The organism is Cupriavidus pauculus, from assembly GCF_002858765.1.
GTDB classification, from domain to species: Bacteria; Pseudomonadota; Gammaproteobacteria; order Burkholderiales; family Burkholderiaceae; genus Cupriavidus; species Cupriavidus pauculus_B.
This window is the reverse complement of record NZ_PJRP01000012.1, coordinates 57,672-113,523: the sequence shown is the minus strand read 5'-3', so window position 1 is coordinate 113,523 and position 55,852 is coordinate 57,672. Positions and strand designations below refer to the sequence as shown.

Genomic DNA, 55,852 nt, shown 5'->3' with positions numbered 1-55,852 from the left:
GATTCACTTTTTCGCTCACGCCGTGCACGTCGGTAATCATCATGCCGTCCTGCGTCAGCTCGAACGCCTGGTCCACCAACCACAGGCTGTATCGCGAAGACCGGCGCGCGTCGTCGCGCTCGCGCAGCAGCCGGAAGCCAAAGGCCAGCGAGACTGCCATGGCGATGGCCAGTACGGCCGCCGCAGCTTGCGCGGTCCGCTCCAGCATTCGCGTACTGCCCTGCGCCAGGGCGGCAGCCTGCGCAACATTGGCATCGATGGCCCGCGTCATCAGGTCGTCGATGTGCTGCATAAGGCCAATTTGTGCGCTCAGGTAGGCCTTGCCAGCGTCATGATGACCGGCTGCGATCATCCCGGCCGTGGCCAGCGCCAGATTGCGGAACACGGCGAGTTCGTGGCTTAGGGCCTCTGCCGCCTGCTGCTCGCGCGGACCGCTGACATTGGTGGGAAAGTACGCCGCCCAGGCCTTGTCCATGCGTGCCAGGTCATCGCGAACGCCGGCAATAATGGCGTGATCGTCCCCATGCGCCCGCATGGCCAGGGCCTTCCACAGCCGGCGGCGTGCCTCTAGGCAACTGGCGCGCAGTTCGCCAAGCTGCCCCACCGGCAGCGTGTTACCCACATAGATGCTGGTGACGTAGGAATCAAACCGCTTCATGACAAACAGCCCACCGCCCACCAGCAGGGCAGTGACCAGTGCACCTAGGGCCATCGTACGTATCAGGCCGAACCTCACCGAGCGGAGATATGTCTTCATGAATTGTCAGGGCCATCGGATGCGGGGGTACCGGAAATAACGGCAGCGCATGGCGATCTCTATACGTCTGGCGACGCTATCAGACGGGCCTGACGCCGACCTGACCCGGGCGAGGTGTCTGCGGTAGACCGCCAGCAGGCAGGCAGGGGTGTTGGCGCGTGGCAAACGTTCGATGGCGTTTTTCAGCGCTGGCGCGACGGCTGCGCCACATTCGTCCCTCTGCATCCGCTGGTACGGGACCTGCGTAAAAGCAGAGGAACGCCTCGCGGCGTTCCGTTGTGTTTCACCTGCCTTTGGAGTTCTGTCATGTCACGCAGATTCACCCTTTCCCTTCTCTCCACCACTGCGCTGGCCCTCGGCCTGGCGGCAGGCGGCGCCCATGCCTCGGGCCCGCGCGACAGCACGCACGCTGGCGACAGGTACGGCTACAGCTTCCGCATGGACGCGCGCGATGTCTTCACCGATGGCGCGCGCACCGGCCGATTTGACACGTTCAGCGAAGGCGCACGTGTCGTGGCCCCGACCACGCGCGAAATCGACAACGACCGGTCCCTGTCCGGGATGGACCTCCGTGGCGTATCTGCCGAGCCCTCGCGCATGATCGACGTCTACACCGACGGCGCACTGGCCGGCATGGACCGCAGCGGCGTATCGGCCGAGCCCTCGCGCACGATCGACGTCTACACGGACGGCGCGCTGGCCGGCATGGACCGCAGCGGCGTATCGGCCGAGCCCTCGCGCACGATCGACGTCTACACGGACGGCGCGCTGGCCTAAGCAGCGGTATCGGGGCATCACCGGCGGGTCGCGTCCGACTGGGTCCTCACCCGGCGCGACGCGGCCCGTCAGCCCAGGACGTCGTTCAACACGCCACCTGCCGATGCCCATCGCCATGCCACCCCGGGTCGACTTACGCTACCTGCGCCACACTCCGCTGGCGGCGCGCTGTGCCTTGCACGCGATTTGGCCATAGACTGAAACCTACCGCGCGCAGGAAGGCGCGGCTGTAGAACCAGCCAATCCCCAGTCAGCGAGCGAAGCCATGTCGATTCCCCACCTGTCTTCCGGCCAGACCGCCAGCGTGCTACCGCTTGGCGCCAACCTCAAGAACACCCCCACCACCGCGCTGTTCAAGGCCCCCCACATGGAAGTGGCCCGCCTGGTGATGCTGGCGGGCAAACAGTTGCCCCCGCACGCCGTGGCCGGCCCGCTGACCATCCAGTGCATCGAAGGCGAAGTCGAAGTCGCCCTGGACCACGGCTCGCAGCGCCTGAAACCCGGCGACCTGATCTACCTGGCCGGCAACGTCCGGCATGACGTGAAGGCCGTGACCGATGCGTCGGTGTTGCTGACGATGGTGTTGCTGGATGGGCGGTAGGACGGCCAGCCAATAAAAAAAGGGCCTTGCGAACAAGGCCCTTCCCCATTTCCAAAGCCATCTCGGACTTCACTCATCCCGGCTGTGCCGCCTTGCGTTCCGCCAGCAGTTTCTGGAGGGCTGCCTCGGTTTCCTTGTAGCGGCCTTCGCCGTAGTGCTGGTACACGATGCGGCCGTTGGCGTCGATCAGGTAGAGCGCGGGCCAATACTGGTTGCGGTACGCGGACCACGTGCCGTACATGTTGTCCTGCGCCACCGGGTAGCGGATGTCATAGCGCTTGAGCGCCGCCTGCACGTTCTCCGTCGATTTCTCGAACGGAAACTCCGGCGTGTGCACGCCCACCACCACCAGGCCCTGGTCCTTGTACTTCTCGTACCACTGTTTCACATGCGGCAGCGTGTTCACGCAGTTGCCGCAAGCGTACGTCCAGAAGTCGACCAGCACCACCTTGCCGCGCAGTTGCTGCAGCGTTAGCGGCTCGGAATTCAGCCAATTGTTGATCCCCACGAATTCGGGCGCGGCGCCCTGGTCGCCCACCTTTGGACTTTCGGCGATGGCGCCGGTGCCGAAGGTATAGATGGCCGCAATGCCGATGGCGGCAAGCATGGCGCGGATGACGTTACGCATGATTCAGGGGCCTCTCTGGAGGTGCTCGCCCCGCGCCCGAGTGGTGACTCGGTGGCTGACGGGGCGATGGGACACTGGTCAGACCAGTTCGGTTTCGATATGGATGTTGCCGTGCAGTGCCTTCGAGTACGGGCAGGTGCGGTGCGCGGTGTCCACCAGCGCCTGCGCCACCTCGCGCTCGATGCCGGGGATATGCACGCGTAGCCGAGCCTGCAGCAGGTACTCCACACCGGCCGTGCCCAGGTCCACCTCTGCGTCTACCGACAGGTCTTCCGGCAGCTTGATCTTCTGCTTGCCGGCGGCCAGCCCGATGGCGCCGATGAAGCAGGCAGACCAGCCGGCGGCCAGCAGTTGCTCGGGGTTGGTGCCGTTGCCCTTGCTGCCCGGCGACGACAGGTCGATGTCGAGCTGGCCGTCGTCGCTGCGTGCCGCGCCGTCGCGGCCGCCAGACGTGATGTGAACCTTGCCGGTGTACAGGACTTTTTCGATGCGGGTCATGATGGTTTCCTTGTCTCGTTCAGTGGTCTGGTTGTGGTGATGCGGATTCGGTGGTGCTTCAACATGTGGGCCGGGCCTCAGGCGTAGGCGCCGTCCAGGTACGGATCGACGCTGCGTGCCGGGTCGGCCGACACGCCGGTGCGGTCCAGGCCGGCTACCGAGCGGGCACCTTCGTAGTACGGGTCCAGCGTGCGGGCGCCGTCATAGAACGGGCTGCGCTGGTCCTGCACCGAGCGGGCGCCGTCCAGGTACGGGTCGGCCGAGCGGGCCGGCGAGGCCGACACGCCGGTGCGATCCAGGCCGGCTACCGTGTGCGCGCCGTCGTAGTAGGGGCTGCGCGGTTCCTGCACCGAGCGGGCGCCGTCGTAGTACGGGCTGCGCTGGTCTTGCACCGAGCGGGCGCCGTCGAGGAACGGATCGGCCGAGCGCACCGACAGGCTGGCCACGGTGTGGGCGCCGTCGTAATACGGGCTGCGCGGCTCCTGCACCGAGCGGGCACCTTCGGTGTACGGGTCGCGGGCGTCGGTGGCCGAACGGGCACCTTCGCTGAACACGTCGCGGGCACCCTGCACGGCACGGGCGCCGTCGGTGTACACGTCGCGGGCACCGACAACGGAAGCCTGTGCGCCAGCGGCGGCGGCAACCAGGGCAACGGCGAGGACAAGGCGCTTGGTGAGGTTCTTGGACATGATGGTTTCCTTTTCAGTGGTATGCGGTCGATTCGGTGGATTGCCGTGGCAGCGTTTTCGCTTTGTCGTTTGTGCGTCGCGCTGCCATGGACCGTATTTAAGGCGGCCCACGTATCGCGCCCGTAGCGACTTGGCGGCCGTTCTGTCAGGGCACGTATCGTCGCGGCGGCCTGATACAAAGGCGTACAAAAAGGGAAGGCGCCTGCAGGGAGGCGGGGACGACGGAGGGGGATAGAAGGATGGATGTGCATCCTGATGCACTCCCCCTCTCCCGGGCGTGGGAGAGGGGTTGGGGGATGGGAGAAAGGGCGTGGAGGCCCTGTTTGCCAACGGTTCGCGATTGGAACCGCCGGCCCTCTCCCCCGGCCCCGCTCCCGCACGGCGGGAGAGGGGAGCAAACCATGGTCGCCAGAATCGGTCGCGAAAAACTCAGCCCAGCCGGATATCCGCAGCCAGGCCGCCACCTTCCCGATTGCGCAGCGTCAGCGAGCCGCCGATGGCCGTCGCAAGCTGGTGCGCGATGGCCAGACCCAGGCCCGTGCCGCCGGTCTCGCGGTTGCGCGAGCCCTCCAGGCGCACAAACGGCTGCAAGACGGCCTCGAGCTTGTCTTCGGGGATGCCCGGCCCCCGGTCCATGATCGATATGACCACGGCGTCGCGTTCGCGGTGGACGGCCATTTCGGCCGCCCCGCCGCCATACTTGATGGCGTTGTCGATCAGGTTGGTCAGCACGCGCCGCAGTGCGTTGCGGCGGATGACGATGGCGCCGCCGGCGTTCTCGCTGATCGATACATCCTTGCCGGTGTCCTGGTAGTCATAAACCAGGCTTTCGACAAACGATCCCAGGTCGATGCGGGACGCCTCCTCGCCATCGCCGCCACTGCTGCGCGCGTAGGCCAACCCTTCCCGCACCAGCGTCTGGATTTCCGCCAGGTCGTTGACCAGCTTGCGCTTTTCCTCCGAATCCTCGGCCATTTCTGCGCGCAGCTTCATCCGCGTGATGGGTGTCTGCAAGTCATGCGAGATGGCGGACAGGATCTGCACGCGCTCTTCGACAAATTGCGCAATGCGGTCGCGCATGGCGTTGAAGGCTCGCGCCGCCTGCGCCAGTTCCGTCGGGCCCTGCTCGTCCAGCGGCTGCGACCGGGTATTCGGATTGAGGGCATCGGCGGCATCGGCCAGCGCCACCAGCGGGCGGATCGACAGGCGCACGGCGAACCAGCAGCACAGGATCAGCAGCAGCAACTGCAGCACCAGCACATAAGGCAGCCACTCGGCGATAGGCGTCATGCGCGGGTGCACGTCGATGGTCAGCGGGCTGCCGTCGGTCAGCGTCAGATGCGCCTGAAGCTGCTTGCCGTCGCCAGGAATCGACTGGACCGTGACCGGATAGTGCGTGCCGGTGGCTTCCATGATCCGCTCGGCGATGTCGCGCCCGCGCTCGGTCATTTCCGGCACCCCCGGCGACCCCGGCCCCAGGATGTACTGGTAGTTGCCACGGTTCACGCGCGGCAGCCACTGCGGGCGCTCGGCGGCGGGAATCCGGTCCAGGATCGCCACCGACGTCGCCACGTCGGTCTCCAGCGTGCCCAGCATGACCTGTCGCGCCGACACGTATCGCTCCGAAAACAGCACGGCAAACGACATCAGGTGCGCGACGATCATGCCCGCCAGCAGGATCAGGAACAGGCGCGACCCCATGGTATGGGGCCAGCGCCAGCGGCGAGTGCTCACTGACGTGCCTCCGTGATCTCCACGGGCATCGAGAACACGTAGCCCTCGCTGCGTACCGTCTTGATATAGGCGGGCTCGCGCGCATCGTCCTTCAGGCGCTGGCGCAGGCGGCTGACCAGCAGGTCCACCGATCGCTCGAACATGTCGGCTTCGCGGCCCTGGGTCAGGTTCAGCAACTGGTCGCGGTTCAGCACGCGCTGCGGGTGATCCACGAAGACGCGCAGCAGCCGGTATTCCGCGCCGCTCAGCGCGACGATGGTGCCTTCGTTGTCGATCAGGTGGCGCGCGGTGGTGTCCAGCTGCCAGTCGCCGAACGCCAGCATCTGGCCGGCCTCGGTGATCTGCAGGTTGGGCGGCAGCATCCGGGTACGGCGCAGCACAGCCTTGATGCGCGCCAGCAGCTCGCGCGCCGCGAACGGCTTGGTCAGGTAGTCGTCGGCGCCCATTTCCAGGCCGATGATGCGGTCGGTCTCGTCGTCGCGGGCGGTCAGCATCAGGATAGGCGTGGACTTGTGCTTGCCGGCGCGCAGTTCGCGGCACAGCACCAGGCCGTCGTCGCCGGGCAGCATCACGTCCAGCACGATCAGGTCCACCGCGTTGGCGTCCAGAAACTGGCGCATATGCCGGCCGTCCGGCGCCATGGTCACCCGCAGGCCATTCTTGGTCAGGTAAGTGGACACCAACTCACGGATCTCCCGATCGTCATCAACGATCAGGACATGGTCAACATGCGATTCCATCAGCTTCACCCCTGGCAATCTATTTCTAGGAAAAATGTGAACAATCAGTCTGTTGGCGAGATTGTATGGGCGCGCGCGCCTTCGCGTGTATCGCAATGTATCTGGCGGCAGCCGCCCCACAAAGCCATACAACTTTGCCGATTGGCGACACATTTACGGTAGATCACGGGCGTCTCATTGGGGCATGCCAGATGGCTGGCCCCAAATCCCTTCCGAAAGGAACCCGACCATGACGCTGCTGATCCTTGCCTACCTGGGCGGTGCCCTGACCATCCTGAGCCCGTGCATCCTGCCCGTGCTGCCGTTCGTGCTGAGCGGCAGCGGCCAGCCGTTCCTGCGCGGGCGGCTGCCGATGCTGGCCGGCATGGCGCTGACCTTCGCGGCGGTGGCCACGCTGGCGTCGGTGGGCGGCGCCTGGGCGGTACGCGCCAACGAATACGGCCGCTACGCCGCCTTGGCCCTGCTGGCGGTGTTCGGCGTGTCGCTGCTGGTGCCCCGGCTGGCCGACGCGCTGACCCGGCCCGTGGTGGCGCTGGGCAACCGGCTGGCTGGCGATGGCACGGCCGGCACGGCGTCGCCGTGGGCGTCGCTGCTGCTCGGGGTGGCCACGGGCATGCTTTGGGCACCCTGCGCCGGCCCGATCCTGGGCATCGTGCTGACCACGGCCGCGCTGCAGGGCGCCAGCGTGCAAAGCTCGCTGCTGCTGGTGGCGTACGCAGCCGGTGCGGCCACGTCGCTGGCCGCTGCGCTGGGCCTGGGCGGCCGCCTGTTCCTGGCCATGAAGCGTTCGATGGGGGCCGGCGAATGGTTGCGTCGCGGCCTGGGCGTGGGCGTGCTGGGCGGCGTGGCCGCCATCGCCATTGGCGCCGATACCGGTTTCCTGGCGCGGCTGTCCGTCAGCGGCCCGGCCCGGCTGGAACAGGCACTGATCGACCGGCTGCACAACGCATCGGCACGCGTGCCGCAGGCCGGCAGCGAGGGTTCGACCACGGCTGCCGCAGTCAACGACGGCGCGCCGGCCGCCGGCATGCTGCTGGCTGCCAACGGCACGGGCTATGAGGGCTATGGCGTCGGCAACCGCCTGCCGGTGGAAGGCCAGTTGCCATCGCTCGATGGCGCCGTCCAGTGGTTCAACACGCCGAACGGCGCGCCGATCACGCGCCAGCAGTTGCAGGGCAAGGTCACGCTGGTCTATTTCTGGACGTATTCCTGCATCAACTGCATCCGCACGCTGCCCTACCTGCGCGCCTGGGCCGACAAGTACCCCGGCCTGCAGGTCATCGGCGTGCACACGCCCGAGTTCGCGTTCGAGAAGAAGCCGGACAACGTGCGCCGCGCGATTGGCGACTTCAAGATCGGCTTCCCGGTGGCCGTGGACAGCGACTACAACATCTGGCGCGCCTTCAACAACAATTACTGGCCGGCGGCCTACTTTGTCGATGCGCGCGGCAATATCCGCCACCACCAGTTTGGCGAGGGTGACTACGCCCAATCCGAGCGTGTGATCCAGACGCTGCTGGCCGAAGCCGGCCAGCCGTCGGCGTCGCGCGATGTGGTGGTGCCCGATGCCAAGGGCGCACAGGCCGCCCCCGACCTGCGCAACGTCCGCTCTGGCGAAACCTATGTGGGCTACAACCAGGCGTCGAACTTTGCCTCGCCGGGCGGCATCCGTCCGGACGCACCGCGCAACTACGCCGTGGACGGCAACCTGCGCCTGAATCAGTGGGGACTGGCAGGCCAATGGACGGTGGGGCCGGAATTCGCCACCGTGGAGCGCGCCGACGGCAGCATCCGCTACCGCTTCCAGGCCCGCGACCTGCACCTGGTGCTGGGGCCGGCCGCCAATGGCCGCGCCGTGCGCTTCGTGGTGACCATCGACGGCAAGGCGCCGGGCGACAGCCATGGCGCCGACATCGACGCCAACGGCAACGGGGCGATCATCGCCACGCGGCTTTACCAGCTGGTGCGCCAGGCGGGCGAAGTCGGTGAACACACGTTCGAGATCCGCTTCCTCGACCCGGGCGCCCAGGCCTACGCGTTCACGTTCGGCTGATCGGCGTCGAAGGCCGGCGCGGCCAGCTTGCGGGCGTGGTCGCGCAGGTCGGCGGGCCACGTCTGGGACAGCGCCAGGAAGCGGTCCCGGTCGCCGCCATATAGCGCGCGCGACGCTTCCTCGTAGCCGGGCTGGTTGCCGAGCATCGTCGACATGAAGCGGTCCGCCGCCGCCTTGGCACGGTTGGCGGCCAATTTCGCGCCTTCCGCCCCCTCCACGCCCTGCCCCTTGCGCGCCGCATCCACCAGCTTGCGCAACGTCACCGATGCCCCGCCCGATTGCTCGCCCAGCCATTCCCAATGGCGCGGCAGCAGCGTGACTTCACGCGCCACGACGCCCAGCTTCGGCCGCCCGGCGCCCTTCCTGGCCGGGCCCTCCTCGGCAGCCGGCGGCGCCAGCCGCGCGGCGATATCGGCGTCGCTGCCGCGCAGGTCGAAATCCACCTGCCGGCCCGTGACATCGCCAAACGCCAGGATCGATTGATGCGGATCGGCGCGCAGCGCGGCCGCCACGGCCAATGCCACCGCCACCGGCGTGCCGGACGCCAGCCGCCGTTCGCCTGCAAAGGCGGTACAAGATTCGATGTCTTCCATGCGGGTCTCCCGACTCCGGTTGAGATGGGAGCATATTACCCGGGTAATATAAGGGCAGTCAATTACACCCGGGTAATATTTTTGTCGGCCGCAGGAAGGTAGACCAAGGCGTCCGATTTTGACCCGAAACGCCGCGCGTGGCAGCATCGCAGGGCAGATTTTCCAGACGACTTTTTACGGGACTTTCAATGATCGGAATTCGGCCACTGTTGATCGCGGCTATCGTTACGCCGCTGCTGGCGGCCTGTGCCAGCGGCAGCAGCATGGAGTACCTCGAATCGCAGGATGGCAACACGCTCCATTCGGACGCCAGCGTGGGCGACCTGGTGCTGTGCCTGAAGCAGAAGCTTGGCGATGACGCCACGGTGGAGGCCTACCCCGAACCGGGCAAGGTGGATGTGCGCGTGGGCTATGGCCATCGCGCCGATGCGGGCTACTCGTATCTGATCAACCTGCGCGCCGCGCGGCAGGGCACGGACGTGCAGATCCGCAGCGCCGGCGACTGGCGGCCCCTGCTGAGCAAGGGCCGTGTCACCGGCTACGTCAAGGATTGCAAGCCGAGCGCCGCGGCGCGGTAAGCGCCATCGGCGCGCGACACGCCAGGCACGCTTCAGCCGGCCCAGCCCATCGTCCGCGCCTGTGCCAGCACGGCGCGGGCGCGGTCCACGAACGGCCGGTCCACCATCTTGCCGTCGACCAGATAGGCCCCTATGCCTTTGGCGTCGGCCTCGTCGGCGGCCGCCACGATCCGTTGTGCGGCGGCGATCTCGGCTTCGGTCGGCTGGAATACCTGATTGGCCAGCGCGATCTGGCTCGGATGGATGCAGCTCTTGCCCAGATACCCCAAGCGGCGCGCCAGCTCGGCTTCGGCACGGTAGCCATCGGCATCCTTCACGTCCGCGAAGGCCGCGTCGTAAGCAAACACCCCGGCTTCGGCGGCGGCCATGCGCATCTGGAACATCGTCTGCGCCACGGCCAGCGTTTCGCGCCGGTGGATGCCGGCCGGCTCGAACAGGTCGGCGTAGCCCAGTTGCAGCCCCGCCACGCGCGCATCGGCGGCGGCCAGTTCATGCGCCTTGCGCAGTCCCCGTGGCGATTCGATATTGAGCAGCAGCTTCACGGGCGTGGTCACGCCGTTGGCGGCCTCGGCCAGCGCCACGGCCCTGGCGGCCAGGTGCACCTGCTCGACTTCCTCCACCTTCGGCACGTTGACCAGATGCAGCCCGTTGCGCACCACGGCGACGATGTCGGGCGCGAAGTGGGTGGTGTCCGGCGCGTTCACGCGCACGATGATGGTCTTGCCCGATGCCGCCGTACGGCCCGAGGCCAGCAGGTCCTGCAGCGCTGCGCGGGCCTCGGCCTTGCGCGGCTCGGCCACGGCGTCTTCGAGATCGAACGACAGGGCGTCGGCCGCGCTGGCCAGCGCCTTGTCGAACAGCTCCGGGCGCGATCCCGGTACAAACAGTTTGCTGCGCATGATCGCCCTCACCTTCATTCGGCGCGGATATTGCGCTGCTTGACCAGCGCGCCCCAGCGCGCCGCCTCGCCCTGCACGAACTTGCCGAACTGCTGCGGCGAATTGCCCACCGGCTCCAGGCCCATCTGGCGCAGCTTGTCCTGTACGTGCGGATCGGCCACGGCGCCCTGCACTTCCTTCGCCAGCCGCGCCACCACGTCGGGCGGCGTGCCCTTGGGCACCCACACGCCGTTCCACTCCAGCACCTCGAAATCGGGCAGGCCGCTTTCGGCCAGCGTCGGCGTATCGGGCAAGCCTGGGTTGCGCTTGAGCGACGTCACCGCCAGCGCCTTGAGCTTGCCGCCCTTGGCATAGTTCAGCGTGGATGCCACGTTGCCGAAGTAGGCCGATACCTGGTTGCCCATCACGTCGGTCAGCGCCGGTGCACCGCCTTTGTACGGCACGTGCAGCAGGTCGATGCCGGCCTTGGCGTTGAGCAGTTCGCCGGCCAGGTGCGACCCGCTGCCCGATCCTGCCGACGCGAACGTCAGCTTGCCGGGGTTGGCCTTGGCATAGGCGATGAATTCCTTGACCGTCTTATACGGCGCGTTGGGCGGCACCACCAGGATGTTGGCCGCGGTGGCCACCAGCGAGATCGGCACCAGTTCCTTGAGCGGGTCGAACGACATCTTGCGCAGGCTCGGATTCACCGCGAACGCCGACGCGTCGTACAGCACCGTGTAGCCATCGGGCGTGGCCTTGGCCACCGCTTCCTCACCGATCACGCCGGCCGCGCCGGGACGGTTGTCGATCACCACCTGCTGGCCCATCGACGCGCTCATGCGCTGCGCGATCACGCGCGCCGTGTTGTCGGCGCCACCGCCGGCGGAATACGGCACGATCATGCGGATCGGGCGGTCGGGGTAGGCTGCGGCGGCCAGCAGCGGCGCGCAGGCGGCCACTGCGACCAGCAGTTTGCGGCAGGTCGGATGCATGGACAGGTCTCCTGTTTTCTTGAATGGATGCGGTCGGTCAGACCGTGGCAATCGGGTTGGCCGGCGATCCCACCGCGCGCGGCAGGTGCATCGGCGGAGCGGTCAGCAGGAACGAGGCACGCCCGGCCTGGTGCAGCCACGCGGCCAGCGGCGTCAGGTGCCACATCTCGCCCAGCGGGATGCCGAGCTTGACCAGGCAAAGCTCGTGCAGCGGCAGTAGCGGGCCGGTGGTGCCCGGCGGCAGTGCGTGACGACGCTCTTCCACCGCGTGGTTGTCGGCGGCGATGGCGGCGATGCCGGCTTCGTCGATCCAGCGCAGCAGCCGTGCGTCGGTGCCGTCGAGCACGGCGCAGGCGTTGCGCAGGCCGGTATGGTCGTCGGCGGCGGACAGTTGCAGTGCCATGTCGGCCAGTCCGGTATGCACGCAGAGGATGTCGCCACGCTGCACGTCCACACCGTCGGCCTCGATCACGCGCATCAGGTCGTCATAGCCCACCGCGCACCGCGCCGGGCCGAAATGCCGGTGCACGTCCACCAGCGTGCCGCGCCCCTGGATGCCGCGCGCGGCCATCGGCGCAATCGACAGCGCCTGCGCGCCGATAAACGTGCCATCGGCCGCGCTGCCGGTGCCCACCGAGTAACCGTTGTAGCCTACCGTTTCGGCCTGGCCGTCGCCGTCGGCATCGAACAGGCAGTTCACGTGGCCCAGGGCATCCCACTGCGTGGAGTACTGCGGCGACAGCGTGACGTGGTCGTCGCTGATCACGTCTGTGGCGCCCGGTATATCGCCAGCCATCGGGCGATTGAACACGCGCTGGCCGTCCTTTTCCGACGGATGCAGCACGGGCGGACGGCGGCGCGGGTTCAGCACGCCGGCGCGCGGCACATCGAGCGGCAGGCTCAGCGAGAACGTCAGCCCCACGCGCACCTCACGCACCGCGGCCAGCACTTGCGCGGGGCCGATCAGGTTGAGGCGGCCAAGCTGGTCGTCGGGGCCGAAGTCGCCCCAGTTGGATCCTTCAGGACGGTGCTTCCAGCGCGGGTTGGCGGCCATCATTGGTCCTTGCCGGCGTCAATTACCACGCCGGCGGCCTGCAGCGCGGCAATACGTGCGTCGTCGAGCCCGGCCGCGCGCAGCGCTTCGAGCGAATGCTCGCCCAGCGCCGGTGCCGCGCGCCGAAAGGCGCCCGGCGTGCCACCCAGTCGCGGCGAGATGTTGTGCACCGGAATCTGGCCCATCTCGGCGTCGGGGATTTCCACCACGATGTCGCGCGCGTGGAAATGCGGGTCGTGCTCGATGTCAGAGATGTCGTAGATCGGCCCGATCGTCACGCCGGCCTTGTCAAAGAAGGCGACGCAATCGGGCTGGGTCATCGTGCCCAGGAATTCGCCGATGATGCCGTCCAGCAGCGCGGCGTGCTTCACGCGCTCGGCATTGGCGGCGAAGCGTGGATCGGTAATCAGCTCGGGCCGGCCGATGGCGCGGAACAGCCGCTCGGTCATGGCCTGCGTGGACGCCGACAGGCACACCCACTTGCCATCGGCCGTCTGGTAGGCGTTGCGCGGCGCGCTGTTGGTAGACCGGCTGCCCGTACGCGGCTTGACCTTGCCGGTCAGCCGGTAGTTGGCCGCCTGCGCGCCCAGGATGGCGAAGATCGGATCGAGCAGCGGCAGGTCGATGACCTGGCCCACGCCGCCGCGCACTTCCACGTTGCGCACGGCGCTGAGCACGCCGATGGCGCCGTACAGGCCGGCGGTCATGTCGCCCAGGTAGATCGGCGGCAGCACCGGCTCGCGGTCGGCAAAGCCGTTCATCGACGCAAACCCGGACATGCCTTCCACCAGCGTGCCGAAGCCGGGACGATGCGAATACGGGCCGTCCTGGCCCCACCCCGATACGCGCACGATCACCAGCCGGGGGTTGCGCGCCATCAGCACGTCGGGCCCCAGGCCCATGGTTTCGAGCGTGCCTGGCTTGAAGCTCTCGACAAACACATCGGCGTGGGCCACGAGGTCGAGAATCACGTCGATGGCGCCTTCGGCCCGGAAGTTCAGGCACAGGCTGCGCTTGTTGCGGCAGTACGCCTTCCAGGCGGTGGGCACGTCCTTGACCTTCCAGTCGCGCAGCGTGTCGCCGCTGGCCGGTTCCACCTTGAGCACATCGGCGCCCAGGTCGGCCAGCGCCATGGTCAGCGTGTTGCCCGCCACCAGGCGGGAGAGGTCGAGGATGCGGATGCCGTCGAGCGGTCCGGTGGCGTCGGGCGCCAGGGCTTGCTGCCTGAACATGGAAAGACTCTGTGAATTATTCGGCGGTGATGTTGCGGGCCTTGGCCACCTGCTTCCAGCGCGCGCTGTCGCGGCGGATGTGCTCGGCAAACTGGGCGGCGGTCATCGCGGATGGCTCGGCGCCTTCGCGCGAGAAGATTTCGCGCATCTCGGGCGTAGCGATGATGTCGCGGATCTCGGCGTTGAGCTTTTCCACCAGTGGCTGCGGCGTGCCGGCCGGCGCGAACACGCCCCACCAGAGTTCGGCGGAATAGTTCGGCACGGTCTCGGCCACCGCCGGCCACTGCGGCGCAAAGCGCGAGCGCGTCGGCGACGTCACGGCCAGCGCGCGCAGCTTGCCGCCCTTCACCTGCGTGGCCACCGACGGAAAGCTGGCAATCACGAACTGCACCTGCCCGGCGATCAGGTCGGTCAGCGCGTTCGAGATGCCCTTGTACGGCACGTGCGTGAATTCGATACCGGCGTCACCGGCCAGCAATTCGCTGGACATCTGGTTGATCGATCCGATACCGGAGGAGCCATAGTTGATGCCGCCCTTGTCCTTCTTCGCGGCGGCGATCAGATCGGCCACGGTCTTGTAGGGCGACTTCTCGGACACGGCCAGCACCATCGGGCCGCTGGCCAGCATCGCCACCGGCACGAAGCTCTTGTTCACGTCGTAGCTCGTCTTGGGCTGCACGGCGGCGTTGCCCGTGAACGTGGACGACGTGATCATCAGCGTGGCGCCATCGGGCGCCGAGCGCGCCACGAATTCGGCGCCGATGGCACCGCCGGCGCCCGGCTTGTTGTCGACGATGGCCGTGACGCCCAGCTTCTTCGACAGCTTTTCGCTGACCAGCCGCGCGAACACGTCGTTGCTGCCGCTGGGCGGGAACGGCACCACCACACGGATGGTCTTGGGCACGACCGGCTCGGCCGCATGCGCGGTGGCCGTGATCCCCGCCGCGACCAGGGCGACGGCGGAAACGGTGAGTACGGTAGTGGAAAAGGCAGTGGCAAGGGTGCGCAGGCGCGGGCGATGCGGCATCACGGCGTTGTCTCCAGATATTGTGCGGTGCGGCACCTGTTCGATCGGCGCCGTCTGGCAAGCATCGTAGCCATGCCGTCGATTGAGATAAAGTGACGTTTTTAAACCTATCGGTGAGAAAAACTCATGAAGGTGGAGTGCTTCCAGACGCTGGCCGCCGTGTTGCGCTGTGGCAGCTTTGCCGGGGCGGCGGCCGAGATGAGCCTGTCGCCCAGCGCGGTCAGCCTGCAGATGAAGCAACTGGAAACCTACTTCGGCCAGCCGCTGTTCGACCGCTCGGCATTGCAGGTGCGGCCCACGCCGTTTGCGCTGGAGGTCAGCGCCACGCTGGACGGCGCGATCCATGCCATGGAGTCGCTGCGCCGCCGCTCGGCGCCCGTGGTGGAAGGCAAGGTTACGCTGGGCATCATCGAACCCATGCAGGTGACGCTGCTGCCGCCGTTCACGGCGCTGGTGCGCGAGCGTTATCCCAACCTGGACGTGCGGCTGGAACGCGGGCGCTCCACCGGGCTGGTCGACGCGCTGCGCTCGGGCACCATCGACGCTGCCGTGGTGGCCCAGCCGGAATCGGGTGCCTCGACCCGCGTGCGCTGGGCGCCGCTGTTCCGCGAGCCGTGCGTACTGGTGGCGCCGCGCGATTCGGCAGGCCGTACCGCGAAGGCGCTGCTGAAGGCCTACGAGTGGATCCGCTTCGATACGTCGACCATTGCCGGGTCGGTGGCTGCCGATTTCGTGCGCCGGACGGCCCCCGACGTGCGCTCGCGCATCGAACTGCTGTCGATTCCGGCCATCGTCGCCATGGCGTCGCGCGGGCTGGGCGTGTCCGTGCTGCCCCAGCCCGACCCGTATCTGCTCGAGGCATTCCCGGTGCGCGTGATGACGCTGGGCGACACCCCGCCTTCACGCCAGATCTCGTTCGTGTCGCGCGTGGCGCCGGCTGAGGACCGCGTCATCGCGGCGCTGCTCGACACCCTGCGCAGCGCCGCGGCCGGCAAGGTCTGAGCGGGGCGCACCGGGTCGCGGCCCGGTCAGTTAAATGGTTTCGACACGCGATCTGAGTCATTTCGCACGGTACTCCCGCGCCGGGTGGCTTGCGGCATACTGGCCCGCGAGTGGCCCTCCGGCCACGCTTCCTTGGGAAAGGTGAGCCAGTGAAAGAGACGCAGATCGTCAACGCCATCCACGCCAATGTCGTCCACGCGAAGGTCGTCCACGCCCTCGCGGTAGCGGCCCTTGCCGCCGCCGGCATGGCCCACGCGCAGGACAAGCCCGCATCGGAAGGCGCCCCGGTGCCGGTCACGGCCGACAACTTCGTGCGCGCCGAATCGGACATGTATATCGCCGGCCTGGCCAAACAGGGCGGCATGGGCAAGCTCCTGCACCGGCGCGAGCCTGCATCGATCGACCACCAGACCGTCATCCGCCTGAACCGCGACACAATCTATTCGTCCGGCGTGTTCGACCTGGACGCGGGCCCGGTGACCATTACCATGCCCAACCCGGGCAAGCGTTTCATGTCGATGCAGGTCATCAGCGAGGACCACTACGTGCCGGCCGTGTACTACGGCGCCGGCAAGCACGTGCTGACCCGCGAGAACGTGGGCACGCGCTACGCGGTGGTGGGCGTGCGCACGCTGGTGGACCCGGCCAGCCCCGAGGACATCAAGCAGGTACACGCGCTGCAGGATGCCATCCAGGTCAGCCAGAAGGCGCCGGGCACGCTGCAACTACCGGACTGGGACCCCGCCAGCCAGAAGAAGGTGCGCGACGCCATCCTGGTGCTGCAGTCCACCTTGCCTGACTTCAAGGGGGCTTTCGGCAAGAAGGGCGAAGTCGATCCGGTCCGGCATCTGCTCGGCGCCGCTGCGGGCTGGGGCGGCAATCCCGACCGCGACGCGACGTACCTGAACGTGACGCCACCGAAGAACGACGGCAAGACCATCTACCGGCTGCACGTGAAGGATGTGCCCGTGGATGGCTTCTGGTCGGTGAGCGTCTACAACGCCAAGGGCTACTTCGAGAAGAACCCCGCCGGCGCCTATACGCTGAACAACCTGACGGCGAAGCGGGACGCGGACGGTGCCATCACGATCCAGTTCGGCGGCTGCGAGGCCAATACCGCCAACTGCCTGCCCATCGTCGACGGATGGAACTACACGGTGCGGATGTACCGCCCGCGCCAGCAGGTGCTCAGCGGCAAGTACCAGTTCCCGGCGCCGCAGCCGGTGAACTGACGGCCCGGTGCCCGGCCGGGCAAGGCCGAAAGGGACGAAGGTGACGAAGGGGCGTGCATGCACGCCCCTTCTTTCATGGCTCGGTGGCTCCGTGGCTCAGGCCCTGGCGCCTTCAGGCGCCCGCTCAGTGCTTCTTCTCGTCTTCTGGATGCGACGACAGCAGGTCCAGCATTTCGTCCGCGTGTTCCTCTTCCACGGCCAGGATGCTCTCCATCAGCCGGCGCGAGGTCGGGTCCTTCGGGCCGATGTACTGCACGATCTCGCGATAGGTGTCGATGGCGATCCGTTCGGCCACCAGGTTTTCCTTGATCATGTCCGTCAGCGAAGTGCCTTCCACGTATTCGGCGTGACTGCGCGACGCCAGCCCGTCGGGAGACAGGTCGGGCTCGCCGCCCAGTTGCACGATCCGCTCGGCGATCTGGTCGGCATGGCCCTGCTCTTCGTTGGAGTGCGCCAGAAATTCCTCGGCCACGCTCTTCGAGTTCGGCCCCTTGGCCATGAAGTAGTGGCGGCGATAGCGCAGCGTGCAGACGATTTCGGTGGCCAGCGCCTCGTTCAGCAGCTTGATCACGGTGTCGCGCTCGGCGTCGTACCCAGCGGTCACCGCGCCGTCGTCGATGTGTTGGCGGGCACGCTCGCGAATGGTCTTGATGTCCGTCAGGAACGGTTGCTTGTTAGACATGGGGACTCCTTCGTCATCGTTCTGAATAGTTCCGCACCCCGCTGCATGCGGGGGCGGCCTTTATCGCTGCAGGCAAAAACGGTGCCATTGGCGCAGCCCCGGCAAAACCGTGGGCAAGGCCGCGCGCCCATGTGCTTTTTACAAAGGCCGGGCATCGAAGCTTGCAATCCCCGCGCCCTCCCCCGCCGCCCGTCACCCGAAGGGCTTATCCCCACTACCGCAAGGCCCAACTTGCCCCTGCCCGGAGATCCGCGTAGTGTGACGATTTGCGTACATCTGCAACGGATTGCAGACGCCAAACCCCGCTCATTCGGAGATCCACGATGGAATCGCGCCGCCTGCCCCGCGCCCGCTTGTCCCCCGCCCCGCTGTCTTCGCTGCTGTCCCGCCTGTCGGCCACGGCTACCGCCACCGCAGTGGCCGCCGTCATGGCCACGGCGCTGCCGCTGACGGCCAGCGAGGCCCAGGCGGCCCCGCCCGCCCAGCAGAAGACGCAGGTACCGGGCTACTACCGCATGATGGTGGGCCAGCTCGAAGTGACGGCGCTCTACGACGGCTATATCGATCTGGACCCCAAGGTGCTGAAGTACACCAGCGCGCGCGAGGTGCAGAGCCTGCTGGCGCGGATGTTCGTGGCGTCGACGCCGGGCATGCAGACGGCGGTCAATGCCTACCTGGTCAACACGGGTACGCATCTGGTGCTGGTGGATACCGGCGCGGCCGCGTGCTTCGGCCCGACGCTGGGCGGCATCCTGCAGAACCTGCGTGCGTCCGGCTACACCCCGGAACAAGTGGATGCGGTGCTGCTGACCCACCTGCACGGCGACCACGCCTGCGGCCTGAGCGCCGACGGCAAGGCCGTGTTCCCGAACGCCACGGTCTACGCCGACAAAGCCGATGCCGACTACTGGCTCAGCGAATCGGTGGCCGCCAGCGCCCCAGAAGGGGCCAGGCCGCTGTTCGGCATGGCGCGCGATGCGGTGGCCCCATACCAGGCCGCGAACCATTTCCGCACGTTCAACGCCACCGCCGGCGAAGAACCGATCCCGGGCGTGCGGGCCGTGCCCACGCGCGGCCATACGCCGGGCCACACCGGCTACCTGTTCGTGTCGGGCAAGGAAAACCTGCTGCTGTGGGGCGACATCGTCCACAGCCACGCCACGCAGTTCCGCCGTCCGAACATCGCGATCGAGTTCGACGTGGACAGCCACCAGGCCGTGCTGACGCGCCAGCGCGTGCTGGCCGATGCGGCAAAGGGCAAGCTGTGGGTGGGTGGCGCGCACCTGCCGTTCCCGGGGCTGGGCCACGTGCGGCGCGACCAGGTGGGCTACACCTGGGTGCCGGTGGAATTCGGGCCGATCCGCAGCGATCGCTGATCGCCGCCGCGGCGCTTCGCCGCCACCGGCACAGCCCCCCTGTTGGCCGGCGCGCCGGCGTGCGAACATGGCATCTTTGCCCCGATGTCCGCACGCCGATGATTACCCGCCCGCCGCTCCACTGGTTCAAGATGCTGTTCGTGCTGCGGGGGTCGGTCCTGCCCAGGATTGCCCCGCAACTCGTCACGATCACGCTGTTCGCGGCGGTCATCACGGTCTTTCACGGGCGCATCGGCGAATGGAAGGTGTCGCTGAACTTCGTGCCGTTCTCGCTGATCGGCCTTACGCTGGCCATCTTCCTGGGCTTTCGCAACAGCACCAGCTACGCGCGCTTCTGGGAAGGCCGCACGCTCTGGGGCAGCGTGCTCAACGAATCGCGCTCGCTGACGCGCCAGGCGCTGACGCTGGTGGCCGACCAGCACGACGCGCGCCGGCTGGCCTATCGGCTCTGTGCCTTCGTCCACGCCTTGCGACACCAGTTGCGCGGCACCGACGCATGGCCCGACGTGGCCCCGTTCCTTGATGAAGCCGACGCCGCCCGGCTAAAGGCGGCGAAGTTCAGGCCTGCGATCGCGCTGCTGATGGCTGGAGAATGGGTCGGCGAGCGGCTCCGGGCAGGCCAGCTGGCGCCGGCGCTGGCCCAGCCGATGGAGATGTCGCTGAACCAGCTCAGCACCGCGCTGGGCGGCTGCGAGCGGCTGGCCGGCACGCCGATTCCGTTCACGTACTCGGTCATCATCCACCGCTGCATCTATCTCTACTGCGTTCTGCTGCCGTTCGGGCTGCTCGACTCGATCGGCCTGATGACGCCGGTCATCGTCTGCTTTATCGCCTATACGTTCTTCGCGCTGGAGGCCCTGAGCGCCGAGATCGAGGAGCCGTTTGGCGAGGAGCCCAACGACCTGGCCCTGACGGCCATGTCCTACATGATCGAGTCGACGGTGCTGGAGATGGTTGGCGAGGCGCCCAAGAGCACCGCGCCGTCGCCGCACGACTTCATCCAGGTCTGACGACGCCTCGGGACACCGGGCGTCAGCCGGCCCGGCGGCCCCAGCCCAATTCGACAAACACCGCGCACAGCGCTTCCATGCCGGCCTGGTCGGCCTCGTCGAAGCGTGCCTCGCGCGGGCTGTCGACATCCCATACGCCGATCAGCGTGCCATCCGGCGCCACCAGCGGCACGACGATCTCGGCGCGCGACGCGGCATCGCAGGCGATATGCCCAGGGAAAGCATGCACGTCGCGCACCAGCTGCGTGGCCCGCGTCAGGGCTGCCGTGCCGCATACGCCGCGCCCGATGGCAATCCGCACGCAGGCCGGCTTGCCCTGGAACGGCCCCACCACCAGTTCTGTGCCATCGAAGAAGTAGAAGCCGGCCCAGTTGAGGTCGGCCAGCGAGTGGTAGACCAGCGCGGAAAAGTTGGCCGCGTTGGCAATCAGGTCGCGCTCGTCGGCCAGCAGCCCGCGCGCCATCTCCACCAGGGCGGCGTACTGTTCAGGCTTGGAGGATTCGGAGAGATTGTCGGAGAGCTGGAACATCGGGAAGTGCCTTACGGTAATGATCGGCCCGATGATACTCGCGATCCCCGGTTTTCTCCCCTCGTCCCTCCATGGGAGAGGGAGAAATCACGCCCTACCTGGGCCGCTTCACCGCCCGCACCTTGCCGCTGTCGCCGCCCCCGCAGTAGAAGCGGTCGGCGCCGTCGGACTCCAGGCCCGACACGCCGACGCCGGCCGGCATCTCCAGCGTTTCAAGCACCTTGCCCGATTGCGGATCGATATGCCGCAGTTCGCTCTGGTCGTTCTCCCAGGTGCCGTGCCAAAGCTGGCCATCGACCCAGGTCACGCCCGTGACAAAGCGGCTCGACTCGATGGTGCGGCGGATCGCGCCGGTCTCGGGGTCGATCTCGTGGATCTTGCGGTCGCGATACTGGCCCACCCAGAGCGACCCTTCGGCCCAGGCCAGGCCCGAGTCATTGCCGTTGCCCGGCGCCGGAATGGTGGCCACCACCGCCCCGGTCTGCGGATCGATCTTCTGGATGCGGCGCTCCGCGATCTGGAACAGGTGGCGCCCATCGAACGCGGTGCCGGCATGCGCGGGCACGCTGATCGCATGGGCGGTCTTGCCACTGGCGGGGTCAAGTGCCAGCAGCTTGTCGCCCACGGCGAACCAGACCTGCTTGCCGTCGTACGTCAGGCCATGGACATGATCGACACCCGAAAAGGGGCCGTACTCCTGGACAATCTCTGCGGCGATACGCTTCATGATGATTTCCTTTCGACTTGCGGGACGCTCGGGACGCGATGGACGCGCTTGCGTGGTGGATCTGGAACCATGCTACGCGCCGGGCAGCGGCGCGGGGAGTAACAAGGCCGTCGCGAATCCGGCCATCGCCGGCGTCATCCAGCGGCGCGCCCGGCCGCCTCCCACCGGCTGGACCTTGCCCGCCTCGGCCAGCGCATCGAGCGCGCGCTGCACCGTGCGCTGGCTGGTGCCCAGCGCCAGCGCCAATGCCGAGCTTGACCACGATTCGCCATCGGCCAGGCACGCCAGCACCGCCGCGTGGGCCTGCTCCACGGGGTGCGTCATCACCGCGACCTCGACTCCGGCAAGCGGCGCCAGCGCAAAGCCCTGCGACGTGGCATGGATACCCGCCAGCTTGCCCAGCGCCTTGCGCAGCCGCCCGATTTCCACGCGCAGGCGTGCACGGTGCGTGTCATCGGGATGGCGCATGCGGAAGGCCGTGGCGATCAGCACGTCGCGCGGTACATCGTCGGGCCATGCCTGCGCCAGCGCACGGGCCAGCGCAAACAGCACCGGCCGCCGTGCCAGCGGCACGACGGCTGCCCGCTGCCGCACGACCATGCGGCAGGCATCCACGATCAGGGCATCAGACGCAAACCAGGCCTCCACCGCGTCCAGTCGTAGCGGCTGCTCCATGCCCCGCGCCAGCAGACGCGCCACCGGTGCGCGCAGCGTGTCCAGCGCGCCATCGACTTCGGCCATCAACGCGGGAATGCCAGCGTGCCGCGCCGCAACGCCGGCACGCTGCAACGCATCGCGCGCCGGCGAGAACGACACGCGACGCACGGCAATGCCGGCCGCTATCAGTTCGTGCGCGGCGCGCAGCGCGGGCGGCAACGGCGCGGGATCGATCATGGCAAGGGTCCGCTCGGCATCGTCGAGCTGGCCGGTGAGCAGGTGATGCCGCGCGATCAGGTAGCGCGCGTGCGCGGCGTTGAGGGTGTCGCCGTGGGTGTCGAGCACCTGCCAGGCCGTGTCCAGCGCCCTGGCAGGCCAGCCAAGGTCGCGCGACACCAGGGCGATCTCGGCTTCGGCCACGATGCAGCGGGCACGCGCGATGCTTTCCCTGGGACCAAAGGCGCGAGCCGCGCCGCGCAGCAGCGCGCGGGCGCGCACGAAATCGCCCAGTTGGGACATGGCGATACCGCGCAGGGCCAGCGCGGGAGCGTCATCGCGCAGGGCGATGCGGTTCAGCGCGCCGAGCGGGTCGCCGGCCGCCAGCGCGCGCGCCGCCGCCGTGATCAGTGAGTCCATGGGAATCCCGCCACACCTGTTACTCCCCATGCTGGGAGCCGGCGCCTAATCTAGCACACGACCCTTGCCAATCACGGAGGTATCACGATGACATCACATCGCACCGGCACCCGCGCGGAATGGCTGGCCGCGCGCCTGGACCTGCTCTCGGCCGAAAAGGAACTGACCCACCGCAGCGACGCCGTGGCGCAACAGCGCCAGGCGCTACCGTGGGTACACCTGGACAAGGCCTACCGCTTCGATACCGAACACGGCAACGTGGCGCTGTCCGACCTGTTCCGTGGCCGCTCGCAGCTGCTGGTCTACCACTTCATGTTCGGCCCCGACTACAAGGCGGGCTGCCCGTCGTGCTCGTCCATCGCCGATGGCTTCAACGGCTTCGCCATCCACCTGGCGCACCACGACGTCATGCTCTGGGCCGTGTCACGCGCGCCCATCGACAAGCTGCTGGCGTATCGCAAGCGCATGGGCTGGCGCTTTCCCTGGGCGTCGTCGAGCGACAGCACGTTCAACTTCGACTTCGACGTGTCGATCACCGAGCAGCAGCAGCGTGACGGCGACTTCGCGTACAACTTCGTGCGGGCCGCACCCGACGACGACAGCCCGCCGCCATCCGAATCGACCGTACGCACCGCCGCTACCTGTGGCACCGACGTCCCCACCTTCACCCGCGACCGCCCCGGCATGAGCGCCTTCGTGCTGGAAGATGGCGTGGTCTATCACACCTATTCGGCCTACGCGCGCGGCCTGGACGCGCTGTGGGGCATGTACCCGTGGCTGGACCGCGCACCGCTGGGACGCAACGAGACCGTGAACTGGTGGCGACGGCACGACGAGTACGAGGATGAGGCGACAGCGTCGTGATGCGGGCGCAATCGCCGGCTTCCGCATGCGCCGGCTCCTGTGATGCCATCGCGGCATCGGGCGCGGCGCAACCACAACGCCATGGCCGGGACAAGACAAACGTCCAGACATTTTCCTTGTCACTCACGCAGCAAACCGTCCTTGAAAAAGCGCACGGGGCGCATAAAGTGAGAGCGCGCGTTCTCGCTGTCGCCCCTGCCCGCACATGACAACCTTGCAATGTGGCCGGGCCGGTGGTCTGACTCCCGCCAAGGAGAAACCATGGAAGACCCCACAACTGCGCCCATCGGCAGATCGGGCGCCACGCCCGCTTGCGTGGCCGACGGCGTGACGCTGGCATCCGAGGCCGCTGCACCGGACGCCACGGGCACCGGCTATCCGGTCACGCTGAAGGTCAACGGCACCACGCATCGCGTGACGGTGCCGGCCAATGCGATCCTGCTCGATACGCTGCGCGACCAGTTGCACCTGACCGGCACCAAGAAGGGCTGCGACCACGGCCAGTGCGGCGCCTGCACGCTGATCGTCAACGGCGTCACGGTCAATGCGTGCCTGTCGGTCACGGTGATGCACGATGGCGACGACATCACCACGGTCGAAGGTCTTGCGCGCGACGGCACGCTGCACCCGGTACAGCAGGCGTTCTGGGATCACGATGCTTACCAGTGCGGCTACTGCACGGCCGGCCAGATGATGAGCGCGGTGGGCATCCTGCAGGACACGCGCGTGCCGTCCGACGAAGCTGCAGTGCGCGAGGCCATGAGCGGCAACATCTGCCGCTGCGGCGCGTACAAGAACATCGTGGCGGCCATCCAGGACGCGCGCAGCAAGATCGGGAGACCGTGATGCGCAATTTCGAATATGCGCGCGCTGCCGACGTGGAGCAGGCCATCGTGCTCCACGGCCGCGACGCCAACACGGTCTACCTGGCGGGCGGCACCACGCTGCTCGATCTGATGAAGCTCGATATCATTCGGCCGGCCAGGGTGGTGGACATCCACAAACTCGGACTCGACAAGGTGGAGCCGCTCCCGGATGGCAAGGTGCGGATCGGCGCGATGGTCAGCAATACCGACCTGGCCCGCCACGCGCACATCGCGCAGCACTATCCCGTGCTGTCGGAATCGATCCTGTCCGGCGCCAGCACGCAGTTGCGCAACAAGGCCACCACGGCCGGCAACGTCATGCAGCGCGTGCGCTGCGGCTACTTCCGCGACGGCGTGTCGCCTTGCAACAAGCGCACGCCGGGCGCGGGATGCGCGGCCATCGACGGCCTGAACCGCAACGTGCACGCGGTGCTGGGCGGCAGCCCGCAGTGCATCGCGGCGCATCCGTCGGACATGTGCGTGGCCATGGTCGCCATCGGCGCAACGATTCACGTGCAGGGGCCGAACGGCACGCGCGACATCGCGTTCGCGGACTTCCACCTGTTGCCCGGCGACACCCCGTGGAAGGAGCACGCGCTGGAGCCCGACGAGATGATCACGCATATCACGCTCGATGCGCCGATGCCGGGCAGCCGGTCGGCCTACCTGAAGCTGCGCGACCGCACGTCGTACCAGTTTGCGCTGGCATCGAGCGCCGTGATCCTGGCGCTCGACGGCAACACGATGCGCGACATCCGCATCGCGCTGGGCGGCGTGACGACCAGGCCGTGGCGTGCGCCCGATGCCGAAGCCGTATTGCGCGGCAAGCCGCTCAGCGAGGCGCTGATCCGCGAGGCGGCCGTCGCCGCAATGGCGGGCGCCGTGTCGTATGGCCAGAACGCCTTCAAGATTCCGCTCGGCCAGCAGGCCGTGATCCGCAACCTGTCGCGCCTGACGGCGTGAAGCCGGCACGACCCGCCGACTCCCAGGGGAGACTCGCGTGAACAGCACCGCTATCGGCGCATCGCCGCGCCGCATCGACGGCCGGCTCAAGGTGACCGGCGCCGCCCTTTATACCGCCGACCGATCCATGCCCGGCATGCTGCACGCCTATGGCGTGTACAGCACCGTGGCCAGCGGACGCATCACCGGCATCGACCATGCCGACGCGCGCCGCGTGCCCGGCGTGGTCGACGTGCTCCACAACGGCAACTTCCCGCGCCTGTACAAGACGCCGAAGAGCCCGATCTCCGGCGCCACGATCCTGACCGCATCGATCACCGACGAACACCGCCTGCCGTTCGAGGACGACACCGTTCACTATGGCGGCCAGATGGTGGCGCTGGTGATCGCCGACACCTACGAGCACGCGCGCGAAGCCGCCTGCCGCGTCAAGGTGTCGTACGATGCCGCGCAGGCCGTGATCGACCTGGAGCACGGCATCCGGGCCAACGGGTTGCGCGATGGCGGAAGCGGCCATGCGCGCGGCACGCCTGAGCCTGTGTTCGTGGCGTCCGCCGTGCGCATCGATGCCGTCTACCGGACCCCCGTCGAAACCCACAACCCGATGGAGATGCACGCCACCGTTGCCTGGTGGGAAGGCGGCGACCTGCACCTCTACGAGGCCACCCAGGGCGCGACCGTGCATCGGAATACCATCGCACTGGTGTTCGGCCTGACCCCCGAGCGCGTCACGGTCGACTGCCCGTTCCTGGGCTCGGGCTTTGGGTCCAAGCTGTTCCTGTGGCCGCATTCGGTGGCCGCCAGCGCAGCGGCGAAGATGACGGGGCGGCCTGTGAAGTTCGTGGTGCCGCGCGCCTTCATGTTCACCACCACCGGCCAGCGGCCCGAGACGCGGCAGCGGCTGCGCCTGTCGGCGGGCGACGATGGCCGGATCACGTCAATCCGGCACGAATCGGTCAACACCACATCGTTCATCGAGCAGTATGTGGAGAACTGCGGTGGCATGACGCAAAGCCTGTACTCATGCCCGAACGTCAGCGTCACGCATCACACCACCAGCGTACACCGTGGCGCCCCCACCTCGATGCGCGCGCCCGGCGCGGCGCCGGGGCTGTTCGCGCTGGAGTCGGCCATCGACGAACTGGCGCTGGCATGCCAGAAAGACCCGCTGCAGTTCCGGCTCGATAACATCTCCACGCGCGACGAAAGCACGAACCTGCCGTGGTCGAGCAACTACCTGCGCGAGGCCATCGAGGTGGGCGGCCGCAAGTTTGGCTGGGACCAGCGCAATCCGCGTCCCGGTTCGATGACCGAGGGCACCGAGATCATCGGCTACGGCATGGCGGCCTGCAACTGGGACGCATGGCGCACGCCGTCCGAGGCCCGCGTGTTCCTGCGCGCCGACGGCACGGCGGCGGTCACCTGCGCCATCCAGGACATCGGCACGGGCATGTACACGATCGTTGCGCAAACCGTCAGCGAACTGACCGGCCTGCCGTTCGAGAAGATCGACGTCAGGCTGGGCGATTCGTCGTTCCCGGCGGCGCCGGTGGCCGGCGGTTCGTGGGCCACCGCCAGCGTGCTGCCAGCGGTGGCCGAGGCCGCGCGCCACGCCATCGCCGAACTGCGCACGTTCGCCACGGGCGAAGGCGGCGATTTCGCCGGTGCCAGGCCCGAGACACTGCGGATGGAAGGCGGCCAACTGACCGATGGCAAGCGCCGTGTCGACTACGTGGCCGTGCTGAACAAGCAGCGCTTTGCGGCGGCCGAAGGCTTCGGCCGCACGGGGGGCGCCCCGAATCTCGACAAGCTGTCGTTCATGTCGTTCGGCGCCCATTTCGTGGAAGTGCGCTGGGACCCCGGCATCTCGCGGCTGTGGGTCTCCCGCGTGGTCAGCGCCATCGACGTGGGCCGCGTCATCAACCCGGTGACGGCGCGCAACCAGGTGGAAGGCGCGATCGTGATGGGCATCGGCATGGCGCTGTTCGAGGCCACCGAGTACGACGAGCGCAACGGCATGCCCGGCAACAACAATTACGCCGAGTACGCGATGCCGGTGCATGCCGACCAGCCGCAGATCGACGTGCTGCTGCTCGATCATCCCGACCTGGAGTTCAACGAATTCGGCGCGCGCGGCATTGGCGAGATCGGCATCACCGGTTTTGCGGCGGCGGTGGCCAACGCCGTGTACCACGCCACGGGCAAGCGCATCCGCGATCTGCCGATCGTGAAGGAAAAGCTGATGACCTGACCCGGCTGGCGCGTGGGCCGGCAGTGTGACGGTGTGACAATGCAGCAGGCGAACCGGTGTTATCGTTGCGCCTGATTCCCGCCACGGCCGCCGTCCGGGCCCCTCGTCCATGCCTGAACGCACGTTGCAGGCGCCAGCCACCCCCCTCTGGCTGCGCCTGGCCCCCGCCCTGTTCCTGCTGCTGTGGTCCTGCGGCTTTGTCTTCCTGAAGCTGGGCCTGCAGTACGCCGATCCGCTGACGTTCCTGGCGCTGCGCTACGCCTGCGTGGTGGCGCTGCTGATCGGCCCCTGCCTGTGGCTGCGGCCGCCGATGCCGCGCAGCCTGGCGCCCTGGCTGCATCTGGCGATGATCGGCCTGCTGATCCAGGCCGGCTATTTTGCGTTTACCTACCTGAGTCTCAAGCTGGGCATGTCTGCCGGCGCGGTGGCGCTGGTCACGTCGCAACAGCCGATCCTGATCGGGCTGCTGGCACCGGCCATTGCCGGCGAGCGCGTCGACCGTGTGCGCTGGGCCGGGCTGGCGCTCGGCGTGGCCGGTGCCGTGATGGTCATCACGACTAAGTCATCGGTGCAGATGACATCGCTGCTGGGCCTGGCCTTCGCGGTGCTGGCGCTGCTGGCCATGACCATCGGCACGCTGTGGGAAAAGCGCTTCGGCGCACCGGTGCATCCGGTACTGGCCAATACGGTGCAGTACACGGTGGCGCTGCTGGTCACGGCCCCGCTGGCCTGGTGGCTGGAGCCGATGCACGTGCAATGGACGCCGGGCCTGTTCGGGTCGCTGGCGTACCTAGTAGTCGGCAACTCGCTGGTGGCGATCTCGCTGCTGCTGGCGATGATCCGCCATGGGGAGGCGTCGCGCGTGTCGGCGCTGTTCTTCCTCGTCCCGCCCGTCACGGCGGTCATTGCGTTCGCCCTGCTTGGCGAATCGCTGCCCGCGATGGCCTGGCCCGGCATGGCCATCGCGGCGGCCGGGCTCTACCTGGTGATGCGCCGCCGCTAGGCCGCTAAGCCAAGCCCGCAGCCAGGCCAAGCCGCTAGGCCAGACCGCCGCGCGCCATCCGCCCCAGGTCGACCAGCCGGTCGTACTCGTCGCCACTCAGCAAGCCCAGCGCGATGGCGGCGGCGCGTGGCGTGGTCTGGTGCTCGCGGGCATGGCGCACGATGGCCGCAGCCTTGTCGTACCCCAGCGCCGGGTTCAGCGCGGTGGCGGCCAGCAACGGGCTTTCCAGGTTGCGCGCCAGCTGTTCGCGCCGGGGTTCCAGCCCGGGGATCACCCGCCGTGCCACCACGTTCGCGCTGTCCGCCAGCAGGCGGATCGACTGCAGCACGTTGTGAATCAGCACCGGCTTGGCCACGTTCAACTCGAAGTTGCCGGACGCGCCGGCCATTGTCACGGTCACGTGATTGCCGGCCACCTGCATGCCGGCCTGCACCATGACTTCGGCGATGGTCGGGTTGCGCTTGCCGGGCATGATCGACGAAGTCAGGCCATCCTCCGGCATCTGCAGCTCGCCGATGCCGCTATTGGGGCCCGAACTCATCCAGCGCAGGTCGTTGGCGATCTTGATGAACGACACGGCGATCACGTTGAGCACACCCGACAGTTCCAGCAGCGCGTCGTGGGCAGCCATGCCTTCGACCTTGCAGGGGCTGGCACGGAACGCGTGCCCGGTGAGCCGGCTCACGGCTTCGCAGTACGCCTCGGCAAAGCCGGCCGGCGCATTAAGGCCCGTTCCGGCCGCCGTGCCGCCCTGCGGCAGCACCAGCAGGCGCGGCATCACGGACTGCACGCGTACCAGGGCGTTGTCGATCTGCAGCGTGAACCCCTCGAAGGCCTGCCCCAGCCGCATCGGCACCGCATCCATCAGATGGGTGCGGGCCAGCTTCAGGATGTCGGCGAAGGCCACGGCACGTTCCTGCAGGCTGTCGCGCAACGCGGCCAGCGCAGGCACCAGCCGCGACTCCAGTTCCAGCACGGCCGTGAGGTGCATCACCGACGGAAAGCTGTCGTTCGACGATTGCGACGCGTTGACGTGGTCGTTCGGATGCACGGGCCGCCGACCGCCCAAAGGCTGGCCCAGCCGCTCGTTGGCACGGTTGGCGATCACCTCGTTCGCGTTCATGTTGGTCTGCGTGCCGGAGCCGGTCTGCCAGACCGTCAGCGGGAAATGCGCGTCGAAACGGCCCTCGCGCACTTCGGCCGCCGCCGCGACGATGGCCTCGGCGACGTCTGGCGCCAGCACCCCACAGCGCCGGTTGGCCTGGGCCGCGGCCATCTTGTGCAGCCCGAAGGCGTGCACAAGCGCCGCCGGAAACCGTTCGTCGCCGATCTCGAACACCGCCAGCGCGCGTTGCGTCTGCGCGCCCCAGTAGCGGTCGGCCGGAATTTCCACCGGGCCGAACGCGTCATGCTCCATCCGTACGTCTAGCATCGATTCAATCCAGCGAGATATTGGCCTTGGTGGCCAGCACTTTCCAGCGCGCCACTTCGGCGGCCGTATGCTTGCCCAGCGCGCTGGCCGTGTATTGCTCCGGCGGCAGCATCTGGATGGCCTGCCCGGCCAGCTTCGCGGTGAAGTCCCGGTCGCCCATCGCCTTCAGGTAGGCCAGCTGCACCTTGTCGACAGCCGCCTGGGGCGTGCCCTTGGGCGCATAGATGCCGTACCAGGTGGCCGCCTCGAAGCCCGGCAGCACGGTCTCCGCCAGGGTCGGCACGTTCTTGAGTTGCGGCACGCGGGCGGCCGACGTCACCGCCAGCGGCCGCACCTTCGATTCGGTGATCTGCGGCAGCGCCGTATTGGTCTGGTCGAACATGCCGTCCGCCTGGCCGCCGATCACGTCGATCAGTGCCGGCCCGGCGCCCTTGTACGGCACCAGCGATACCTTGATGCCCGCCGACGACGCGAACATGGCCGCCACCAGATGTGACGTGGAGCCCATGCCGGCATTGCTCAGGTTCAGTTTTCCGGGATGCTTCTTGCCGTAGTCGACGAACTCGCGCACGTCGCGCGCCGGATGGTCCTTGCGCACCATCAGCACCATCGGCGTGTCCGGGAAGCGGAAGACCGGCGCGAAGTCCTTCACCGGGTCGTAGGACAGCTTCTTGTAGAGGGCCGGCGCCGCGCCCATGTAGCCCATATGCCCTACCAGCATCGTGTAGCCGTCCGGCTGCGCGCGGGCGCCCTTGGCAGCGCCGATAGTGCCGCCCGCGCCGGGCGAGTTGTCGATGATGATCGACTGGCCCAGCTCGCGCGACACGCGGTCGGCGATGGTGCGCGCCAGTGCGTCGGTGGGCCCGCCGGCCGCGAACGGGACGATCCAGGTGATGGGCCGTGACGGGTAGGTCTGGGCGTGGGCCGAGGCGGCCAGTAGCGTGCCAATGGCCGCGGCGATGATGGGTTTCATGTTGTCTCCGTTGGAATTCTTGTTCTGATCCGGCCGGTGCGTGGGGGGAGGCTGGCTCCCCAGGCGCCCGTCAGGTGGCCGATGTGCGCAGCTTCATCGTGTCGTGGGCTTGCACGGCGGGGTTGTCGGCCTGTTCGTCGTCGAGCGCCACGCCGGGATACAGCTCCGGATACAGATGCCGCTTGGCGGTTTCCGCATCGAACGTGCCGGACCACTTGGCCACCACCACCGTGGCCACGCTGTTGCCGATGGTGTTGCAGGTGGAAATGGCCATCGACAGGAAGCGGTACACGCCGAAGATGACGGCCAGCCCTTCTACCGGCAGCAGGCCCGTGGACGTCACCGTGGCGGCGAACACTACGAACGACCCGCCCGACACCGTGGCCGCGCCCTTTGACGTCAGCAGCATCAGCACCAGGATGCCGATCTGGTGGTCCAGCGTCAGCGGCACGCCATAGGCATGGGAGATGAACATCACGCCCATCGCCATGAAGAGCGACGTGCCGTCGAGGTTGAACGCATAGCCCGTGGGCAGCACCAGGCCCACCGTCTGCTTGGCGCAGCCCAGGCGCTGCAGCTTGATCAGCAGGCGCGGCAGCGCGCTTTCCGACGACGCGGTGCCCAGCACGATCAGGATTTCATCCTTGATGTACCGCAGGAAGCGCCACAGGCTCAAACCGGCCAGCCGGGCCACGATGCCCAGCACCACGACGATGAACAGGAACACCACGGCGTAGAAGCTCAGCACCAGCTGCGCCAGCGCGATCAGCACGGCCGACCCGTTACTGCCCACCGAATAGGCCACCGCGCCGAACGTGCCGATCGGGGCCAGCTTCATCACCAGATTGATGAACGAAAACAGCACCTCGGAAATCATGTCAAGCCCGGCGTTGACCTTCTCGCGGCGCGTCTCGGGAATGGCCAGGATGCCGATTCCCACCATTACGGCCAGCACCACCACCTGCAGCAGTTCGCCCTTGGCAAACGCGCCGACGAAGTTGTCGGGCACGATGTGCATCATGAATTCCAGGAAGCCCTGCGGCGCGGCGGCCTTGGCGGCGGGCACGGCGGCGCTGCCGGCAACATGGCTCATGCCCTTGCCGATCTCCAGCAGGTTGCCCGCCAGCATGCCCACCATCAGCGCGATGGTCGAGATCACCTCGAAGTAGACGATCGACCGCCAGCCCACCCGGCCCGCGCTCTTCACATCGCCGGCCGACGCAATGCCGTGGACGATGGTCAGGAAGACCAGCGGCGCCACACCGGCCTTGATCAGCGACAGGAACATGTCGCCCAGCAGTTTCAGCTTGGCCGCGAACTGCGGCAGCGCGAACCCGACCACGATGCCAAGGATCAGCGCCAGCAAGACTTGCATGCCGAGCCGGCGATACCAGGGCAGGTGCTTCGGTGCCGACGGTGCGGCGGGAGTTTGTGTCGATGTGTGCTGCATGGTGTCTTCCTCCACCCGGGCCGTGCGGCCTCAGGCAACCTCTTTGGACAGTGCGATGGCGCGGTCGACCATCTGCGGCGCCAGGCCCAGGTAGTTGGCCGGGTCCACCATCTGCTCGACGGCGGCGCGATCGAAATGGCGGGTGACCTCGGGCAGGGCCAGCAGCGCCTCGGCCAGCGTGCCGCCGGACTCGTTGACGGTGCGGCAGGCGTCGTAGACCACGTCGTGAGCCTGCTGGCGGCCGATGTGCGGCGCCATGCGCATCATCACGGCCTCGGCCACGATCAGGCCCTTGGAGATGCCCAGGTTGTGCTGCATGCGGCCGGTGTCGACGATCAGGCCGCCCAGCGCAAACTTGGCCTGGTGCAGCGCGCCCGACGTCAGGATGAAGCTCTCGGGGATGGCAATCCATTCCGCGTGCCACGGGCCGGTGGCGCGCTCGAAATCCTGCACCATCGCGTCCACCATCAGCCCGGCATGCTGGCGCACGGCCTTCGAGGCGGCCAGCATCAGTTCGCTGGAAATGGGGTTGCGCTTCTGCGGCATGGTGCTGCTGGCGCCGCGGCCCTTCACGAACGGCTCGTAGACCTCGGCAAACTCGGTCGACGCCATGATCATGATGTCGAGCGCGATCTTGCCCAGCGAGCCGGTTACCAGGGCCAGCAGGTTGATCGCCTCGGCAAACCCGTCGCGCGCCACGTGCCAGGTGGTGGCCGGCACGCCCAGGCCCAGTTCCTCGGCCATCGCGCGCTGTACGTCGAAGCCCTTGTCGCCCAGCGATGCCAGCGTGCCGGCCGCACCGGCGAATTCCACCACTGCCACGCGCGGACGCAGTTCGGCAATGCGCTGCTGGTGGCGGTCGAACATGGCCAGCCAGATGGCGGTCTTGTAGCCGAACGTCACGGGCAGCGCCTGCTGCAGGTGCGTGCGGCCCGCCATCGGCGTGTCGCGGTGCTTGATGCTGAGGTCGGCCAGGATGCCGCGCAGTTCGCGGATATCGGCGTCGATGCTGTCCAGCGCGTCGCGCACCTGCAGCGCCACGGCCGTGTCCATGATGTCCTGCGTGGTGGCGCCCCAGTGCACGTAGCGGCCGGCTTCGCCGCACATTTTCACCAGCTGGTGTACCAGCGGCAGGATCGGATAGCCGACAATGTCGGTTTCCTCGCGCATGTGATCGAAGTCGATGCGGTCGATGCTGGACTCGCGGGCGATGACCTCGGCCGCTTCGGCCGGAATCACGCCCACGCGGGCCTCGGCGCGGGCCAGCGCCACTTCGACGTCGATGTAGCGCTGGACCAGCGCACCGTCGGAGAAGATCTGCCGCATTTTCTTCGTGCCGAAGGCATCGCGGAACAGCGCGGAATCAACAACGGTACTGGCGGTGGGGATGGAAGTCAGGGTCATGGTGCTACCTTGTGGCGATCAGACAAGAGTCTTAATATGTTCAAACATATCGACCATTAAATATGTTCGGACATATTAAGAAAATGAGGGTTAACCCGCGTCAACATTTGTGCGCCGCCGCAAAACGCGATGCTTCAGGTTTGTATGAGCAGAACCAATTCCGCTGAAATCACCCGCCAGTTGCTGGATGGCATTACGTCGGGCCACTACCCGGTGGGCGGGCTGCTGCCTACCGAATTCGAGCTGTGCGATCAGTTCCAGGCCAGCCGCTACACCATCCGCGCCGCGCTGCAGGAACTGCAGGATCTGGGGCTGGTGTCGCGCCGCAAGAACGTGGGTACCCGTGTGGAAGCATCGCGGCCGCGCGCCGCGTTCCGGCCGACGCTTGCGTCGATCAACGACCTGATGCAGTTCAGCGAGGAGCACCGGCGCGTGGTGCAGTCAGTGGAAACCGTGTCGGTCACCGGCGATGCCGCCAGGGACATTGGTTGCGCGGAAGATGCGCCACGGCTGCGCGTGTCCAGCGTGCGGATGCGCGATGCCGCCAGCACCGCGCCCATCGCCTGGACCGATATCTATATCGACCCGATCTACACCGACATTGCCGACGCGGTGTACCAATTTCCGGGCGAACTGGTCAGTTCGCTGCTGGAGACCCGGCACGGGAAACACATCGCCGAGATCGAGCAGGAGGTACGCGCCTCGACGCTGACCGACCCGCGCATTACCAACGCGCTGCATATCGAGCCCGGTGCGTCCGTGCTCAAGATCGTGCGGCGGTACATCGACGACGCAGGCGAGGCCTTCGAGGTGTCCGTGACCGTGCATCCGGCCGACAGCTTTGCGGTGTCGATGCGGCTGAAGCGCTCCACCAGCTAAGCCGCCACGCGTGGGGCGCGCCCATGCAAAAGCGGGCCACTTGGGCCCGCCTGTATTTCACTTGCTTGCTGTGACGTCCTCTTTCCTCTTGCGAGGACCGTGCGCCAACTGCGCCTGGCTTAGCGCGAAGAGCTGCCCGAAGTGGCGCCGCTGCCGCTGGTGCTGCCGCTCGTGCTACCGCTTGGCGCCGAACCATAGCCGCCGCCACCATAATGGCCGCTGCGCGAGCCGCCCGAATCCGTCGGGATTACGCTGCCTGAGCCGGTCACCGAGCCGGAGCCCGTGCCACTCCCGGCCGCCGTGCAGCCGCCGAGCATTGCCATCACCAGGGCCAGCGCCGCTGCCGTCGTTGTTGTCTTCCGCATGGTTTCCTCCATCGAACCGTTAATCACCCCCCTGGCCCGGGCGGAAGCGCATGGGGACTTCCCCGCTGTTACGCAAGCGCCGTTCCACGGCGCTCCTGCGCATGGCGGCGGACATTTCGTAATTCTGGATTCAGGCAACGCACCTCCGCATGGCAGTGGCTACTCACGGTTGTAAGCATTGCCCGCGCGGCGGCCGTGCATGAGTTGCTTACTTCAAAAACGCCGACGGCCGCACGCGTAACGCGATCTTGCCGAACCCGTCACCCGATTCCACGTCGTGGATTCGCGTTTGATTCAGCGCAAAGCGAATAGCAATATCGCCAAACCCACGTGATGGACGGACTACTATCGATGACGTTGGCGTGCCCCAACACCTCGCACGCCGGCGCATTCGCTATGGCCAAGAAATTTCCGATTCATCCGAAGCATCCCGAGCGCATCTGCTGGGGCTGCGACAAATACTGCTCGGTCGATGCCATGGGCTGCGGCAATGGCTCCAGCCGAACGCAGCATCCGATGGAACTGCTGGGCGACGACTGGTACGAACACGGCGACTGGGGCATCGAAGTCGACGATGCCCCAGGCGCCGCGCCAACGCCCGTACCCGCCGAAGCCGCGACCTGAGGTACTGCCCCTGGGTCAGCCACGGGTGTCGACAGGCGGCGCGGCTCAGCCCTCCCGCTGCAGATACCCCTCCGCCAGCGCCACCCAGCATGCCGCACCGAGCGGAATCAGCGCGTCATTGAAGTCGTAGCCGTCGTTGTGGACCGAGCAGCCCACCCACTGCCCCGTGCCGTTGCCCAGCACGAAGTAGCAGCCGGGCACCTTTTCCAGCATCCACGCGAAGTCCTCGCTGCCCATCTGCGTGGACGGCGGCACCTGGATCACCTTGTCGTCGCCCAGCACGGTGGCCACCGCCGCCCACGCGATGGCACTCTCCGCCGCCGTGTTGCAGATGGCCGGCACCAAATGCCGGTAGTCGATCTCGGCCGCCACGCCGCATGACGCGGCCTGGTGCGTCACCACTTCCCGTATCCGGTCCTCCAGCAGCTTGCGCACTTCAGGCTTGGTCGCCCGCACGCTGAGCTTGAGCGTAGCGGTCTCCGGGATGATGTTGTACGTGGTGCCCGCCTCGATCTGGCCGACGCTGATGACGGCGGCGTCCACCGGGGCCACGTTGCGCGCCACGATGCCCTGCAGCGCCACCACCGCCTGCGCCAGCGCCAGCGTGGGATCGGCCGCTCGGTGCGGAATCGCCCCGTGGCCGCCCTTGCCGCGAAACGTCACCGTGACGCGGTCGGACGATCCGCCTTGCGGGCCGGGCTGTACCACGGCCATGCCCACCGGCAGGCCGGGCGCGTTGTGGTACGCGTAGATGGCATCGCACGGAAAGCGTTCAAAAAGGCCGTCCTCCATCATCGCCAGCGCGCCGGTCATGCCTTCCTCGTCGGGCTGGAAGATCAGGTTCAGCGTGCCATCGAAGTGTCGCGTGGCGGCCAGGTATTCGGCGGCGGCCAGTAGCGTGGCCGTGTGGCCGTCGTGGCCGCAGGCATGCATGCGGCCCGGCACCTGGCTCTGGTATGGCAGGCCGGTGCGCTCGTGCAGCGGCAGGGCGTCCATGTCGGCACGGATGCCAATACGGCGTGGGCCGTCGCCCACCTTGAGCTGCGCGACGATGCCATGGCCGCCCACGCCGGTGTGGACGTCATAGCCCCACTCGCGCAGCAGCCCCGCCACGATGCCGGCGGTACGCGGCACTTCGGCGCCCAGTTCGGGGTGGGCATGGATGCCGTGGCGCAACTCGGCAAAGCGTTCGGCCGATGCGGCCAGTGCCGCGCGGGCGGCGTTCGGAAGATGGGTCGTCATGATGAGGTTCACTCGCGGCCGGGATGGCTGGGAAACAGCAGGAGTGCGGCAAAGCTGATGGCCGATGCGCAGAACAGGTAGCCCGCCGGCGCCATGCGGCTGCCGGTGGTGGCGATCAGCCAGGTGACGATCAGCGGCGCAAACCCGCCGAACACCGTCACACCCACGCTGTACATGATCGACATGCCGGTGGCGCGGTGATGGCGCGGCAGGGCCTCCATCATCATCGCGGCGCCCGCGCCGCTGCCCACCGAGCCGATGGTGACCGACAGCGCGATGCAGCACAGCGTCAGCGGCAGGCCTGGCCCCGACGACAGCAGCGCAAAGTTGGGCAGCATCACGCAGAGCGACAGGATGCTGTTGGCGATCAGCAGCGGCTTGCGGCGCGGCAGCCGGTCGGCCAGCCGGCCGAACAGCGGTGCCATCACCAGCATCGTCAGCCCGGCCACGCAGGCGGCCAGGAACGCCGTCACCTGCGGCATATGCACCGTGTTGACCAGGTACGTCGGCATGTAGAACACCATGATGTACATCGACGACGTGCTGCTGGTCATCAGGAACACCCCGAGCAGCAGCGTGCGGCCATGCTAGCGCACCACGGCGCGCAGGCTGGCGTGGGCGCGGCTCTCGGTGTGCGTTTCTTCCAGATGGCGGCGGATGTAGATGCCTACCGGCGCGATCAACAGCCCGACCATGAACGGCACGCGCCAGCCCCACGACTGCAGCGCCTCGGGGCTCAGCGTGGCCGATACCGCCGCGCCGGTGAGCGCGCCCAGCAGGGCCGCCGCGCCCTGCGTGGCAGCCTGCCAGCTCACCAGGAAGCAGCGGCGATCCTGGGTGGCCGATTCCATCAGCAGCGCCGACGCCGCACCCACTTCGCCGCCGGCAGACAGCCCCTGCAGCAACCGCCCCAGCACGACCAGCACCGTGGCGGCCACGCCGATGGTGGCGTACGACGGCGTAAAGGCGATCAGCGCCGTGCCGGCCGTCATCAACCCGATGGTCAGCGTCAGCGCGGCCTTGCGCCCGCGCCGGTCGGCCATGCTGCCGATCAGCACCGCACCCAGTGGACGCATCACAAAGCCCGCGCCAAACGTGGCGAACGACAGCAGCAGCGACGCCATCGGACTGCTGGCCGGAAAGAATAGCCGGCCGATGGTGGCGGCAAAAAAGCTGTAGACCGTGAAGTCGTAGATCTCCAGGCCGTTACCGATGGCGGCGGCGATCACGGCCCGGTGCCGGGCGGGGCCGCGGGCGGCGGATGTAGCGGGGGTGGCTGGGGTGACGGCGGGCAGGACAACATCCGCTGCGGCATCGCTGCGCAGCGGCATACTGGCTTCGTTCATGGGGCTCCTCGTGGTGGTGCGTCCGGAGCGGTCATCGATATGCCGCTCTTTTTATTTGGGTTGTGCTGTCCGGACGATCTTAGGAGGGGCCTACCCGCAAAGCACGCCGCTTTTTTTCATGGGTATGAACGTTGGTAATCACCGGCCCGGGCGCTCAGGTGCCGGGAAAGTCCTCGCGCAGCGCCGCCAGCAGCGCGTCGTGCAGGCGCGACGCGGCCAGTGTCAGCGTGTGACGGTCGCGTGTGACCAGCGAGATGGTGCGCTCCGGCACCGGTTCGGCGATCTCGACGAAATCCATGGTCTGCACCAGGAAGCGGCTGCGGCGCGACTCTTCGGAAAGCAGCAGCAGCACATCGCCAAGTCGGCTCATTTCCAGCGCGAGCGTCATCGAATTGCACTCCACCACGCGCGCGGGAAGGTCCAGCCCGTTGGCGCTGAAGAGTTGGTGCAACGGTGTGTGGGGGTCGGAGAGCGGGTCGAGCACCATCCAGTCGGCCTGGACCAGTTCGGCAAGCGAAGTCGCGCCGCGCAGCGGATGCCCCTTGCGGCCGGCGATCAGCGTGGGCACCCGGCACGCCTGCGTGCAATCGAGCGCACGGTCCACGGGCAGCGATTGCGAGGTCAGCGCAAAGTCCAGCGTGCCTTCACGCACCTGCTCCAGAAGCTGGGCGGGCCGCATTTCGAGGATGCGCAGCCGGGCATGCGGAAAATCGGCACGGAACGCGGTCAGGCAGGCGCCCACGGATCGCAGCAGCGCGCTGACGGGCGTGACGCCCACCACGATGTCGCTGACCACCGTGCCCTTCATGTCTTCCAGATCCTGGCGCGCGCGGCGCACGTTCTCGCTGATGAGCCGCGCGTGGGCGACCAGCCGCTGACCATGGGGGGTCAGTTGCACACCCTTGCTGGTGCGCACGAACAGCGTGGCGCCGACGCTCGTTTCCAGTTCCTTGATGGCCTTGCTCAACGCCGGCTGGGTGACATACAGCAGGCGCGAGGCCTCCTGGATGCTGCCGGTTTCGGAGACGGCGGCCAGCGCGCGCAGCTGATGGAGCTTCATGACGGGCGTTCCGGGGGACACGCCGCACGGCTGGCGGCGGAAAGCGGCCATTCTAGGCGCGTCCCGGTGATCCCTCAATACGGGGACGCCCCGGCGTCCCCGTGGTCAAACGTGGGCCGGCCCCTGTCGCCTGTTTCGGCTATATCAATAGCCGTAGTACTGCTGCGGCGGGGCGTACCGCACCGGTGCCGGACGGCCGCACGGCACGTAGCCGCCCTGGTAGTCGCTATAGCAGTAGCCCGGCGGCACGGCCGGCGCGGCATAGGCCACCGGCTGCGGCGGCGCATAGACCGGCGCCGGCGCGGCGTAGACCGGCTGGCTGCTGGCCACCAGCGCCCCCAGGGCCAGGCCTGCCACGGCAGCCACCGCAATGGCGGCACCTGCCGAAGATCCGCCACCGCCACGGTGATAGCGGTCGTGGGCCGAGGCCGTCCCGGCGACCAGCATGGCGGCACTCAGGACAGCGATACCGGTGTAACGAATCGACTTGCGCATCTTTCACTCCTTCAGTCGGGCCAACGTTGGCCCTCTCTACGGAATGCATGATGGACGCCCGATGATTACAGTGGGTTACGCCGTCGTGAGCAGATGTAAGCGCCGGGCGACATCGCCACCCGCCGGACGGCCTGCCCACACGTGCACATCGCCGTTTCTTGAATTTGGCGTTACAACTTCCTGCGGCCTTGCTTGCGCCCCCTGCGTCCTTCCTTGCGCCGTCCCCGGGAAACGCCGGTTGACAGCCTGTCGGCGCATGCAAATACTCCACCTCGCAACGCGTCAGTGCCTGCGCGAATACCCCCTGAAGCGGTGCGGTTTTGGCAATGTCGAGACAACTTCAACCTGGGACGACCATGATGACTCGCCGCCTGCCGGGGCTTTCCGGCCTGCATTCCTGGGCACGGCCATGGCTGCTGGCCAGCGCCAGCGCGCTGCTCACCGCCTGCGCCACCAGCGCTTCAAATCCGCCAGTGCCGGCGCAGCCGGCCGCCCCGTCCACCACCACGGCGCCGATGGCCGCAGGCAAGACCGAAGTGCTCTGGCTTGGCCAGTCGGCCGTGCGCATCACCACGCCGGGCGGCAAGGTCATCGTCGTCGACCCCTGGCTGACCGGCAACCCCAAGACCCCCGCCGCCTACAAGCAGCTGTCCGCGCTGGGCAAGGTCGACCTGATCCTGGTCACGCACGCGCACGGCGACCACCTGGGCGATGCCGTCGCCCTGGCCAAACTCAACAATGCACCGCTGTGGAATGCCGGCGGCCTGAGCCAGCAGCTGATTACGCTGGGACAGTTGCCGGCCAGCCAGGCCATGCGCTTCGGCAAGAGCGGCACCATCACGCCGCTGGGCGATACGGGCCCGAAGATCACGGCCGTGCACGCCGAGCATTCGTCGGAGCTGGTCTGGAAGAACCCCGCCACCGGCAAGGATGAAACCCACTACGGCGGCGAGCCCGTGGGCTACATCATCGAGATGGAGAACGGCTTCAAGATCTGGCACATGGGCGATACCGGGCTCTTCGGCGACATGATGATGGTGGCCGACCGCTACAAGCCCGACCTAGTGATGATCCCGATCGGCGGCCACTTCACAATGGGGCCGCAGGACGCCGCCATCGCGCTGCGCGACTTCATCCGGCCCAAGTACGCGATCCCCATGCACTACGGCACCAGCCCGATGCTGCGCGGCACGCCGGCGGAACTGAAGACGGCGCTCGGTACGTCCGCCGCCACGTCGGTCATCGTACCGGAGCCCGGGCAGAAGGTGGATTTTTGAGGCGTGCACCGGCCCCGGAAAAGAAAAAAACCCGCCAAGGCGGGTTTTTTCATGTCGATGTGACGGGCGGCTTGTGATACCGCCCGACCGCCGTTACTGCGGGCGGCTCACCGAGATATCGTAGAACAGCAGACTGTTGTCGAGGCTGATCATCGCGCCTACGCCGGTCGTACCGAGCGTCAGCGAGATGCCTTTGCGGGACAGATTGTCGCCCGCGCGATAACGCAGGCCGATGCTCGGCGAATTTTGCGTCCAGGTGTCAACCCGCCCATCGCTGACACGCTTGCGCGTGTAGCTACCCGCCAACGTATCCACGCTCTGGATCACCGTCGATTCCTCGGCCATCACGGCGCTCAGGTTCTGGTACGTCACCACATCCCAGTACGCATTGGTCGAACCCACCGTCGGCATCGGACGCACCACCTGCTTGGTGGCGATGATCAGGCCGTTCGCCGAAGACACCACGGCAACCACGGTGCCATCGGTGTCCTTGAAGGCGGCCACGGGGGCGGTGCCGCTCGGGTCCGTCAGCGTGTAGTCGCCATGCGCGTTCTGGGTCAGCACCGGCAGGTCAGCCTGCGCCCAGGGAGAGCACGTCGTGCTTACGCCCGCGCAGTCGGCACCGGCGGTGAACTGTCCGGACGCGTTGATCGTGAACGTGCCGCGGGTCGGGTAGAACGCCTGGCCGGGCGCGGCGCGCTCGAAGCCCACCGCGTTCCACTTGCCTGCCAGCTCCGACATCGACAGCTGCTGCGCCGGCACCATCAGCGCCGGCAGTTGCCACGTGGACAGGTTGCGCATCAGTGCCAGGCCCGAACGCGACACCATCACGTCGTTGACGACACCATTGCCCGTGGCGATGTAGCGGCAAGCCTCGCCCTGGTAGGGCATGAACGGCGACTTGGCCGTGACATTGCCCAGGCTGTCCAGCGTGCTCAGCTGGGCCGTGGCCGTGTCATAGCGCACGCGGCTGAAGCCACCCTGGCCGGCCACGAAGAACTCGCCTGCCGTCTTCATGACGTTGCAGGTTTCGGCGCCCGGCTGCAGCTTGCCTGCCACGTTGCCGTTCGCGCCCACGGCGGCGGACAGGTCGCCCACCGAAGTGCGGGCGGCTGCCAGGCGGGCAGCCAGCTTGTCCAGAAGCTGGTCAAGGGCGTTGCCGGCCTGGCCGCTGGTTGCGGCGACGAGCGGATCCTTGATCGGGTTGAGGTTGCCCAGGTCGATGCTGCCGCTGAGCAGTTGCTTGACGAGGGCCAGCGCCGTCGCCAGGTTGGCCTCGGTCAGGCGCGCCTGGGAGGCGGCGTCGAGCGTGGCGAACTGGGCGGTGCTGCCCTGGGCCAGGGCGGCCGTGATCAGCTCGGTCAGCGGCGTGATATTGGCCACGATATCGGATGCACTGCCGGCTGGTACCACCGAATGCAGCGTCGAACCGTCCGGCGCCGCGACCGACAGCACGCACGGCCGGACGGCATCGGCGATGCTCACCTTGAAGGTACCGTCGGCTGCCGTGGTGGCAGTGCCGGAGCCCCGCGCGCACTTTGCCGTCACGTTGATCGCCGGCAGCGCGGCGCCTACCGCCACAGTACCGCTGATATTTGAAGTCGCCTGGGGCGTTGCGCTCGGCGCCGCGCTATCTCCGCCGCCACCGCCGCACGCCGTCAGTACGACAGCGGCCAGACCCGTCAAAAGAAGTCTCGATTTCATCCCTGTTGTCTCTTGTTTGGTTGGTTATTCCGTTGCGCGTGCCCGGGAAATCCGACCCCAGGCCCCGCTGCTGGCACGCGCAGGCCTGGCACGCGATTGACGCAATGCCAGGCGGCGTGGAGTGTCTATCACGCGTCTTGGACCGGATAACCCCCGGCAGGGGCATTGACAGATGACAAATTTGTAATATTTGTCATACCAAACCGATACATGAGCAGGCGGCATCCCGGAAAGCCGCGCCCCAAGCGGCCGTGCCTGCGGCCCCGGCAGGCAGGGGCTGGCCGCGTTCGGCGACGGCGGGACGCTGGTCGGCGCAATGGCCAGGCGTCAGGTTGTGGATGCGCAACGCACCCGCCACTTGTGTCCGCCCACGGGATCGGCGGCCAGCCCGCGAATGTGATGAATTCACCGCCCGCAGGCCCGCCTTGCCGCGCTTGAAACGCCCCGTTGGGGGCGCATGCAGGCGCGAATGCCGCCTCCCGCGCCGTCTGCGCGGTAACCGACAGCCGCCGCCATCACACGCCCGCACCGCACATAGCGAAAACGCCACTACTGCCTATACTCGTCCTTGTCCTCGCTGAAAGTCCATGACCGGACGGCGGTCCGGTCCCAGGAGGTGTACCCATGGTTACGATGAACCGCCGACAGTTCCTGAAGTTCACGGGAGCGTCGCTGGCGGGATCGAGCCTGGCGCTGATCGGGTTCGCACCCGATGTGGCGCTGGCGGAGGTGCGTGCCTACAAGCTGGCGCGCACCACCGAGACCCGCAATACATGTCCCTACTGCTCGGTGGCGTGTGGCCTGCTGATGTACAGCCTTGGCGACAACGCCAAGAACGCAAAGGCCAGCATCATCCATATCGAGGGCGACCCCGATCACCCGGTGAACCGCGGCACGCTGTGCCCCAAGGGTGCCGGCCTGATCGACTTCATCCACAGTCCCAACCGCCTGCAATACCCCGAGTACCGCGCGCCGGGCTCGGACAAGTGGCAGCGCATGACATGGGACGACGCGCTGGACCGCATCGCCAAGCTGATGAAGCAGGACCGCGACGCCAACTTCATCGAGAAGAACGAGCAAGGCACCACGGTCAACCGCTGGCTCAGTACCGCGATGCTGGCGGCGTCCGCCAGCAGCAACGAGGTGGGTTACATCACGCACAAGACTGTCCGCAGTCTTGGCATGCTGGGATTCGACAACCAGGCACGTGTCTGACACGGCCCGACGGTGGCAGGTCTTGCCCCGACGTTTGGCCGTGGCGCGATGACGAACCATTGGGTCGACATCAAGAACGCGGACGTTGTGCTGATCATGGGCGGCAATGCCGCCGAGGCACACCCGTGCGGTTTCAAGTGGGTTACCGAGGCCAAGGCGCACAACAAGGCGCGGCTGATCGTGGTGGACCCGCGCTTCACGCGGTCGGCATCGGTGGCGGACTACTACGTGCAGATCCGCACGGGCACGGACATCGTGTTCCTGGGCGGCGTCATCCGCTGGCTGCTGGAAAACGACAAGATCCAGCACGAGTACGTGAAGAACTACACGGACATGTCGTTCATCGTCCGTGAGGACTACCAGTTCAAGGACGGCATCTTCTCGGGCTACGACGCCGAGAAGCGCAACTACCTCAAGGAGACCTGGGACTGGGAGATGGGTGGCGACGGCTTCGTCAAGACCGACCCCACGCTGGCCCACCCGCGCTGCGTCTACAACCTGCTGAAGGCCCACTACGCGCGCTATACGCCCGAGATGGTGGAGCGCGTCTGCGGCACGCCGCAGGACCGGTTCCTGAAGGTCTGCGAGATGATGGCGTCGACGGCCACGCCCGACCGCGCCATGACGATCATGTACGCGCTGGGCTGGACGCAGCACTCGATCGGCTCGCAGATGATCCGCACCGGCGCCATGGTGCAGCTGCTGCTGGGCAATATCGGCATCGCCGGCGGCGGCATGAACGCGCTGCGCGGGCACTCGAACATCCAGGGCCTGACCGACCTGGGCCTGATGACGAACCTGCTGCCCGGCTACCTGACGCTGCCGTCCGACCCCGAGGTGGACTACGACAAGTACATCGAGGCCCGATCGTTCAAGCCGCTGCGGCCCAACCAGCTCAGCTACTGGCAGAACTACGGCAAGTTCCACGTGAGCCTGATGAAGGCCTGGTGGGGGCCGGCCGCCACGAAGGACAACAACTGGGCGTTCGACTACCTGCCCAAGCTCGACAAGCCGTACGACATGCTGCAGGTGTTCGAGTTGATGAACGCCGGGCGCATCAATGGCTACATCCTCCAGGGCTTCAACCCGCTGGCGGCGGCCCCCAACAAGGCCAAGCTGCTGAAGGGCCTGAGCCAGCTCAAGTTTATGGTGGTAATGGACCCGCTGGCCACCGAGACCAGCGAATTCTGGCGAAATTACGGCGAGTCGAACAACGTCGATCCGAAGACGATCCAGACCGAGGTGTTCCGCCTGCCCACCACCTGCTTTGCCGAGGAAAACGGCGCGCTGGTCAATTCGTCGCGCTGGCTGCAATGGCACTGGCAGGGCGCCGATCCGCCGGGCGAGGCGCGCAGCGACATCGAGATCATGTCGGCCTTGTGGCTGCGCATCCGCGCGATGTACCAGAAGGAAGGCGGCAAGTATCCCGACCCGATCGTCAACCTGTGGTGGCCCTATGCGGTGCCGCACTCTCCCTCACCCGAGGAACTGGCCAAGGAGTATTCGGGCAAGGCGCTGACCGACCTGGTGGACCCGAAGGATTCGACCAAGGTGGTGCGCAAGGCCGGCGAGCAGCTCAGCAGCTTTGGCGAACTGCAGGCCGACGGCAGCACCATGAGCGGCTGCTGGATCTACTGCGGGTCGTGGACGCAGGCCGGCAACCAGATGGCCAAGCGCGACAACAGCGACCCCACCGGCATCGGCCAGAACCTGAACTGGTCGTGGGCCTGGCCGGCCAACCGCCGCGTGCTGTACAACCGCGCATCGTGCGACGTGAGCGGCAAGCCGTTCAATCCGGCGCGCAAGCTGGTCGCGTGGAACGGCAAGAGCTGGACCGGCTTCGACACGCCCGACTTCAAGCTCGATGAAGACCCGGCCAACGGCATGGGCCCGTTCATCATGCAGGCCGAAGGGGTGGCGCGGTTCTTTGCGCGGCAGAACATGGTGGAGGGGCCGTTCCCCGAGCACTACGAGCCGTTCGAGAACCCGCTGGGCTACAACCCGCTCAACGGCAAGGACTCCAAGGTCGTCAGCAACCCGGCGGCGCGCGTGTTCAAGGACGACTGGGCGCAGTTCGGCAAGCCCGATGCCTATCCGGTCATCGCCACCACGTACCGCCTGACCGAGCATTTCCACTACTGGACCAAGCACGCGCGCATCAACGCGATCCTGCAGCCGGAACAGTTCGTGGAGATCGGCGAGGAACTGGCGAAGCAGGTGGGCGTGAAGGCGGGCGACCGCGTCAAGGTGACGTCGATGCGCGGCTACATCCGCGCTGTGGCGTTGGTGACCAAGCGGATCAAGCCGTTCAAGATCGATGGCAAGACCGTGCATATGGTGGGCATTCCGCTGCACTGGGGCTTTACCGGGCTGACCAAGCCGGGCTTCCTGGCCAACACGCTGACGCCGTTCGTGGGCGACGGCAACACCCAGACGCCCGAGTTCAAGTCGTTCATGGTCAAGGTCGAACGGGCATAGGAGACAGACATGGCACTGCAGTCTCTGGATATCGTGCGCCGGTCGGCCACCACCACGCCGTCGCCCAGCGTGCGCGAGCCGGTCACCGGCAGCGTGGCCAAGCTGGTCGACACCACCAAGTGCATCGGCTGCAAGGCCTGCCAGGCCGCATGCATGGAGTGGAACGACCTGCGCGGCGATGTGGGCGTCAACGTGGGCGTCTATGACAACCCGTCCGACCTGGACGAGCATACGTGGACACTGATGCGGTTTGCCGAGTACGAGAACCCGAACGGCAACCTCGAATGGCTGATCCGCAAGGATGGCTGCATGCACTGCGAGGACCCCGGCTGCCTGAAGGCCTGCCCGTCGCCGGGGGCCATCGTGCAGTACGCGAACGGCATCGTCGACTTTCACGAGGAAAACTGCATCGGCTGCGGCTATTGCATCACCGGCTGCCCGTTCAATATCCCGCGCATCTCCAAGCAGGACCACAAGGCCTACAAGTGCACGCTGTGCTCTGACCGCGTGGCCGTGGGCCAGGAGCCGGCCTGCGTGAAGACCTGCCCGACCGGCGCCATCGTGTTCGGCACCAAGACCGACATGATTGCCCATGCCGAGGAACGCATCGTCGACCTGAAGTCGCGCGGGTTCGAGAAGGCCGGCCTGTACAACCCGGCCGGCGTGTCGGGCACCCATGTGATGTACGTGCTGCACCATGCCGACCAGCCGAGCCTGTACCACGGGCTGCCCGACGATCCGCATATCAGCCCGCTGGTGAGCCTGTGGAAGGGCCTGGCCAAGCCGCTGGCCGTGGCCGGCATGGCCATCGCGGCGCTGGCCGGCTTCTTCCACTACATCCGCGTGGGCCCGAACGAGACCGGCCCCGAGGACGAAGCGGCGGCCGAGGACGAGATCGTGCGCTGGGGCCGCGACAACCCCAGGCCGCGCGGCACGCCTGACGAAGTGGTGCCACCCGAGGAGGCACGCGATGAGAATCGATAAGCGCCGCGAGGCAACCATCCGCCGCTACAGCGCGGGCGAACGCACCAACCACTGGATCGTCGCGCTGACGTTCGTGCTGCTGGCGCTGTCCGGGCTGGCACTGTTCCATCCGTCGATGTTCTGGATGAGCGCGCTGTTCGGGGGCGGCACCTGGACGCGCATCCTGCACCCGTTCCTGGGCGTGGTGATGTTCGTGGCCTTCCTGATCCTGGCCGTGAAGTTCTGGCATCACAACCTGATGACCTGGAGCGACCGCGAATGGCTGCGCCACGGACGCGAGGTACTGACCAACCACGAGGAAAACCTGCCCGACGTGGGCCGCTACAACGCCGGCCAGAAGCTGCTGTTCTTCCTGATGGTGGCTTGCCTGGTGCTGTTGCTGCTAAGCGGCATCGTCATCTGGCGCACCTACTTCTCGGCGTTCTTCCCGATCTGGGCCCTGCGGGTGGCGTCGGTGGTGCATGCCGTTTGCGCCTTCGCGCTGATTTGCGGCATCATTGTCCACATCTATGCAGCCGTATGGGTCAAGGGTTCCGTGCAGGCCATGACGCGCGGAACGGTCACGCCCGGTTGGGCGTGGAAACATCATCGCGCGTGGTTCCGGGAGAACTTCCGGCCAGGCGACAAATAGCGGGCCGGTGGCGTAAGCCGATACGCCAGACAAGCCGGACTGCCAAGGGATGACGACTGATGGTGCAGCGCATTCTGGAGCCGGCGGAAATCGAATCGATCGACCACATCGCCATCGCGCGTGTGCGTTTGCCCGACCTTGCCGAAATTTTCACCGCGCGGGCCCAGCGGCTACGCCAGCTGGCGCCCGGCAATCCGATCGGCCCTTACCTGCTGCTGATGGCCACGGTCGCCGATGCGCAGCATGTGGTGGCCCAGTCGCTCGCCCAGTCTCCCGATTTCGCACCGCTTTCCCCCGAAGCCATCAACCGCGCCGGCGAACACTGCATGCCACTGCTGCCCGCGCAGGACGCCGGCGCGCCGCACGCCGCCGCCGCGCTGTTCGAGCGGCTCGCCACCACTGCCCCCGAACTCGCTGCCCCGCTGGCCACCCTGCACGCGATGCCGGCCGATGCGCTGGCCCACGCCGTGCAGGCGCTGCTGGGGCTGCTCCCCGCCGGCGACCACCCCATCGACACCACCATCGCGCCGCTGCTGATGGCGGCCCTGCAACTGGATCGCACCGTGTTGGCTAGCCAGCTGCGCGAGAAGGACATGCCGATGCTCGACGTCCACACGGTCTGCCCGGTCTGCGGCACACTGCCGGTGGCCAGCATCGTGCGCATCGGCGGACGCTACCAGGGGCTGCGCTACCTGCACTGCGGCCTGTGCGCCACCGAATGGCACATGGTGCGCGTAAAGTGCAGCCACTGCGAAACCACCGAGGGCATCAGCTACTACGCCGTCGAAGGCCAGGGCGACGCGCTCAAGGCCGAAACCTGCGACCAGTGCCACCACTACCGCAAGATCGCCTACATGGAGAAGGACCCGATGGTCGAGCCGCTGGCCGACGACCTGGCCTCCCTGGCGCTCGACGTGATGATGGGCGAAGCGGGCTACGGCCGCGCCAACGGCAATCCGCTGCTGTGGCTGGCCGATGACGACGAAGACGGCGACGACGGCGGCGTGGAGATGGTGGGGGTTCGTGGATGAACGACACCGTGTCGATGCCCGCCCGCCCCGCCGACATCCCTTCGGTCGACCGCGTGCTGCGGTTGCCAGGCCTGCAGCCGTTGCTGGACCGATACGGCCGCGTGCCGGCCACCAGCGCCCTGCGCCGCCTGCTCGATATGCTGCGCGCCCAGGCCGTGACTGGGCAGCTTACGCGCCAGGCCATCGGCGACGACGCCCTGTGCGCCGCCCTGGCCACGCAACTGGCCCGCGACGCCCAGCCGCGCCTGCGCGCCGTATTCAACCTGACCGGCACCGTGCTGCACACCAACCTGGGCCGGGCGCTGCTGCCCGATAGCGCGGTGCAGGCCGTGATGCGCGCCATGACCACGCCGGCCAATCTCGAATTCGATCTCGGCACGGGTGGCCGTGGCGACCGCGACGACCTGGTCGACGACCTGCTGTGCGAACTGACCGGCGCCCAGGCCGCCACGGTGGTCAACAACAACGCGGCGGCCGTGCTGCTGATGCTGAACACGCTGGCACAACGCCGCGAGGTGGTGGTGTCGCGCGGCGAACTGGTGGAAATCGGCGGCGCCTTCCGGATTCCCGATGTCATGCAGCGCGCCGGCGTCAAGCTGGTGGAGATCGGCACGACCAACCGCACGCATCCGCACGACTACGCCAACGCCGTTGGCGCGCGCACGGCGCTGTTGATGAAGGTGCATTGCAGCAACTACGAAATCACCGGCTTCACGCGCAGCGTGGAAGTGGCCGAGGTGGCGCGCATCGCGCAGCCGCTAGGCCTGCCGGTGGTGGTGGATCTGGGCAGCGGCACGCTGAGCGATCTCACGCAATGGGGCCTGCCGCGCGAGACCACGGTGCGCGACACCATCGCCGCAGGCGCCGACCTGGTCACGTTCAGCGGCGACAAGCTGCTGGGCGGCCCGCAGGCGGGCCTGATCGTGGGCCGTGCCGACCTCATCGCGAAGATCAAGAAAAACCCGCTCAAGCGCGCGCTGCGCGTGGGCAAGCTCACGCTGGCCGCGCTGGAGCCGGTGCTGCGGCTGTATCGCGATCCGGACACGCTGGCGCAATCCCTGCCCACGCTGCGCCTGCTGACGCGGCCCGCCAGCGAGATGGCGTCGATGGCCGACCGCCTGCTGCCCTGGCTGCAGGCGCCGCTGGGCGATGGCTGGCAAGTGGCGGCAGTCGCCATGGTCAGCCAGATCGGCAGTGGTGCGATGCCCGGCGGGCAGCTGGCCAGCTTCGGGCTGGTGATCGGCCCGCGCGACGCCGGCAAGCGTAGCGGCCGGCGCCTGCAGCAACTGGAAGCCGCGCTGCGCGCGCTGCCGCGCCCCGTGATCGGCCGCGTCAGCGAAAACGCGCTGTGGCTAGACCTGCGCTGCCTGGAAGCCGCCGACGAAGCCGCGTTCACAGCCCAGTGGCCCTTGCTGGCGGAGGCGCTGCGCTTATGATCGTAGGCACGGCCGGACATATCGACCACGGCAAGACCACGCTGGTGCGCGCGCTGACCGGCGTCGATACCGATCGGCTCAAGGAAGAGAAGGCGCGCGGCATCTCGATCGAACTGGGGTACGCCTACACGCCGCTGCCCGATGGCGATGTACTGGGCTATATCGACGTGCCGGGCCACGAACGCCTGATTCATACGATGGCGGCCGGGGCCAGCGGCATCGACCTGGCGCTGCTGGTGGTGGCCGCCGACGACGGCGTCATGCCGCAGACACGCGAGCACCTGACCATCGTCGAACGCCTGGGCGTGCCGCGTGCCGTGGTGGCGCTGACCAAGGCCGACCGGGCCGACGCCACGCAACTGGCTAGCGTGCGCGGCGAGATCGAGGCACTGCTGGCCGGCACCCCCTATGAGGGGTCCGACGTGTTCCCGCTCAACGCCACCGACGATGCCGACCCGGGCGTCGCCGCGCTGCGCACCTGGCTGCAAGACACCGCCCAGCACACGCCCGCGCACGGCGCCGGTGGCCTGTTCCGGCTGGCCGTGGACCGCGTGTTCACGCTGGGCGGCCATGGCACCGTGGTCACCGGCACCGTGTTCGGCGGCCGCGTGGCCGTGGGAGACGTGATGCAGGTGGCGCCATCGGGCCTACCCGCGCGCGTGCGCAGCATCCACGCCCAGAACCGGCCCGCCGAAGCCGGCCTGGCGGGGCAGCGTTGCGCACTGAACCTGGCCGGCATCGACAAGGCCGACATCCATCGCGGCGACTGGATCGTCGATCCCGCCTTGATGGCGCCGGTAACGCGCATCGATGTCCGGCTCGCGCTGCATCCGGGCGCCGGCTCGCGGATCGGCCACTGGTCGCCGCTGCACGTACATCTGGGCGCCGCGCATCGCGTGGCCAATGCCGTGCTGCTGGATTGCGAAGCGCTGGAGCCGGGCGGCTCCGCGCTGGCCCAGCTCGTGTTCGGCGCGCCGGTTTGCGCAGTAGCCGGCGACCGCTTCATCCTGCGCAACCCCCAGGCCACGCAGACGGTGGGCGGCGGCGTGGTGCTGGACAACGTGGCACCCGAACGGCATCGGCGCGCCCCCGGTCGGGTTCGCTGGCTGCAGGCGACGGAGCAGATGCTGGACGGTGCGGGCATCCTGCCGTTGCTGGACAACGCGCCGCACGGCGTTGCCGAGGCCCGGCTGGTGCGCCTGATGGGCCTGCCGGCCAGCGCCATGACGTTACCACCCGATGTGCAGCGGATCGGCGACACACTGATTCTGTCGCGCTACCTCGATGCGCTGCGCACCGGCGTGCTGGACACGCTGAAGGCCTTCCATGCACGCATGCCCGACGAACCCGGCCTGGGCGCCGGTTCGCTGCGCCGCGTGGCATTTGCCGGCGCGTCGATTCCGGACGCACTCTGGTCCGCCCTGCTCGACACGCTGCTGCAGCAGCAGGCCGTGGAGCGTCATGGTGGATGGCTGCGCCTGCCGGGCCACGCCATCACGTTCACCGATGCCGAACAGGCGCTGGCCGCGCAGCTGCTGCCGCGGGTGGCGGCCGGCGGCTTCGATCCCCCCTGGGTACGCGAGCATGCCGTGGCCCTGAACGCACCCGAGGAGCAGGTTCGCCAGGTGCTGCGCAAGCTGGCGCGGCAGGGCGCGGTGCACCAGGTAGTGCGCGACCTGCTCTACGCCGAAGCCACCATCGAGACGCTAGCCCAGCTGTTCGGCACCATGGCCGCCGCGCAGGGGCATGTGGAAGTGATTGCGTTTCGCGATGCCGTGGGGCTGGGCCGCAAGCGCACGATCCAGATTCTGGAGTTCTTCGATCGCGCGGGATACACTCGCCGCGTATGCAATGCGCGCATGTTGCGCCCCGATAGCGAATGGCGTCCGCTGGCCACGCCTGCCCGGCCAGCGCCGTCATAGATCCATAGATCCTGCAAGGGAAGGCATCCGTATCCGGTGATGCGGCCGGGCTTCAAACCCGGTTGGGGGCGCCAGACGTTCCCAGGTAGGTTCGACTCCTGCTGCTTTCCGCCAGTCCCCTTCGATTTCCCTGTTGCCATGCGCATGACCTACCATGCATAAGCAGCGGTTGGGCATGTTTCGAGTCTCGAACTTCTCATCCAGAGGAATCATCATGGACAGACGCGCATTCCTGCGGCTGGGTGCCGCAGTACCGGTTTCCATTAGCGCGGGCATCAGCCCGGCCTTCTCCGCCACCCCCTCTTCCGCTTCCTCCACGCCCGCCGACCCGTATCCGGCCACCGCCGGCTGGCGCGTCTACGAGCTGACCACCGAAGTGCAGTTGCCCGCAGCCGCGGCGCCGGCCACGGTATGGCTGCCCGTCACCGCCCCGCACCTGGGCGACTACCAGCGCACCGTGTCGAACGAATGGATCGCGCCCGGCGCGCGCGCCCGCGCGGCACGCGCGGGGCGCTACGGCGTGGACATGCTGGTCATCGACTGGCCCACCGCTACCCACGGCACGCCGCTGTCGGCGCGGCTTACCAGCACCGTGGCGCTGCGCGACCGCGATGTCGACCTTGGCGCGGCGCCGTCACTTGAATCGACACAGTCGGCGCGCTCGGCAGAATCGACCGCCACGCTGGCCGAGTACCGGCGGCCCACGCAACTGATGCCCACCGACGGCATCGTGCGCCAGACGGCGCTGGCCATCACCGCCGGGCTGACCGACGACATGAGCCGCGCGCAGGCCATCTACCAGTGGGTGGTCGACCATACCTGCCGCGATGCCAGCGTACGCGGCTGCGGCACCGGCGACGTGGTGACGATGCTGAAGACCGGCGGCATCATGAATGGCAAGTGCGCGGACATCAACGGCCTGTTCGTGGCATTGGCCCGCTCGGTCGGCATCCCGGCGCGCGATGCGTACGGCATCCGCGTCGACGACTCCCAGCGCGGCTTCCGCGCCCTGGGCAAGGCGGGCGACATCTCCAAGGCCCAGCACTGCCGCGCCGAGTTCTATGCGGCCGGCTATGGATGGATTCCCGCCGACCCGGGCGATGTCCGCAAGGTGGCGCTCGAAGAGGTGCCGGGCGGCCTGCCGATGACGGACAGCAAGGTGCGGGCCGCCCGCGCCCTGCTGTTCGGCGCCTGGGAAGGCAACTGGGTGGCCTACAACCATGGCCACGACGTGCGCCTGCCCGGCAGCGGCATGGCACCCGTGCCCTTCCTGATGTATCCGCAGGCGAAGACCGTGGCGAGGACGCTGGATAGCCTGGATCCGGCCGCATTCGGCTATCGCATCGCGTCGCGGAGGGTGGCCTGATGACGGCATCCCTGGAGCCCAATGGCGGTGAAGTGCGCCTGACATCGCTTGCACACGGCGGCGGCTGCGGCTGCAAGATTGCCCCCGGGGTGCTCAGTGACATCCTGCGCAACACCCGGCACTTCCCGGCGCCGCCGGGGCTGCTGGTGGGCATCGAGACAAGCGACGACGCGGCGGTGTACCGCCTCAACGACACGCAGGCGCTGGTGGCCACCACGGATTTCTTCATGCCCGTAGTGGACGACCCTTACGATTTCGGGCGCATCGCGGCCACCAATGCCATCTCCGACGTCTATGCGATGGGCGGCACGCCGATCATGGCGCTGGCCTTGGTGGGCATGCCCGTGGACAAGCTGTCGCCGCAGACCATCGGCAAGATTCTGGAAGGCGGCGAATCGATCTGCGCCGAGGCGGGCATCCCGATTGCGGGCGGCCACTCGATCGATTCCGTGGAGCCCATCTACGGGCTGGTGGTGATGGGCCTGGTGCACCCGGATCGCATCCGCCGCAATCGCGACGCGCAGGCCGGCGACGTGCTGGTACTGGGCAAGCCACTGGGCGTGGGCATTTATTCGGCCGCGATCAAGAAGGAACTACTCGACGACTATGGCTATCGGCAGATGATCGCCAGCACCACGCAGCTCAACACGCCCGGCAAGGCGCTTGGCGAGATGGATGGCGTGCACGCGATCACCGACGTAACCGGCTTTGGTCTGCTCGGCCATCTGCTGGAGGTCTGCCGTGGTAGCGAATTGGGCGCCACGATCGACATGTCGCGCGTGCCGCTACTGCCCGGCGTGGCAGCGCTGGCGGAAGGCGGAGCGGTCACCGGTGCGTCGCGGCGCAACTGGGCCAGCTACGGGCACGATGTCACGCTGGACACCGGGGTGTCGCACGTGCAACAGGCACTGCTGACCGATCCGCAGACCAGCGGAGGATTGCTGGTGTCTTGCGCGCCCGATGCCGCCGACGCGGTGCTGGGCATCTTCCGCAAGGAGGGATTCGGACACGCTGCCGTGATCGGACAGATGAAGCAGGGAGCGACGGGGGTTCGCGTGACCGAGTAAGTGGCTGCTGACGGTAAGCGAAATTCACTGGCACCGCCAGTTGGCCCCCTCGCCCATTGATGGGAGAGGGGCCAACCGGCCTCCCTCATTCCTCCTGAAATGCCTCTTCGCGCTTGGCCTTGATCGACGGCAGCGCCACCACGGCCACCAGCGCCGCAGCGGCTATCAGCAACCCCAGCGAGAGCGGCCGCGACACGAACACGCTGAAGTCTCCGCGCGACAGCAGCAGGGTACGACGGAAGTTCTCCTCCATCATCGGCCCCAGCACAAAGCCCAGCAGCAATGGCGCAGGCTCGCAGCGGAGCTTCAGGAACAGGTAGCCGACCAGCCCGCACGCCGCGGCCACAAAGACATCGAACACCGTGTTGTTGACCGAGTACACACCGATGCTGCAGAACGTGAGGATCGCCGGATACAGGTAGCGATAGGGCACGGTCAGCAGCTTGACCCAGATACCGATCAGCGGCAGGTTCAGCACCACGAGCATGAAGTTGCCGATCCACATGGAAGCGATCAGCCCCCAGAACAGCGACGGATTGCTGGTCATGACCTGCGGACCGGGCTGGATGTTGTGAATCGTCATGGCGCCCACCATCAGCGCCATCACCGCATTGGGTGGAATGCCCAGCGTCAGCAGCGGGATGAAGGACGTCTGCGCGGCGGCGTTGTTCGCGGACTCTGGTCCGGCCACGCCCTCGATCGCGCCCTTGCCAAATTCGTGGGAGTACCGCGACGTCTTCTTTTCCAGCGAATAGGCTGCAAACGACGCCAGCGATGCGCCACCGCCCGGCAGGATGCCCAGTGCCGATCCCAGCAACGTGCCACGCAGCACGGCCGGA

At 67.4% G+C, this 55,852-nt stretch carries 50 protein-coding genes, 1 tRNA gene and 1 pseudogene (2 of these 52 only partly in view); 25 read left to right on the top strand and 27 right to left on the bottom strand.

The genetic code is table 11. From position 1 onward, the window contains the following. Positions 1 to 757, bottom strand: partial view of a diguanylate cyclase domain-containing protein gene (locus CYJ10_RS22565; protein ID WP_101683680.1) — the 5' end (the start) only. The gene continues 806 nt to the left of window position 1, outside the view; only the first 757 of its 1,563 coding nucleotides appear in the window; it begins with the start codon at positions 755 to 757; its stop codon lies beyond the left edge, outside the window. A gap of 306 nt (positions 758 to 1,063) precedes the next feature. Here CYJ10_RS22565 and CYJ10_RS22560 point away from each other — a divergent pair, with 306 nt between their 5' ends. Next, on the top strand, positions 1,064 to 1,534 hold the full coding sequence (locus CYJ10_RS22560) for a hypothetical protein (RefSeq protein ID WP_101683679.1): 471 nt from the start codon (positions 1,064 to 1,066) through the stop codon (positions 1,532 to 1,534). Between the two features lie 265 nt (positions 1,535 to 1,799). Next, a complete protein-coding gene (locus CYJ10_RS22555; RefSeq protein ID WP_101683678.1) occupies positions 1,800 to 2,135 on the top strand; it encodes a cupin domain-containing protein in 336 nt (111 codons plus the stop codon). Between the two features lie 73 nt (positions 2,136 to 2,208). Here CYJ10_RS22555 and CYJ10_RS22550 read toward each other — a convergent pair whose 3' ends face one another. From CYJ10_RS22550 to CYJ10_RS22530, 5 genes are all read right to left on the bottom strand, one after another. Beyond that, positions 2,209 to 2,763: a thioredoxin family protein gene (locus CYJ10_RS22550; protein ID WP_101683677.1), complete on the bottom strand. Its 555-nt coding sequence runs from the start codon at positions 2,761 to 2,763 to the stop codon at positions 2,209 to 2,211. A 78-nt stretch (positions 2,764 to 2,841) separates the two neighbouring features. Continuing rightward, positions 2,842 to 3,261, bottom strand: a complete 420-nt coding sequence (locus CYJ10_RS22545) for an organic hydroperoxide resistance protein (protein ID WP_101683676.1) — start codon at positions 3,259 to 3,261, stop codon at positions 2,842 to 2,844. Between the two features lie 77 nt (positions 3,262 to 3,338). Then, on the bottom strand, positions 3,339 to 3,950 hold the full coding sequence (locus tag CYJ10_RS22540) for a copper resistance protein CopQ (RefSeq protein WP_101683675.1): 612 nt from the start codon (positions 3,948 to 3,950) through the stop codon (positions 3,339 to 3,341). A 429-nt stretch (positions 3,951 to 4,379) separates the two neighbouring features. Continuing rightward, positions 4,380 to 5,651: a sensor histidine kinase gene (locus tag CYJ10_RS22535; RefSeq protein WP_101683674.1), complete on the bottom strand. Its 1,272-nt coding sequence runs from the start codon at positions 5,649 to 5,651 to the stop codon at positions 4,380 to 4,382. Positions 5,652 to 5,680: 29 nt separating this feature from the next. Then, complete coding sequence (locus CYJ10_RS22530) at positions 5,681 to 6,424, bottom strand: response regulator (protein WP_101683786.1); 744 nt, start codon at positions 6,422 to 6,424, stop codon at positions 5,681 to 5,683. A gap of 229 nt (positions 6,425 to 6,653) precedes the next feature. Between CYJ10_RS22530 and CYJ10_RS22525 the strand changes: the two genes are divergently transcribed. Beyond that, positions 6,654 to 8,477 (top strand): cytochrome c biogenesis protein DipZ, encoded by a 1,824-nt coding sequence (locus tag CYJ10_RS22525; RefSeq protein ID WP_101683673.1) that lies wholly within the window; start codon positions 6,654 to 6,656, stop codon positions 8,475 to 8,477. Here CYJ10_RS22525 and CYJ10_RS22520 read toward each other — a convergent pair. Continuing rightward, positions 8,456 to 9,070 (bottom strand): DUF2239 family protein, encoded by a 615-nt coding sequence (locus CYJ10_RS22520; protein WP_101683672.1) that lies wholly within the window; start codon positions 9,068 to 9,070, stop codon positions 8,456 to 8,458. The two genes, CYJ10_RS22525 and CYJ10_RS22520, sit on opposite strands and share 22 nt — an antisense overlap. 188 nt (positions 9,071 to 9,258) lie before the next feature. On the opposite strand from CYJ10_RS22520, the gene CYJ10_RS22515 reads away from it, so the two are divergent. Then, entirely contained in the window at positions 9,259 to 9,648 is a 390-nt protein-coding gene (locus CYJ10_RS22515; protein WP_101683671.1) for a hypothetical protein, read from the top strand. 32 nt (positions 9,649 to 9,680) lie between these two features. Here the strand turns inward: CYJ10_RS22515 and CYJ10_RS22510 are convergent, their stop codons facing one another. From CYJ10_RS22510 to CYJ10_RS22490, 5 genes are read right to left on the bottom strand one after another with little or no spacing between them, the layout of a single operon-like run. Then, positions 9,681 to 10,547: an HpcH/HpaI aldolase/citrate lyase family protein gene (locus tag CYJ10_RS22510; RefSeq protein ID WP_101683785.1), complete on the bottom strand. Its 867-nt coding sequence runs from the start codon at positions 10,545 to 10,547 to the stop codon at positions 9,681 to 9,683. Positions 10,548 to 10,561: 14 nt separating this feature from the next. Then, positions 10,562 to 11,521 carry a tripartite tricarboxylate transporter substrate binding protein gene (locus CYJ10_RS22505; protein WP_101683670.1) on the bottom strand — a complete coding sequence of 320 codons (960 nt, stop codon included), beginning with the start codon at positions 11,519 to 11,521 and terminating at the stop codon, positions 10,562 to 10,564. Between the two features lie 37 nt (positions 11,522 to 11,558). Continuing rightward, positions 11,559 to 12,575, bottom strand: a complete 1,017-nt coding sequence (locus CYJ10_RS22500) for a cyclase family protein (protein ID WP_101683784.1) — start codon at positions 12,573 to 12,575, stop codon at positions 11,559 to 11,561. Continuing rightward, complete coding sequence (locus tag CYJ10_RS22495; protein WP_101683669.1) at positions 12,575 to 13,807, bottom strand: CaiB/BaiF CoA transferase family protein; 1,233 nt, start codon at positions 13,805 to 13,807, stop codon at positions 12,575 to 12,577. Before CYJ10_RS22495 ends, CYJ10_RS22500 begins: the two co-directional genes overlap by 1 nt. A gap of 16 nt (positions 13,808 to 13,823) precedes the next feature. Continuing rightward, positions 13,824 to 14,834 (bottom strand): tripartite tricarboxylate transporter substrate binding protein, encoded by a 1,011-nt coding sequence (locus tag CYJ10_RS22490; RefSeq protein WP_101683668.1) that lies wholly within the window; start codon positions 14,832 to 14,834, stop codon positions 13,824 to 13,826. 126 nt (positions 14,835 to 14,960) lie between these two features. Here CYJ10_RS22490 and CYJ10_RS22485 point away from each other — a divergent pair, with 126 nt between their 5' ends. Both CYJ10_RS22485 and CYJ10_RS22480 read left to right on the top strand, forming a co-directional pair. After that, entirely contained in the window at positions 14,961 to 15,836 is an 876-nt protein-coding gene (locus CYJ10_RS22485) for a LysR family transcriptional regulator (RefSeq protein ID WP_101683667.1), read from the top strand. Positions 15,837 to 16,081: 245 nt separating this feature from the next. After that, on the top strand, positions 16,082 to 17,068 hold the full coding sequence (locus CYJ10_RS22480; protein WP_101683783.1) for a DUF1254 domain-containing protein: 987 nt from the start codon (positions 16,082 to 16,084) through the stop codon (positions 17,066 to 17,068). 124 nt (positions 17,069 to 17,192) lie between these two features. Here the strand turns inward: CYJ10_RS22480 and CYJ10_RS22475 are convergent, their stop codons facing one another. Next, positions 17,193 to 17,750, bottom strand: a complete 558-nt coding sequence (locus tag CYJ10_RS22475) for a ferritin-like domain-containing protein (protein WP_101683666.1) — start codon at positions 17,748 to 17,750, stop codon at positions 17,193 to 17,195. A 323-nt stretch (positions 17,751 to 18,073) separates the two neighbouring features. Here CYJ10_RS22475 and CYJ10_RS22470 point away from each other — a divergent pair, with 323 nt between their 5' ends. Beyond that, positions 18,074 to 19,126 (top strand): MBL fold metallo-hydrolase, encoded by a 1,053-nt coding sequence (locus CYJ10_RS22470; protein WP_180863028.1) that lies wholly within the window; start codon positions 18,074 to 18,076, stop codon positions 19,124 to 19,126. 98 nt (positions 19,127 to 19,224) lie between these two features. Continuing rightward, positions 19,225 to 20,136, top strand: a complete 912-nt coding sequence (locus tag CYJ10_RS22465) for a bestrophin family protein (RefSeq protein ID WP_101683665.1) — start codon at positions 19,225 to 19,227, stop codon at positions 20,134 to 20,136. Between the two features lie 22 nt (positions 20,137 to 20,158). Here CYJ10_RS22465 and CYJ10_RS22460 read toward each other — a convergent pair whose 3' ends face one another. The 3 genes from CYJ10_RS22460 to CYJ10_RS22450 form a co-directional block, all read right to left on the bottom strand. Next, positions 20,159 to 20,665, bottom strand: coding sequence for a GAF domain-containing protein (locus tag CYJ10_RS22460; RefSeq protein WP_101683664.1), 507 nt, complete (start codon positions 20,663 to 20,665; stop codon positions 20,159 to 20,161). Positions 20,666 to 20,759: 94 nt separating this feature from the next. Then, a complete protein-coding gene (locus CYJ10_RS22455) occupies positions 20,760 to 21,392 on the bottom strand; it encodes a Vgb family protein (protein ID WP_101683663.1) in 633 nt (210 codons plus the stop codon). A gap of 72 nt (positions 21,393 to 21,464) precedes the next feature. Next, positions 21,465 to 22,685, bottom strand: coding sequence for a helix-turn-helix domain-containing protein (locus CYJ10_RS22450; protein WP_101683662.1), 1,221 nt, complete (start codon positions 22,683 to 22,685; stop codon positions 21,465 to 21,467). An 87-nt stretch (positions 22,686 to 22,772) separates the two neighbouring features. Here CYJ10_RS22450 and CYJ10_RS22445 point away from each other — a divergent pair, with 87 nt between their 5' ends. The 5 genes from CYJ10_RS22445 (at position 22,773) to CYJ10_RS22425 (ending at position 28,632) form a co-directional block, all read left to right on the top strand. Next, positions 22,773 to 23,549 carry a DUF899 domain-containing protein gene (locus CYJ10_RS22445; RefSeq protein ID WP_101683661.1) on the top strand — a complete coding sequence of 259 codons (777 nt, stop codon included), beginning with the start codon at positions 22,773 to 22,775 and terminating at the stop codon, positions 23,547 to 23,549. A 261-nt stretch (positions 23,550 to 23,810) separates the two neighbouring features. Further along, a complete protein-coding gene (locus CYJ10_RS22440) occupies positions 23,811 to 24,395 on the top strand; it encodes a (2Fe-2S)-binding protein (RefSeq protein WP_219621501.1) in 585 nt (194 codons plus the stop codon). Beyond that, positions 24,395 to 25,378, top strand: coding sequence for an FAD binding domain-containing protein (locus CYJ10_RS22435; RefSeq protein ID WP_101683659.1), 984 nt, complete (start codon positions 24,395 to 24,397; stop codon positions 25,376 to 25,378). The genes CYJ10_RS22440 and CYJ10_RS22435 overlap by 1 nt, the downstream gene beginning before the upstream one ends. A 37-nt stretch (positions 25,379 to 25,415) precedes the next feature. Further along, positions 25,416 to 27,629 carry a xanthine dehydrogenase family protein molybdopterin-binding subunit gene (locus tag CYJ10_RS22430; protein ID WP_101683658.1) on the top strand — a complete coding sequence of 738 codons (2,214 nt, stop codon included), beginning with the start codon at positions 25,416 to 25,418 and terminating at the stop codon, positions 27,627 to 27,629. Between the two features lie 109 nt (positions 27,630 to 27,738). After that, positions 27,739 to 28,632: a DMT family transporter gene (locus CYJ10_RS22425; RefSeq protein ID WP_101683657.1), complete on the top strand. Its 894-nt coding sequence runs from the start codon at positions 27,739 to 27,741 to the stop codon at positions 28,630 to 28,632. Positions 28,633 to 28,666: 34 nt separating this feature from the next. Here the strand turns inward: CYJ10_RS22425 and CYJ10_RS22420 are convergent, their stop codons facing one another. The 4 genes from CYJ10_RS22420 to CYJ10_RS22405 form a co-directional block, all read right to left on the bottom strand. Then, entirely contained in the window at positions 28,667 to 30,064 is a 1,398-nt protein-coding gene (locus CYJ10_RS22420; RefSeq protein WP_101683656.1) for a class II fumarate hydratase, read from the bottom strand. A gap of 4 nt (positions 30,065 to 30,068) precedes the next feature. Next, positions 30,069 to 31,037, bottom strand: a complete 969-nt coding sequence (locus CYJ10_RS22415) for a tripartite tricarboxylate transporter substrate binding protein BugD (RefSeq protein ID WP_101683655.1) — start codon at positions 31,035 to 31,037, stop codon at positions 30,069 to 30,071. Between the two features lie 70 nt (positions 31,038 to 31,107). After that, a complete protein-coding gene (locus CYJ10_RS22410) occupies positions 31,108 to 32,487 on the bottom strand; it encodes a cation:dicarboxylate symporter family transporter (protein ID WP_101683654.1) in 1,380 nt (459 codons plus the stop codon). Between the two features lie 30 nt (positions 32,488 to 32,517). Beyond that, positions 32,518 to 33,891: a class-II fumarase/aspartase family protein gene (locus CYJ10_RS22405; RefSeq protein WP_101683653.1), complete on the bottom strand. Its 1,374-nt coding sequence runs from the start codon at positions 33,889 to 33,891 to the stop codon at positions 32,518 to 32,520. A 144-nt stretch (positions 33,892 to 34,035) separates the two neighbouring features. Between CYJ10_RS22405 and CYJ10_RS22400 the strand changes: the two genes are divergently transcribed. Further along, complete coding sequence (locus CYJ10_RS22400; RefSeq protein ID WP_101683652.1) at positions 34,036 to 34,770, top strand: GntR family transcriptional regulator; 735 nt, start codon at positions 34,036 to 34,038, stop codon at positions 34,768 to 34,770. A 119-nt stretch (positions 34,771 to 34,889) separates the two neighbouring features. Here the strand turns inward: CYJ10_RS22400 and CYJ10_RS22395 are convergent, their stop codons facing one another. Continuing rightward, on the bottom strand, positions 34,890 to 35,135 hold the full coding sequence (locus tag CYJ10_RS22395) for a hypothetical protein (protein WP_101683651.1): 246 nt from the start codon (positions 35,133 to 35,135) through the stop codon (positions 34,890 to 34,892). Positions 35,136 to 35,531: 396 nt separating this feature from the next. Here CYJ10_RS22395 and CYJ10_RS22390 point away from each other — a divergent pair, with 396 nt between their 5' ends. Beyond that, complete coding sequence (locus CYJ10_RS22390; protein ID WP_101683650.1) at positions 35,532 to 35,759, top strand: DUF3079 domain-containing protein; 228 nt, start codon at positions 35,532 to 35,534, stop codon at positions 35,757 to 35,759. A gap of 45 nt (positions 35,760 to 35,804) precedes the next feature. Here CYJ10_RS22390 and CYJ10_RS22385 read toward each other — a convergent pair whose 3' ends face one another. The 4 genes and pseudogenes from CYJ10_RS22385 to CYJ10_RS22370 form a co-directional block, all read right to left on the bottom strand. Then, the gene (locus CYJ10_RS22385; protein ID WP_101683781.1) at positions 35,805 to 37,001 is read right to left on the bottom strand and encodes a M20 aminoacylase family protein; all 1,197 of its coding nucleotides are present in this window, start codon (positions 36,999 to 37,001) and stop codon (positions 35,805 to 35,807) included. An 8-nt stretch (positions 37,002 to 37,009) separates the two neighbouring features. Then, positions 37,010 to 38,347 (bottom strand): annotated as a pseudogene (locus CYJ10_RS35260) (MFS transporter). Between the two features lie 154 nt (positions 38,348 to 38,501). Further along, the gene (locus tag CYJ10_RS22375; protein ID WP_101683649.1) at positions 38,502 to 39,407 is read right to left on the bottom strand and encodes a LysR substrate-binding domain-containing protein; all 906 of its coding nucleotides are present in this window, start codon (positions 39,405 to 39,407) and stop codon (positions 38,502 to 38,504) included. A 144-nt stretch (positions 39,408 to 39,551) separates the two neighbouring features. Further along, complete coding sequence (locus CYJ10_RS22370) at positions 39,552 to 39,902, bottom strand: mechanosensitive ion channel protein MscS (RefSeq protein WP_101683648.1); 351 nt, start codon at positions 39,900 to 39,902, stop codon at positions 39,552 to 39,554. Positions 39,903 to 40,258: 356 nt separating this feature from the next. On the opposite strand from CYJ10_RS22370, the gene CYJ10_RS22365 reads away from it, so the two are divergent. Continuing rightward, positions 40,259 to 41,179, top strand: coding sequence for a metal-dependent hydrolase (locus CYJ10_RS22365; RefSeq protein ID WP_374703295.1), 921 nt, complete (start codon positions 40,259 to 40,261; stop codon positions 41,177 to 41,179). A gap of 93 nt (positions 41,180 to 41,272) precedes the next feature. Here the strand turns inward: CYJ10_RS22365 and CYJ10_RS22360 are convergent, their stop codons facing one another. Beyond that, positions 41,273 to 42,883 carry a hypothetical protein gene (locus CYJ10_RS22360; protein WP_101683647.1) on the bottom strand — a complete coding sequence of 537 codons (1,611 nt, stop codon included), beginning with the start codon at positions 42,881 to 42,883 and terminating at the stop codon, positions 41,273 to 41,275. Positions 42,884 to 43,507: 624 nt separating this feature from the next. Here CYJ10_RS22360 and fdnG point away from each other — a divergent pair. From fdnG to selD, 9 genes are all read left to right on the top strand, one after another. After that, entirely contained in the window at positions 43,508 to 46,576 is a 3,069-nt protein-coding gene (gene fdnG, locus CYJ10_RS22350; RefSeq protein WP_146002098.1) for a formate dehydrogenase-N subunit alpha, read from the top strand. A gap of 9 nt (positions 46,577 to 46,585) precedes the next feature. Further along, positions 46,586 to 47,560, top strand: a complete 975-nt coding sequence (gene fdxH / locus CYJ10_RS22345; RefSeq protein WP_101683644.1) for a formate dehydrogenase subunit beta — start codon at positions 46,586 to 46,588, stop codon at positions 47,558 to 47,560. After that, the gene (locus CYJ10_RS22340) at positions 47,547 to 48,191 is read left to right on the top strand and encodes a formate dehydrogenase subunit gamma (RefSeq protein WP_066740625.1); all 645 of its coding nucleotides are present in this window, start codon (positions 47,547 to 47,549) and stop codon (positions 48,189 to 48,191) included. The genes fdxH and CYJ10_RS22340 overlap by 14 nt, the downstream gene beginning before the upstream one ends. Before the next feature lie 59 nt (positions 48,192 to 48,250). Beyond that, positions 48,251 to 49,222 carry a formate dehydrogenase accessory protein FdhE gene (fdhE, locus tag CYJ10_RS22335; RefSeq protein WP_101683643.1) on the top strand — a complete coding sequence of 324 codons (972 nt, stop codon included), beginning with the start codon at positions 48,251 to 48,253 and terminating at the stop codon, positions 49,220 to 49,222. Beyond that, the gene (gene selA, locus CYJ10_RS22330; RefSeq protein WP_257993463.1) at positions 49,219 to 50,658 is read left to right on the top strand and encodes an L-seryl-tRNA(Sec) selenium transferase; all 1,440 of its coding nucleotides are present in this window, start codon (positions 49,219 to 49,221) and stop codon (positions 50,656 to 50,658) included. Before fdhE ends, selA begins: the two co-directional genes overlap by 4 nt. Next, positions 50,655 to 52,580 (top strand): selenocysteine-specific translation elongation factor, encoded by a 1,926-nt coding sequence (gene selB / locus CYJ10_RS22325; protein WP_101683642.1) that lies wholly within the window; start codon positions 50,655 to 50,657, stop codon positions 52,578 to 52,580. The genes selA and selB overlap by 4 nt, the downstream gene beginning before the upstream one ends. Positions 52,581 to 52,598: 18 nt before the next feature. Then, positions 52,599 to 52,694 (top strand) — tRNA-Sec (locus CYJ10_RS34230). 100 nt (positions 52,695 to 52,794) lie between these two features. Next, positions 52,795 to 53,946, top strand: a complete 1,152-nt coding sequence (locus CYJ10_RS22320) for a transglutaminase-like domain-containing protein (RefSeq protein ID WP_101683641.1) — start codon at positions 52,795 to 52,797, stop codon at positions 53,944 to 53,946. Beyond that, positions 53,946 to 55,013 carry a selenide, water dikinase SelD gene (gene selD, locus CYJ10_RS22315; RefSeq protein ID WP_101683640.1) on the top strand — a complete coding sequence of 356 codons (1,068 nt, stop codon included), beginning with the start codon at positions 53,946 to 53,948 and terminating at the stop codon, positions 55,011 to 55,013. The genes CYJ10_RS22320 and selD overlap by 1 nt, the downstream gene beginning before the upstream one ends. Before the next feature lie 85 nt (positions 55,014 to 55,098). On the opposite strand, the gene CYJ10_RS22310 is transcribed toward selD, so the two are convergent. Continuing rightward, positions 55,099 to 55,852, bottom strand: partial view of a tripartite tricarboxylate transporter permease gene (locus tag CYJ10_RS22310; RefSeq protein WP_101683639.1) — the 3' portion only. It continues 749 nt past the right edge of the window; the window shows 754 of its 1,503 coding nt (coding positions 750–1,503); its start codon lies beyond the right edge, outside the window — the gene reads right to left on this strand; it ends in the stop codon at positions 55,099 to 55,101.

What these genes read in the sequence shown, in the direction of transcription:
- CYJ10_RS22560 (WP_101683679.1), top strand. Translation starts at nt 1,064, where the DNA reads ATGTCACGCAGATTCACCCTTTCCCTTCTCTCCACCACTGCGCTGGCC.
- CYJ10_RS22555 (WP_101683678.1), top strand. Translation starts at nt 1,800, where the DNA reads ATGTCGATTCCCCACCTGTCTTCCGGCCAGACCGCCAGCGTGCTACCG.
- CYJ10_RS22550 (WP_101683677.1), bottom strand. Translation starts at nt 2,763, where the DNA reads ATGCGTAACGTCATCCGCGCCATGCTTGCCGCCATCGGCATTGCGGCC.
- CYJ10_RS22545 (WP_101683676.1), bottom strand. Translation starts at nt 3,261, where the DNA reads ATGACCCGCATCGAAAAAGTCCTGTACACCGGCAAGGTTCACATCACG.
- CYJ10_RS22540 (WP_101683675.1), bottom strand. Translation starts at nt 3,950, where the DNA reads ATGTCCAAGAACCTCACCAAGCGCCTTGTCCTCGCCGTTGCCCTGGTT.
- CYJ10_RS22535 (WP_101683674.1), bottom strand. Translation starts at nt 5,651, where the DNA reads ATGGGGTCGCGCCTGTTCCTGATCCTGCTGGCGGGCATGATCGTCGCG.
- CYJ10_RS22530 (WP_101683786.1), bottom strand. Translation starts at nt 6,424, where the DNA reads ATGGAATCGCATGTTGACCATGTCCTGATCGTTGATGACGATCGGGAG.
- CYJ10_RS22525 (WP_101683673.1), top strand. Translation starts at nt 6,654, where the DNA reads ATGACGCTGCTGATCCTTGCCTACCTGGGCGGTGCCCTGACCATCCTG.
- CYJ10_RS22520 (WP_101683672.1), bottom strand. Translation starts at nt 9,070, where the DNA reads ATGGAAGACATCGAATCTTGTACCGCCTTTGCAGGCGAACGGCGGCTG.
- CYJ10_RS22515 (WP_101683671.1), top strand. Translation starts at nt 9,259, where the DNA reads ATGATCGGAATTCGGCCACTGTTGATCGCGGCTATCGTTACGCCGCTG.
- CYJ10_RS22510 (WP_101683785.1), bottom strand. Translation starts at nt 10,547, where the DNA reads ATGCGCAGCAAACTGTTTGTACCGGGATCGCGCCCGGAGCTGTTCGAC.
- CYJ10_RS22505 (WP_101683670.1), bottom strand. Translation starts at nt 11,521, where the DNA reads ATGCATCCGACCTGCCGCAAACTGCTGGTCGCAGTGGCCGCCTGCGCG.
- CYJ10_RS22500 (WP_101683784.1), bottom strand. Translation starts at nt 12,575, where the DNA reads ATGGCCGCCAACCCGCGCTGGAAGCACCGTCCTGAAGGATCCAACTGG.
- CYJ10_RS22495 (WP_101683669.1), bottom strand. Translation starts at nt 13,807, where the DNA reads ATGTTCAGGCAGCAAGCCCTGGCGCCCGACGCCACCGGACCGCTCGAC.
- CYJ10_RS22490 (WP_101683668.1), bottom strand. Translation starts at nt 14,834, where the DNA reads ATGCCGCATCGCCCGCGCCTGCGCACCCTTGCCACTGCCTTTTCCACT.
- CYJ10_RS22485 (WP_101683667.1), top strand. Translation starts at nt 14,961, where the DNA reads ATGAAGGTGGAGTGCTTCCAGACGCTGGCCGCCGTGTTGCGCTGTGGC.
- CYJ10_RS22480 (WP_101683783.1), top strand. Translation starts at nt 16,082, where the DNA reads ATGGCCCACGCGCAGGACAAGCCCGCATCGGAAGGCGCCCCGGTGCCG.
- CYJ10_RS22475 (WP_101683666.1), bottom strand. Translation starts at nt 17,750, where the DNA reads ATGTCTAACAAGCAACCGTTCCTGACGGACATCAAGACCATTCGCGAG.
- CYJ10_RS22470 (WP_180863028.1), top strand. Translation starts at nt 18,074, where the DNA reads ATGGAATCGCGCCGCCTGCCCCGCGCCCGCTTGTCCCCCGCCCCGCTG.
- CYJ10_RS22465 (WP_101683665.1), top strand. Translation starts at nt 19,225, where the DNA reads ATGATTACCCGCCCGCCGCTCCACTGGTTCAAGATGCTGTTCGTGCTG.
- CYJ10_RS22460 (WP_101683664.1), bottom strand. Translation starts at nt 20,665, where the DNA reads ATGTTCCAGCTCTCCGACAATCTCTCCGAATCCTCCAAGCCTGAACAG.
- CYJ10_RS22455 (WP_101683663.1), bottom strand. Translation starts at nt 21,392, where the DNA reads ATGAAGCGTATCGCCGCAGAGATTGTCCAGGAGTACGGCCCCTTTTCG.
- CYJ10_RS22450 (WP_101683662.1), bottom strand. Translation starts at nt 22,685, where the DNA reads ATGGACTCACTGATCACGGCGGCGGCGCGCGCGCTGGCGGCCGGCGAC.
- CYJ10_RS22445 (WP_101683661.1), top strand. Translation starts at nt 22,773, where the DNA reads ATGACATCACATCGCACCGGCACCCGCGCGGAATGGCTGGCCGCGCGC.
- CYJ10_RS22440 (WP_219621501.1), top strand. Translation starts at nt 23,811, where the DNA reads ATGGAAGACCCCACAACTGCGCCCATCGGCAGATCGGGCGCCACGCCC.
- CYJ10_RS22435 (WP_101683659.1), top strand. Translation starts at nt 24,395, where the DNA reads ATGCGCAATTTCGAATATGCGCGCGCTGCCGACGTGGAGCAGGCCATC.
- CYJ10_RS22425 (WP_101683657.1), top strand. Translation starts at nt 27,739, where the DNA reads ATGCCTGAACGCACGTTGCAGGCGCCAGCCACCCCCCTCTGGCTGCGC.
- CYJ10_RS22420 (WP_101683656.1), bottom strand. Translation starts at nt 30,064, where the DNA reads ATGCTAGACGTACGGATGGAGCATGACGCGTTCGGCCCGGTGGAAATT.
- CYJ10_RS22415 (WP_101683655.1), bottom strand. Translation starts at nt 31,037, where the DNA reads ATGAAACCCATCATCGCCGCGGCCATTGGCACGCTACTGGCCGCCTCG.
- CYJ10_RS22410 (WP_101683654.1), bottom strand. Translation starts at nt 32,487, where the DNA reads ATGCAGCACACATCGACACAAACTCCCGCCGCACCGTCGGCACCGAAG.
- CYJ10_RS22405 (WP_101683653.1), bottom strand. Translation starts at nt 33,891, where the DNA reads ATGACCCTGACTTCCATCCCCACCGCCAGTACCGTTGTTGATTCCGCG.
- CYJ10_RS22400 (WP_101683652.1), top strand. Translation starts at nt 34,036, where the DNA reads ATGAGCAGAACCAATTCCGCTGAAATCACCCGCCAGTTGCTGGATGGC.
- CYJ10_RS22395 (WP_101683651.1), bottom strand. Translation starts at nt 35,135, where the DNA reads ATGCGGAAGACAACAACGACGGCAGCGGCGCTGGCCCTGGTGATGGCA.
- CYJ10_RS22390 (WP_101683650.1), top strand. Translation starts at nt 35,532, where the DNA reads ATGGCCAAGAAATTTCCGATTCATCCGAAGCATCCCGAGCGCATCTGC.
- CYJ10_RS22385 (WP_101683781.1), bottom strand. Translation starts at nt 37,001, where the DNA reads ATGACGACCCATCTTCCGAACGCCGCCCGCGCGGCACTGGCCGCATCG.
- CYJ10_RS22375 (WP_101683649.1), bottom strand. Translation starts at nt 39,407, where the DNA reads ATGAAGCTCCATCAGCTGCGCGCGCTGGCCGCCGTCTCCGAAACCGGC.
- CYJ10_RS22370 (WP_101683648.1), bottom strand. Translation starts at nt 39,902, where the DNA reads ATGCGCAAGTCGATTCGTTACACCGGTATCGCTGTCCTGAGTGCCGCC.
- CYJ10_RS22365 (WP_374703295.1), top strand. Translation starts at nt 40,259, where the DNA reads ATGATGACTCGCCGCCTGCCGGGGCTTTCCGGCCTGCATTCCTGGGCA.
- CYJ10_RS22360 (WP_101683647.1), bottom strand. Translation starts at nt 42,883, where the DNA reads ATGAAATCGAGACTTCTTTTGACGGGTCTGGCCGCTGTCGTACTGACG.
- fdxH (WP_101683644.1), top strand. Translation starts at nt 46,586, where the DNA reads ATGGCACTGCAGTCTCTGGATATCGTGCGCCGGTCGGCCACCACCACG.
- CYJ10_RS22340 (WP_066740625.1), top strand. Translation starts at nt 47,547, where the DNA reads ATGAGAATCGATAAGCGCCGCGAGGCAACCATCCGCCGCTACAGCGCG.
- fdhE (WP_101683643.1), top strand. Translation starts at nt 48,251, where the DNA reads ATGGTGCAGCGCATTCTGGAGCCGGCGGAAATCGAATCGATCGACCAC.
- selA (WP_257993463.1), top strand. Translation starts at nt 49,219, where the DNA reads ATGAACGACACCGTGTCGATGCCCGCCCGCCCCGCCGACATCCCTTCG.
- selB (WP_101683642.1), top strand. Translation starts at nt 50,655, where the DNA reads ATGATCGTAGGCACGGCCGGACATATCGACCACGGCAAGACCACGCTG.
- CYJ10_RS22320 (WP_101683641.1), top strand. Translation starts at nt 52,795, where the DNA reads ATGGACAGACGCGCATTCCTGCGGCTGGGTGCCGCAGTACCGGTTTCC.
- selD (WP_101683640.1), top strand. Translation starts at nt 53,946, where the DNA reads ATGACGGCATCCCTGGAGCCCAATGGCGGTGAAGTGCGCCTGACATCG.